Source organism: uncultured Roseovarius sp., assembly GCF_947259555.1.
Classification (GTDB): Bacteria; Pseudomonadota; Alphaproteobacteria; order Rhodobacterales; family Rhodobacteraceae; genus Roseovarius.
This window is the reverse complement of the sequence record NZ_CAMYMD010000101.1, coordinates 1-55,578: the sequence shown is the minus strand read 5'-3', so window position 1 is coordinate 55,578 and position 55,578 is coordinate 1. Positions and strand designations below refer to the sequence as shown.

57 protein-coding genes, 2 tRNA genes and 1 pseudogene (1 of these 60 only partly in view) are annotated in these 55,578 nt (G+C 61.9%); 33 read left to right on the top strand and 27 right to left on the bottom strand.

From position 1 onward, the window contains the following. A protein-coding gene (locus Q0X85_RS17265; protein ID WP_297774062.1) for an AzlD domain-containing protein crosses the window boundary here: on the top strand, nt 1–28 show its 3' portion. The gene continues 305 nt to the left of window position 1, outside the view; only the last 28 of its 333 coding nucleotides appear in the window; its start codon lies off the left edge, out of view; it ends in the stop codon at nt 26–28. A 21-nt stretch (nt 29–49) separates the two neighbouring features. Here the strand turns inward: Q0X85_RS17265 and Q0X85_RS17260 are convergent, their stop codons facing one another. The 3 genes from Q0X85_RS17260 to Q0X85_RS17250 are packed head-to-tail and all read right to left on the bottom strand — an operon-like array spanning nt 50 to nt 3,042. After that, complete coding sequence (locus Q0X85_RS17260) at nt 50–1,192, bottom strand: aminotransferase class I/II-fold pyridoxal phosphate-dependent enzyme (protein WP_297774059.1); 1,143 nt, start codon at nt 1,190–1,192, stop codon at nt 50–52. Next, entirely contained in the window at nt 1,193–1,942 is a 750-nt protein-coding gene (locus Q0X85_RS17255; protein WP_297774057.1) for an aspartate/glutamate racemase family protein, read from the bottom strand. Beyond that, nucleotides 1,942–3,042: an anhydro-N-acetylmuramic acid kinase gene (locus Q0X85_RS17250; RefSeq protein WP_297774054.1), complete on the bottom strand. Its 1,101-nt coding sequence runs from the start codon at nt 3,040–3,042 to the stop codon at nt 1,942–1,944. Before Q0X85_RS17250 ends, Q0X85_RS17255 begins: the two co-directional genes overlap by 1 nt. Before the next feature lie 63 nt (nt 3,043–3,105). Between Q0X85_RS17250 and tyrS the strand changes: the two genes are divergently transcribed. Then, nucleotides 3,106–4,359 carry a tyrosine--tRNA ligase gene (gene tyrS, locus Q0X85_RS17245; RefSeq protein ID WP_297774051.1) on the top strand — a complete coding sequence of 418 codons (1,254 nt, stop codon included), beginning with the start codon at nt 3,106–3,108 and terminating at the stop codon, nt 4,357–4,359. A gap of 121 nt (nt 4,360–4,480) precedes the next feature. Here the strand turns inward: tyrS and aroB are convergent, their stop codons facing one another. Together aroB and Q0X85_RS17235 are read right to left on the bottom strand one after the other, a co-directional pair. Further along, entirely contained in the window at nt 4,481–5,599 is a 1,119-nt protein-coding gene (aroB, locus tag Q0X85_RS17240; RefSeq protein ID WP_297774049.1) for a 3-dehydroquinate synthase, read from the bottom strand. Then, entirely contained in the window at nt 5,596–6,105 is a 510-nt protein-coding gene (locus Q0X85_RS17235; RefSeq protein ID WP_297774092.1) for a shikimate kinase, read from the bottom strand. The genes aroB and Q0X85_RS17235 overlap by 4 nt, the downstream gene beginning before the upstream one ends. A 162-nt stretch (nt 6,106–6,267) precedes the next feature. Here Q0X85_RS17235 and Q0X85_RS17230 point away from each other — a divergent pair, with 162 nt between their 5' ends. From Q0X85_RS17230 to Q0X85_RS17220, 3 genes are read left to right on the top strand one after another with little or no spacing between them, the layout of a single operon-like run. Then, the gene (locus Q0X85_RS17230) at nt 6,268–6,417 is read left to right on the top strand and encodes a hypothetical protein (protein WP_297774046.1); all 150 of its coding nucleotides are present in this window, start codon (nt 6,268–6,270) and stop codon (nt 6,415–6,417) included. Then, a complete protein-coding gene (locus tag Q0X85_RS17225) occupies nt 6,404–7,939 on the top strand; it encodes a hypothetical protein (RefSeq protein WP_297774044.1) in 1,536 nt (511 codons plus the stop codon). The genes Q0X85_RS17230 and Q0X85_RS17225 overlap by 14 nt, the downstream gene beginning before the upstream one ends. Next, nucleotides 7,936–8,907 (top strand): site-specific tyrosine recombinase XerD, encoded by a 972-nt coding sequence (locus Q0X85_RS17220; RefSeq protein ID WP_297774043.1) that lies wholly within the window; start codon nt 7,936–7,938, stop codon nt 8,905–8,907. The genes Q0X85_RS17225 and Q0X85_RS17220 overlap by 4 nt, the downstream gene beginning before the upstream one ends. Here Q0X85_RS17220 and Q0X85_RS17215 read toward each other — a convergent pair. After that, a complete protein-coding gene (locus Q0X85_RS17215) occupies nt 8,844–9,662 on the bottom strand; it encodes a metallophosphoesterase family protein (protein ID WP_297774041.1) in 819 nt (272 codons plus the stop codon). The two genes, Q0X85_RS17220 and Q0X85_RS17215, sit on opposite strands and share 64 nt — an antisense overlap. A 70-nt stretch (nt 9,663–9,732) precedes the next feature. On the opposite strand from Q0X85_RS17215, the gene Q0X85_RS17210 reads away from it, so the two are divergent. Then, the gene (locus Q0X85_RS17210) at nt 9,733–11,040 is read left to right on the top strand and encodes an HlyC/CorC family transporter (RefSeq protein WP_297774039.1); all 1,308 of its coding nucleotides are present in this window, start codon (nt 9,733–9,735) and stop codon (nt 11,038–11,040) included. Between the two features lie 18 nt (nt 11,041–11,058). On the opposite strand, the gene Q0X85_RS17205 is transcribed toward Q0X85_RS17210, so the two are convergent. Further along, a complete protein-coding gene (locus tag Q0X85_RS17205; protein ID WP_297774038.1) occupies nt 11,059–11,637 on the bottom strand; it encodes a hypothetical protein in 579 nt (192 codons plus the stop codon). Nucleotides 11,638–11,780: 143 nt separating this feature from the next. Here Q0X85_RS17205 and Q0X85_RS17200 point away from each other — a divergent pair, with 143 nt between their 5' ends. From Q0X85_RS17200 to Q0X85_RS17165, 8 genes are all read left to right on the top strand, one after another. Next, complete coding sequence (locus Q0X85_RS17200; RefSeq protein ID WP_297774036.1) at nt 11,781–12,218, top strand: TerB family tellurite resistance protein; 438 nt, start codon at nt 11,781–11,783, stop codon at nt 12,216–12,218. A gap of 42 nt (nt 12,219–12,260) precedes the next feature. Continuing rightward, nucleotides 12,261–12,701: a TerB family tellurite resistance protein gene (locus Q0X85_RS17195; RefSeq protein WP_297774034.1), complete on the top strand. Its 441-nt coding sequence runs from the start codon at nt 12,261–12,263 to the stop codon at nt 12,699–12,701. Then, a complete protein-coding gene (locus tag Q0X85_RS17190) occupies nt 12,698–13,441 on the top strand; it encodes a PhnD/SsuA/transferrin family substrate-binding protein (RefSeq protein WP_297774033.1) in 744 nt (247 codons plus the stop codon). The genes Q0X85_RS17195 and Q0X85_RS17190 overlap by 4 nt, the downstream gene beginning before the upstream one ends. Nucleotides 13,442–13,564: 123 nt before the next feature. Then, nucleotides 13,565–14,338, top strand: coding sequence for an ATP-binding cassette domain-containing protein (locus Q0X85_RS17185; protein WP_297774032.1), 774 nt, complete (start codon nt 13,565–13,567; stop codon nt 14,336–14,338). Between the two features lie 30 nt (nt 14,339–14,368). Beyond that, nucleotides 14,369–15,088: a transporter substrate-binding domain-containing protein gene (locus Q0X85_RS17180; protein WP_297774031.1), complete on the top strand. Its 720-nt coding sequence runs from the start codon at nt 14,369–14,371 to the stop codon at nt 15,086–15,088. 57 nt (nt 15,089–15,145) lie between these two features. After that, complete coding sequence (locus tag Q0X85_RS17175; RefSeq protein WP_297774090.1) at nt 15,146–16,027, top strand: ABC transporter permease subunit; 882 nt, start codon at nt 15,146–15,148, stop codon at nt 16,025–16,027. After that, nucleotides 16,024–16,830, top strand: coding sequence for an ABC transporter permease subunit (locus tag Q0X85_RS17170; protein WP_297774029.1), 807 nt, complete (start codon nt 16,024–16,026; stop codon nt 16,828–16,830). The genes Q0X85_RS17175 and Q0X85_RS17170 overlap by 4 nt, the downstream gene beginning before the upstream one ends. Nucleotides 16,831–16,902: 72 nt before the next feature. Then, nucleotides 16,903–17,523 (top strand): nucleotidyltransferase family protein, encoded by a 621-nt coding sequence (locus tag Q0X85_RS17165; protein ID WP_297774027.1) that lies wholly within the window; start codon nt 16,903–16,905, stop codon nt 17,521–17,523. 123 nt (nt 17,524–17,646) lie between these two features. Here Q0X85_RS17165 and Q0X85_RS17160 read toward each other — a convergent pair whose 3' ends face one another. Next, nucleotides 17,647–21,117: a Hint domain-containing protein gene (locus Q0X85_RS17160; protein WP_297774026.1), complete on the bottom strand. Its 3,471-nt coding sequence runs from the start codon at nt 21,115–21,117 to the stop codon at nt 17,647–17,649. Nucleotides 21,118–22,098: 981 nt separating this feature from the next. Here Q0X85_RS17160 and Q0X85_RS17155 point away from each other — a divergent pair. Beyond that, nucleotides 22,099–22,227 (top strand): transposase, encoded by a 129-nt coding sequence (locus tag Q0X85_RS17155; protein ID WP_297774025.1) that lies wholly within the window; start codon nt 22,099–22,101, stop codon nt 22,225–22,227. A gap of 363 nt (nt 22,228–22,590) precedes the next feature. Here the strand turns inward: Q0X85_RS17155 and Q0X85_RS17150 are convergent. Beyond that, nucleotides 22,591–22,666: transfer RNA gene (locus tag Q0X85_RS17150), tRNA-Thr, on the bottom strand. A gap of 67 nt (nt 22,667–22,733) precedes the next feature. Beyond that, a complete protein-coding gene (locus Q0X85_RS17145) occupies nt 22,734–23,609 on the bottom strand; it encodes a hypothetical protein (RefSeq protein WP_297774022.1) in 876 nt (291 codons plus the stop codon). Between the two features lie 137 nt (nt 23,610–23,746). Here Q0X85_RS17145 and Q0X85_RS17140 point away from each other — a divergent pair, with 137 nt between their 5' ends. The 4 genes from Q0X85_RS17140 (at nt 23,747) to Q0X85_RS17125 (ending at nt 28,405) form a co-directional block, all read left to right on the top strand. Then, nucleotides 23,747–24,211: a (2Fe-2S)-binding protein gene (locus Q0X85_RS17140; protein WP_297774020.1), complete on the top strand. Its 465-nt coding sequence runs from the start codon at nt 23,747–23,749 to the stop codon at nt 24,209–24,211. Between the two features lies 1 nt (nt 24,212). Next, on the top strand, nt 24,213–26,453 hold the full coding sequence (locus Q0X85_RS17135) for a molybdopterin cofactor-binding domain-containing protein (RefSeq protein WP_297774018.1): 2,241 nt from the start codon (nt 24,213–24,215) through the stop codon (nt 26,451–26,453). Nucleotides 26,454–26,493: 40 nt separating this feature from the next. Further along, nucleotides 26,494–27,546, top strand: a complete 1,053-nt coding sequence (locus tag Q0X85_RS17130) for an AbrB family transcriptional regulator (RefSeq protein ID WP_297774015.1) — start codon at nt 26,494–26,496, stop codon at nt 27,544–27,546. 103 nt (nt 27,547–27,649) lie between these two features. After that, nucleotides 27,650–28,405 (top strand): SDR family NAD(P)-dependent oxidoreductase, encoded by a 756-nt coding sequence (locus tag Q0X85_RS17125; RefSeq protein WP_297774013.1) that lies wholly within the window; start codon nt 27,650–27,652, stop codon nt 28,403–28,405. A gap of 68 nt (nt 28,406–28,473) precedes the next feature. Here the strand turns inward: Q0X85_RS17125 and Q0X85_RS17120 are convergent, their stop codons facing one another. The 4 genes from Q0X85_RS17120 to bamE all read right to left on the bottom strand — a co-directional run bounded on the left by Q0X85_RS17120 (nt 28,474) and on the right by bamE (nt 32,432). Continuing rightward, on the bottom strand, nt 28,474–29,259 hold the full coding sequence (locus tag Q0X85_RS17120; protein ID WP_297774011.1) for a potassium channel family protein: 786 nt from the start codon (nt 29,257–29,259) through the stop codon (nt 28,474–28,476). Nucleotides 29,260–29,302: 43 nt separating this feature from the next. Further along, nucleotides 29,303–31,117 carry an ABC-F family ATP-binding cassette domain-containing protein gene (locus tag Q0X85_RS17115; RefSeq protein WP_297774010.1) on the bottom strand — a complete coding sequence of 605 codons (1,815 nt, stop codon included), beginning with the start codon at nt 31,115–31,117 and terminating at the stop codon, nt 29,303–29,305. Between the two features lie 41 nt (nt 31,118–31,158). After that, nucleotides 31,159–31,896 carry a GNAT family N-acetyltransferase gene (locus tag Q0X85_RS17110; protein WP_297774009.1) on the bottom strand — a complete coding sequence of 246 codons (738 nt, stop codon included), beginning with the start codon at nt 31,894–31,896 and terminating at the stop codon, nt 31,159–31,161. A 77-nt stretch (nt 31,897–31,973) separates the two neighbouring features. Next, nucleotides 31,974–32,432, bottom strand: coding sequence for an outer membrane protein assembly factor BamE (gene bamE / locus Q0X85_RS17105; RefSeq protein WP_297774007.1), 459 nt, complete (start codon nt 32,430–32,432; stop codon nt 31,974–31,976). A gap of 88 nt (nt 32,433–32,520) precedes the next feature. Between bamE and Q0X85_RS17100 the strand changes: the two genes are divergently transcribed. From Q0X85_RS17100 to Q0X85_RS17065, 8 genes are all read left to right on the top strand, one after another. Next, nucleotides 32,521–33,078, top strand: a complete 558-nt coding sequence (locus Q0X85_RS17100; RefSeq protein ID WP_297774005.1) for a DUF177 domain-containing protein — start codon at nt 32,521–32,523, stop codon at nt 33,076–33,078. A gap of 153 nt (nt 33,079–33,231) precedes the next feature. Further along, a complete protein-coding gene (gene rpmF / locus Q0X85_RS17095) occupies nt 33,232–33,438 on the top strand; it encodes a 50S ribosomal protein L32 (RefSeq protein ID WP_297774003.1) in 207 nt (68 codons plus the stop codon). A 23-nt stretch (nt 33,439–33,461) separates the two neighbouring features. Further along, complete coding sequence (gene plsX / locus Q0X85_RS17090; protein ID WP_297774002.1) at nt 33,462–34,568, top strand: phosphate acyltransferase PlsX; 1,107 nt, start codon at nt 33,462–33,464, stop codon at nt 34,566–34,568. After that, on the top strand, nt 34,565–35,539 hold the full coding sequence (locus Q0X85_RS17085; protein ID WP_297774000.1) for a beta-ketoacyl-ACP synthase III: 975 nt from the start codon (nt 34,565–34,567) through the stop codon (nt 35,537–35,539). Before plsX ends, Q0X85_RS17085 begins: the two co-directional genes overlap by 4 nt. Before the next feature lie 109 nt (nt 35,540–35,648). Further along, the gene (gene ihfA / locus Q0X85_RS17080; protein ID WP_297773999.1) at nt 35,649–35,951 is read left to right on the top strand and encodes an integration host factor subunit alpha; all 303 of its coding nucleotides are present in this window, start codon (nt 35,649–35,651) and stop codon (nt 35,949–35,951) included. A gap of 14 nt (nt 35,952–35,965) precedes the next feature. After that, nucleotides 35,966–36,916: a MerR family transcriptional regulator gene (locus tag Q0X85_RS17075; protein ID WP_297773998.1), complete on the top strand. Its 951-nt coding sequence runs from the start codon at nt 35,966–35,968 to the stop codon at nt 36,914–36,916. 68 nt (nt 36,917–36,984) lie between these two features. After that, a tRNA-Pro gene (locus tag Q0X85_RS17070) sits at nt 36,985–37,061 on the top strand. Nucleotides 37,062–37,143: 82 nt separating this feature from the next. Beyond that, a complete protein-coding gene (locus Q0X85_RS17065) occupies nt 37,144–38,220 on the top strand; it encodes a 2'-deoxycytidine 5'-triphosphate deaminase (protein ID WP_297773996.1) in 1,077 nt (358 codons plus the stop codon). A gap of 8 nt (nt 38,221–38,228) precedes the next feature. Here Q0X85_RS17065 and Q0X85_RS17060 read toward each other — a convergent pair whose 3' ends face one another. The 9 genes from Q0X85_RS17060 to Q0X85_RS17020 form a co-directional block, all read right to left on the bottom strand. Continuing rightward, entirely contained in the window at nt 38,229–38,423 is a 195-nt protein-coding gene (locus Q0X85_RS17060) for a hypothetical protein (RefSeq protein ID WP_297773995.1), read from the bottom strand. Between the two features lie 157 nt (nt 38,424–38,580). After that, nucleotides 38,581–39,240 (bottom strand): SMC-Scp complex subunit ScpB, encoded by a 660-nt coding sequence (gene scpB / locus Q0X85_RS17055; RefSeq protein WP_297773994.1) that lies wholly within the window; start codon nt 39,238–39,240, stop codon nt 38,581–38,583. Between the two features lies 1 nt (nt 39,241). Next, a complete protein-coding gene (locus Q0X85_RS17050; protein ID WP_297773992.1) occupies nt 39,242–40,033 on the bottom strand; it encodes a ScpA family protein in 792 nt (263 codons plus the stop codon). Continuing rightward, a complete protein-coding gene (gene nagZ / locus Q0X85_RS17045) occupies nt 40,026–41,033 on the bottom strand; it encodes a beta-N-acetylhexosaminidase (protein WP_297773991.1) in 1,008 nt (335 codons plus the stop codon). The genes Q0X85_RS17050 and nagZ overlap by 8 nt, the downstream gene beginning before the upstream one ends. Further along, complete coding sequence (locus Q0X85_RS17040; protein ID WP_297773988.1) at nt 41,030–41,989, bottom strand: SPOR domain-containing protein; 960 nt, start codon at nt 41,987–41,989, stop codon at nt 41,030–41,032. The genes nagZ and Q0X85_RS17040 overlap by 4 nt, the downstream gene beginning before the upstream one ends. Nucleotides 41,990–42,067: 78 nt before the next feature. Next, nucleotides 42,068–43,813, bottom strand: coding sequence for an arginine--tRNA ligase (gene argS / locus Q0X85_RS17035; RefSeq protein ID WP_297773986.1), 1,746 nt, complete (start codon nt 43,811–43,813; stop codon nt 42,068–42,070). A gap of 52 nt (nt 43,814–43,865) precedes the next feature. After that, a complete protein-coding gene (locus Q0X85_RS17030; RefSeq protein WP_297773983.1) occupies nt 43,866–44,507 on the bottom strand; it encodes a hypothetical protein in 642 nt (213 codons plus the stop codon). A gap of 66 nt (nt 44,508–44,573) precedes the next feature. After that, nucleotides 44,574–46,391, bottom strand: coding sequence for a sodium:proton antiporter (locus tag Q0X85_RS17025; RefSeq protein ID WP_297773980.1), 1,818 nt, complete (start codon nt 46,389–46,391; stop codon nt 44,574–44,576). Between the two features lies 1 nt (nt 46,392). Further along, on the bottom strand, nt 46,393–47,562 hold the full coding sequence (locus Q0X85_RS17020; protein ID WP_297773978.1) for a deoxyguanosinetriphosphate triphosphohydrolase: 1,170 nt from the start codon (nt 47,560–47,562) through the stop codon (nt 46,393–46,395). Between the two features lie 80 nt (nt 47,563–47,642). Between Q0X85_RS17020 and Q0X85_RS17015 the strand changes: the two genes are divergently transcribed. Continuing rightward, complete coding sequence (locus tag Q0X85_RS17015) at nt 47,643–47,966, top strand: iron-sulfur cluster assembly accessory protein (RefSeq protein ID WP_297773976.1); 324 nt, start codon at nt 47,643–47,645, stop codon at nt 47,964–47,966. A gap of 63 nt (nt 47,967–48,029) precedes the next feature. After that, nucleotides 48,030–48,812, top strand: a complete 783-nt coding sequence (gene xth / locus Q0X85_RS17010; protein WP_297773973.1) for an exodeoxyribonuclease III — start codon at nt 48,030–48,032, stop codon at nt 48,810–48,812. A 42-nt stretch (nt 48,813–48,854) separates the two neighbouring features. Here the strand turns inward: xth and Q0X85_RS17005 are convergent, their stop codons facing one another. Both Q0X85_RS17005 and dksA read right to left on the bottom strand, forming a co-directional pair. Beyond that, nucleotides 48,855–50,027 (bottom strand): FAD-dependent monooxygenase, encoded by a 1,173-nt coding sequence (locus Q0X85_RS17005; protein WP_297773970.1) that lies wholly within the window; start codon nt 50,025–50,027, stop codon nt 48,855–48,857. Between the two features lie 92 nt (nt 50,028–50,119). Then, entirely contained in the window at nt 50,120–50,542 is a 423-nt protein-coding gene (gene dksA, locus Q0X85_RS17000; RefSeq protein WP_297774089.1) for an RNA polymerase-binding protein DksA, read from the bottom strand. Nucleotides 50,543–50,733: 191 nt separating this feature from the next. On the opposite strand from dksA, the gene Q0X85_RS16995 reads away from it, so the two are divergent. The 4 genes from Q0X85_RS16995 to Q0X85_RS16980 all read left to right on the top strand — a co-directional run bounded on the left by Q0X85_RS16995 (nt 50,734) and on the right by Q0X85_RS16980 (nt 54,588). Further along, nucleotides 50,734–51,573: a MoxR family ATPase gene (locus tag Q0X85_RS16995; RefSeq protein ID WP_297773969.1), complete on the top strand. Its 840-nt coding sequence runs from the start codon at nt 50,734–50,736 to the stop codon at nt 51,571–51,573. 279 nt (nt 51,574–51,852) lie between these two features. Next, on the top strand, nt 51,853–53,226 hold the full coding sequence (locus Q0X85_RS16990; RefSeq protein WP_297773967.1) for a DUF2927 domain-containing protein: 1,374 nt from the start codon (nt 51,853–51,855) through the stop codon (nt 53,224–53,226). 3 nt (nt 53,227–53,229) lie between these two features. Then, a complete protein-coding gene (locus tag Q0X85_RS16985; RefSeq protein ID WP_297773965.1) occupies nt 53,230–53,397 on the top strand; it encodes a hypothetical protein in 168 nt (55 codons plus the stop codon). Between the two features lie 6 nt (nt 53,398–53,403). Beyond that, nucleotides 53,404–54,588, top strand: coding sequence for a VWA domain-containing protein (locus tag Q0X85_RS16980; RefSeq protein ID WP_297773964.1), 1,185 nt, complete (start codon nt 53,404–53,406; stop codon nt 54,586–54,588). A gap of 28 nt (nt 54,589–54,616) precedes the next feature. Here the strand turns inward: Q0X85_RS16980 and Q0X85_RS16975 are convergent, their stop codons facing one another. Both Q0X85_RS16975 and Q0X85_RS16970 read right to left on the bottom strand, forming a co-directional pair. Continuing rightward, a complete protein-coding gene (locus tag Q0X85_RS16975) occupies nt 54,617–55,162 on the bottom strand; it encodes an RSP_2648 family PIN domain-containing protein (protein WP_297773963.1) in 546 nt (181 codons plus the stop codon). Next, nucleotides 55,159–55,578: pseudogene (locus tag Q0X85_RS16970) on the bottom strand (RlmI/RlmK family 23S rRNA methyltransferase); the annotation flags it as partial. The pseudogene Q0X85_RS16970 and the gene Q0X85_RS16975, both read right to left, overlap by 4 nt.

The following is a 55,578-nucleotide window of genomic DNA, read 5'->3' as shown; positions in this document are numbered from 1 at the left end:
CGGTCTGGCGCTGATCGGGCAGATCTGAGCCACTGATGCGGCGGCTTGCCTAGCCGTCCAGCGCCTGCGCCAGATCGGCAATCAGGTCGCCCGCATCCTCGATCCCCACCGACAGCCGAATGAGCGTTTCGGGAATGCCGGTATGCGGCTCGATGGTGTGGCGATGCTCGACCAGGCTCTCGACACCCCCCAGCGACGTCGCCCGGTGGAACAGGCGCAAGCGCCCGACCACCTCCAAGGCCCGCGCCTTGTCGCCCCTGACCAGCGCCGAAAGCAGATAGCCATAGCCGCCCTGCATCTGCCGCGCCGCGATTGCGTGCCCGGCATGGCTGGCCAGCCCCGGATAATACACCGCCTCGATATCGGCGCGCCCCTCCAGATAGTCAGCAACTGCCATCGCGTTCTCGCACATCCGCTCCATCCGCAGCGGTAATGTCCGCATCCCACGCATCAAGAGCCACGCCTCGAACGGGCCGATGATGGCACCCGCATCGTGCCGGTCGGTGGCGATCTCCTGCCACATCGCCTGCCCCGGCTCGCGGCAGGACAAGACCCCCGCCAGCACATCCGAATGCCCGTTCAAGGCTTTCGTCGCCGAATGCATCACGATATCGGCCCCCAGATCCAGCGCCCGGGTCAGCACCGGCGTCGCTGCCGTGCCATCGACCACCAGCACCGCGCCCGCCTTATGCGCCATGCCCGCCGCCGCCGCGATATCCACGGTCTTGAGCCACGGGTTCGACGGTGTTTCGATCCAGACCATGTCGGCCGAGGACCGGCACGCCTCGGCCAACGCGCCCGGGTCCGCCGCGTCGATCTCATCAAGTATGATCGCTCGGCGCACGCAATAGTCGCGCACCCATTTCAGCGTGCCCCAATAGATCCCGTTCTGCATAACCACCCGCGCGCCCGAGGGCAGCGCCCGAAAGACCGCCGCGATGGCGGCCATGCCAGACGGAAACAGCAGGCTCGCCGCCGCGCCTTCCAATGCGCGCACGACCTCCTCGCACTGCCGCACCGTATCGTTCTGATCGCGGCCATAGACATTGTCGGGCCGCATCAGCCCATAGTCGGCATCGCGCAAATAGGTCGTGGCCAGGCTGATGCCCGACACCAGGCCGCCTGTCTGCGCCTCGACCGCGCCCGCCGCCTGAGCAGCGATGGTCGCGGGTTTGTGGTCTTTCTGGTTCATTCAGTCTTCTTTCCGTTCTTCAAGATCAAACAGCCGCCCCGGCCCCCAGCCACGGGCGGCGATACCGGCGTGCCGCAACATGTCCCACAAGAGCGCTTGGTTGGAACTGATCACCGGCAAGCCAAGCTCTTGCTCGACCGCCTCGATGATGCCGAACGTGCGCAGATTGGTGCAGCTTGTAAAGACCGCCTGAACACCCGTCGCACCCCCGGCCTGCACCATCGCGGCCCGGGTAGAGCTCTCGGCGATCCGCGCCACCGTCCAATCCTCTTTCTGCTCGAAACTCGCCTCGCTCACTACGGTGATCCCTTGCGCGGCCAGCGCATGGCGCATCGGGCCATTTACCTCTTGTACATAGGGCGTGACCATCGCCACACGCACCACACCAAGCGCTTTGAGCGCGGCAATGACCGCGCTCAACGGGTTGGTGACGGGTGTGCCGGGCTGCGCCACCTGCATCCGCCGTGCCACCTCGTCGGCGCCGATCACCGCACTGGCAGAGGTGCAGCCATAGCCAAGCGCCGACAGCCCCTGCGGCAAAAGGGCGGCGGTGCGCGTCATTTGCGGTGCCATCGCCTGCAGATCCTCGGGCGTGACATCGGCCTGCGCCGGAATGCGGGTGTGCAGCAGGTTCACGTCGCGCCCGGCGAGAATGCCGCGCACCTCGTATTCCAGCGTCTCGTCGGTGCTCAGCACGATCAGGCCAAGCCGCCGCCCGGCCCCCGCGCCCTGATCGAGATCATAGTCCATCACACGTCCTCCGGTCGGCTGATCGTTCCGCCCGACACGGCGGCGCGCACACCCGTGGTGCCGGAACAGGAGGTGGGCAATCCGCGCGCCACCCGTACCGCCAGGTGCGCGAAAGCCTGCGCTTCCAGCATGTCGCCGTCAAGCCCCACCGCCTCCACCGGTTCCACGGGACAATCGAGCGAGGCAGCCAGCATGCGCATCATCACCGGGTTATGGCGTCCGCCACCCGTCACCAGCAGGCGCGCGGGCGGCTCCGGACAATGCTCCATCCCGCGCAACACCGCCGCTGCCGCCATGCCGGTCAGCGTCGCGACGGCATCGGCATCGCTCAACTCCGAGACCAACCCGATCATCTCTGAAAATGTGTCACGGTCCAGCGATTTGGGCGGCATGCGCAGGAAATACGGCTCGTCGAGGAACAGTTCCAGCGCGCCCTGCGCCACCTGACCCCGCCGCGCAAGCGCGCCGTCGCGATCATAAGGTTCACCGCGCCGCGCCACCATCAGATCGTTGATCGGCGCATTGGCGGGGCCGGTGTCAAAGGCCAGAAGCGCGCCGTCGTCCTCGGGCCGCGCATGGCGCGGATCGACCCAGGTCAGGTTGCCCACCCCGCCAAGGTTGAGAAACGCCAGCGGCGCCTCGGCCCCGATCCATTTGGCGCAGGCGAAATGAAAGAACGGTGCCAGCGGCGCGCCCTCGCCCCCCAGTCGGATATCGGCGCTGCGGAAATCCCAGACCACCGGCAGGCCCAAAGCCTCGGCCAGCCGCGCGCCATCCCCCAACTGATGCGTACCCCGTCCCTGCGGCTCATGCGCCAGTGTCTGACCGTGAAATCCGACCAGCGCGGCCCCGTCAAAGCCGCGCAACACCTCCAGATGCGCGCGCTCGACCAGCGCCTCAGCCTCGGCCAAATCTTCGCCAGGCCACTTGCCAAGGGCGGCCGCCAGCACCGCCTGCTCACCCGGCAGATAGGCACGATAGGCGCTCGGGCCAAAGCCAAAAATTACCTCGCCATCAGTCCCGACCATGGCCGTATCCACCCCGTCGAGCGAGGTGCCCGACATCGCCCCCAAAGCCCAAAGCCGCCCCGCCTTCAACATGGCCTTTTCCTTCGCTCAATGACTGCATATACATGCCGCGCAACGACAAGCGGGACAAGCCTTATGACCTACCACCCCAAATCCGATTTCATGCGCGTGATGATCGAGCGCGGCTACCTCTCGGATTGCACCGATTATCAGGGGCTGGACGAGGCGCTGACCAACGGCACGGTCACCGCCTATATCGGCTATGACGCCACGGCGAAATCGCTGCATGTCGGGCATCTCCTGAACATCATGATGCTGCGCTGGCTGCAAAAGACCGGGCACCGGCCGATCACCTTGATGGGGGGCGGCACGACCAAGGTCGGGGATCCGTCCTTCCGCTCGGATGAGCGGCCGCTGCTTGGCCCGGATCAAATTGCCGAGAATATCTCCGGCATGAAACGCGTCTTCGCGCGCTACCTCGCCTATGGCGAGGGTCCGGGCGACGCGCTGATGCTCGACAATGCCGAATGGCTTGACGCGCTGAACTATCTCGAATTCCTGCGCGATATCGGGCGGCATTTCTCGGTGAACCGGATGCTAAGCTTCGAGTCGGTCAAATCCAGGCTCGACCGCGAGCAATCGCTCAGCTTTCTCGAATTCAACTACATGATCCTGCAAGCCTATGATTTCCTTGAACTCAACCGGCGCTACGGCTGCGCGTTGCAGATGGGCGGCTCGGATCAGTGGGGCAATATCGTCAACGGCATCGACCTCACCCGCCGGGTGATCGACCACGAGGTCTTCGGTCTCACCTCGCCGCTGCTGACCACCTCGGACGGGCGCAAGATGGGCAAATCGGCGGGTGGGGCGATGTGGCTCGATGGCGACATGCTCAGCCCTTACGAATTCTGGCAGTTCTGGCGCAACACGACCGATGCCGATACCGGGCGTTTCCTCAAGCTCTACACCGAACTGTCGCTCGAAGAGTGCGAGCGCATGGGGACACTGCAAGGCTCCGAGATCAACGAGGCCAAGATCATCCTCGCAAACGAGGTGACGACGCTGCTGCACGGGGCCGAGGCGGCACAGGCGGCCGAGGCCACCGCGCGCGAGGTGTTCGAAAAGGGTGGCGTGGGCGACGATCTACCCACGGTCGACCTGACGCCTGCGGAATTGGGCGACGGTATTTCCATCGTGCAGCTGATTGTGCGCAGCGGCCTCGCCAAATCCGGAAAGGAAGCGAAACGCCTGATCGCCGAAAACGGCGCGCGGCTCGACGATGCACCGCTCACCGAGGCCGGGCTGATGATCGACGCCGCCGCCCTCGCCTCGCCGATCAAGCTCTCGGCCGGCAAGAAGCGCCACGCGCTGATCAAGCTTACCACCTGACCGAACCCGCGCCCAAGGGATTTGTAAATCCCTTGGCCAAGCCGCTTTCAAGCGGCTTGCAACGCGGTTTCGAAACCGCGTCGAAAGGCGTTTGCAAACGCCTTTCGATGTGCCGCCCGCCTCAGCCGCGCGCCGCGAGCGCGTCGTCGAGCACGGCACGCACCACCTCGGCGGGCACATCAGAGGTCACGAAGGCGTCACCAATGCCGCGCGCGAGGACAAAGTGCAGCGCCCCATCGACGACCTTCTTGTCCTGCCCCATCAGCGTGATAAGGCCATCCGAATCCGGCAACTCTCCTTGAATATCAGAGAGATCAACCTTCACCTTCATGTCGCGAAGATGGGCACGCACGCGGCTTGGGTCTTCCTGCGCACATAGCCCGAGACGCGCTGACAGCTCAAACGCGAGGGCGCAGCCGACCGCCACCCCCTCACCATGCAAGAGCCGCGCACCATTATACTGTGTCGCCGCCTCCAGCGCATGACAAAAGGTATGCCCTAGGTTGAGAAGCGCCCGGTCGCCCTGCTCGGTCTCGTCGTGCATCACGATCTCGGCCTTCATCTCGACTGAACGTTTCACGACGTGAATCCGCGCCGCCATGTCACCGCCCGCCGCACGTGAAGCATTTTCCTCAAGCCATTGAAAAAATTCACTGTCTCCTAGCAATCCGTATTTCACCACCTCGCCATAGCCAGCCAGGAAATCGCGCTCCGGCAGGCTGTCCAGCACGTCGGTATCGGCCAGCACGAGGCTCGGCTGATGAAACGCGCCGATCAGGTTCTTGCCCTGCGGCGCGTTGATCCCGGTCTTGCCGCCCACGGAACTGTCGACCTGCGCGAGCAGGCTTGTTGGCACCTGCACGAACCGCACCCCGCGCCGCAGCACGGCGGCGGCAAACCCCACCAGATCGCCGATCACACCACCGCCCAGGGCGACAACCACATCATTTCGCTCGACTTTCTGCTCCAGCAGCCACTCCACCGTGCGCTCGAAATGCGGCCAGGATTTCGTGGCTTCACCCGGCGGAAGGCACAGGGCGACCGACGAAATGCCGCTGTTCTCAAGGCCGGTCTGAAACGTCTTGAGGTGCAGCGCCGCGACCGTCTCGTCGGTGATGATCGCCACGCGCGGCCGCCGCAACAGCGGGCCGATCCGTTCCCCGGCCCGTGCGAGCAGGCCGGGGCCGATGTGAATGTCATAGGCGCGCCCCGCGAGGCCCACATGTACGATTTCGCTCATTTTACCGCCTCCAGAACATCCCTGCGTGTCGCCAGCGCCGCCTCGACCTCAGCGGCCATGTCGTCAATCGAATAGCCCGGATCGGCCGCGACGCTCAAATCCGCCTGTGCATAGATCGGCGCACGCGCCTCGTAGATCTCGCGCAACGTCTCGTATGGATGAGCTGTGCGCAGCAAGGGCCTGGTATTCTTGCCTTTTACCCGTGACCACAGCAGGCTCAAATCGGCGTTCAGCCAGACCGAGACGCCTTTTTCGGACATCATCCGGCGGTTGCGTTCGGAGAGGAAAGCCCCACCGCCCGTCGAAAGAATGCCGCGCTGCGTGTCCAGCAGGCGATCGATCACCTCTCGTTCACGCGCGCGAAAGAACGCCTCGCCATCGCGTTGAAATATCTCGGCAATGGGCATGTTGGCTGCTTTTTCGATTTCGGCATCAGAATCCAGAAATGGGACGCCCAACCTAGCTGCGAGCGCCTTGCCCACCGCTGTCTTGCCCGCGCCCATCATGCCGACCAGAACGACGGTTTTCAAAAGGTTCCAGTGTCCTTCTGCCGACACTTTCGGCGCTCCCCTGCCAATTCTCGAAGTTTTTTACTCAATGACGTGATCTTCGGAAAAAGGCCAGTTATAACTTGGTAAAAAGAACGGGCTACACAGGCAGGGGATAACATGTTGCGATTGATCAAATGGCTGTTCTACTTGGCCATTTTGGGGTTTGTTGCCCTGCTGGTCTATGCCTATCTCGGTCCATTCTTCGGCGCTGATTTTTCACCTCCTCAAACAGAGATTCGCAAGGACATCCTGCTTGAAACGGATTAGCCTCTTTGCACTGGCCACAATCTGCACCGCTGGAACAGGTGCTGCCCAACAGCCTCTTTCCGCCATCGAGTGGTTGGATGAGGCGACCACCGCCGCGATAACAGCCGCCCCGCACGAGCCCCGACTCGAGCCCCCATCAGCCGAGTCGGTGACTGTGCCTTCGGTGACTGTGACTGCGCTCGACGCGCCGCGCGCCGATGCGGTTGGGCTCTTGCCCGGAACGACGACCGGACTGCCGACGACTTTGTGGCAGAACAGCCGGACCTCGAGCTTGACACGCACCCTGTCCGAGTTGGAACCAGAGCCGCTCCCGGCCATTCAGGCCCTGTACTACACGTTGCTGCTTGCAGAGGCGGATACCCCCATGGATGCGGGCACAGATGCCCGGTTTCTGAGAGCGCGCCTTGGGGCATTGCGGCGTTTTGGGGCAGTCGAACCCGCGCATGCGCTGGCAGATCGCGCCGGCGCCACCAGCGGTTCGTTATTCGATGAATGGTTTGATCTCTCGTTGTTGCTCGGTCAGGAGAGCCGAGCCTGCGAAACGCTGGCGCGCAATCCGTATCTCAGCGACAATTTGGGCGCACGGATATTCTGCGCGGCGCGCGCGGGTGACTGGAACACGGCGGCATTGACATATCACAGTGCGACAGCGCTCGGTACTCTCACCGAACCCGATACTACCCTGCTCGCGCTCTATCTTGATCCTGAAATGATCGAAGACGTGCCTCCTCCCGCGGTGCCAGAGGCTCTGACCCCGTTACAGTTTCGCTTGTTTGAGGCGATTGGCGCTCCCTTGCCGACACATAATTTGCCGCGGGCCTTCGCCATGGCCGATTTGCGGGGAAATTCTGGCTGGAAAGCCGAGATCGAGGCCGCCGAACGACTGGCGCGCACTGGCGCAGTGCCTGCATCGCGCCTGTTCGGCTTGTACACTGCCCGCCGACCGGCGGCCTCCGGCGGGGTCTGGGACAGAGTGGCAGCGGTTCAGGCGCTCGATCGGGCACTAGCAGACCCGGGCTCGGATGATTTTTTGCCTAGCCTGAAAGACGCATGGACCGCAGCGCGCGACATGCATCTTGAGGTGGTGTTTGCCGAACTCTTTGCGGAGCGCCTTTTGGCAAAGGACTTGCCAGACAAGGCACGGGACGTAGCGTTTGAAATTGCCCTCCTTTCGGGGCAGTATGAGCGGGCGGAAGAATTGATCGCCGCGCCATCTACGCGCCAGAATTTCCTGATAAGTGTTGCGCAAGGCACCCCCGGTCAAGAGAACGCAGGATCCGCTTGGGAAGCAGCCATTGCATCTGCGTTCGCCCGCACTCCTTTGCAAATGGAATACCAGATATTGTTGGATGCCGGGCGTTTGGGCGAGGCAATTCTCGCGGCGGCGCGGCGGGTCACACTCGGAGCAGGCGCGACGCGCCCGGATTTCACGGGTGCGCTCGCGACTCTGCGCGCTGTAGGTCTCGAAGATACAGCGCGCCGCGCCAGCCTACAACTTCTGCTCCTGGAGCGTCACGGGTGAGCCGCGATTCTGGCTGGATCGACCTTTTTCTCGAGGCACAAGCGGCCGAACTGGGCGCCGCGCAAAACACGCTTATGGCCTATGCGCGCGACCTTCGTGATTTCTCGGATTGGCTTTTGGGTCAGGGCTTTACACTGTCGAACGCGACACAGAGGACAGTCGAATCTTATCTTGTGGACTGTGACGCAAAAGGGCTCGCTCGCACGACCCGGGCTCGGCGGCTGTCCTCCATCCGGCAACTCTATCGGTTTGCCTTTGATGAACGTCTGCGCGCAGACAACCCTGCCATTCGCATCCGCGGGCCGGCCAAACCTCAGCGATTGCCCAAGACCCTGAGCGTGGATGAAGTAAACCGACTTTTGAACACGGCCCCGACTCATGGTCGCACGCCCCATGAGCGCACTCGCAATGCATGCCTTGTGGCGCTCCTCTACGCAACCGGCATGCGCGTCAGCGAACTTGTCTCGCTACCCTTGGCCGCTGCACGGGGCGATCCTCAGATGTTACTGGTGCGTGGCAAGGGCAATAAGGAACGGATGGTTCCGCTTTCACCACCCGCGCGCGACGCCCTCGCGGCATGGCTGGCCCGGCGCGATGCGGAAGAGACGCAAAAGCGTAGTGCCGGAAAACCGCCGTCGCCGTTTCTATTCGCCTCACAAAGCGCATCCGGCCACCTTACCCGGCATGGATTTTACCTTATTATCAAGGATATATCAGTCAAGTCTAATGTCGACCCCGCAAAGGTGACGCCGCACACGTTACGGCATGCCTTTGCCACACATTTGCTCGCCAATGGCGCCGATCTTCGGGTGATACAGACACTCTTGGGGCATGCCGATGTCGCCACCACCGAAATATACACCCATGTTCTAGAGGCGCGCTTGCAGGCTTTGGTTCAGGACCATCACCCATTGGCACAAGCAGCCCGCCGCAAGACCGGCGGCAATACCTCCTCGGAGGGCCAATAGCCGCTCGCAAGTGCGTCGTCGTAGCCCTGCGCAAGACCTGCCACTCGCATGGCGCCTTGAGCCGCAGCATGATCGTAGTTCAGTCGATGAAAGGTCGGGCTCCCACCCTCCAGCATGACAAAGCGGGTCTCGGGCCGGCCATCATTCGGTGGCATACCAATGGCACCGGCATTGATCCAGTCAACAGCCCCGATGCGACGACAGAATGTCAGCCCGCTATGGCCGGAGAAAACCAAATCAATTCGCCCGGCAACCTCTTGAATTAAGGATACTTCTTCTTGAAACTCCGACATGTCGGATACCGGCCAGAGAAAGCGGCTGATATCCGAGAGCCCGCCGTGGAGGACCGCCGCGCGTTGGCCCGAATGCGTGAAGGTTATAAGATCCGGCAGCGTGCCCATCCAACGTCTTGCCGCCTCGTCAACAGATTGGTCAGCATGCTTGAACCACCCCGCCGACAAGCGATCGCACGTCGAATTCTCGGCAAATCCACAGCCGCAATCCAGGGCATGCGATGCAAGTTGACGCTCGCAGTTTCCGGCCAGCACCGCACAGCCCGCGTCGCGGATTGCCTGCACCGTCTCGGCAGGGTTCGCACAATAGGCGACGACATCGCCAGTACAAACCATATGTTTGCCATCAATGCCAAGCCGCCGACCCTGATCGAGGAGCGCGCGCGTTGCGTGCAGGTTGGAATATGGACCGCCAAAAATCAGCATCGGACCGTCGATCTCGCCCAAATCCAGCATGCGCATATCTGATGATCCCTTGAACGCGGTGCCACGAGGCCCCATAACCCCATAAACTAAGAGGGATTGCGCCCGGATGGAAGCCGCGCCACACGCACTCGACATCACATTCTGGATTACCGCCGGAGCCATTCTCGGGCTTCTCGTCTTGTCCGGGTTCTTTTCCGGCAGCGAAACCGCGCTGACCGCCGCCTCTCGCGGCAAATTGCGAGCGCAGGCAGAAAAGGGGTCTGCGGGCGCGGGTGTGGCGCTCAAGATAACCGAGGATAACGAACGGCTGATCGGCTCCGTGCTTCTTGGCAACAATCTGGTCAACATTCTCGCCGCGTCGTTGGCAACCGCGCTTTTCACGCGGTTGTTCGGAGAGAGCGGCGTTGCACTCGCCACGCTGGTCATGACCCTTCTGGTGCTTGTCTTCGCCGAGGTTTTGCCCAAGACCTACGCGATCACCAATGCTGAGGCTGCGGCGTCGCGGACTGCGCCGGTCATTCTCGTCGTGATCAAGGTGTTCAATCCAATCGTTGCGGCGGTTCGCTGGTTTGTCCGTCTCATTCTGCGTTGCGTGGGTGTGCAGACCGATCCGGACAGCCATATTCTGGCCGTCCGTGATGAAATCGCAGGCGCGCTCTATCTCGGTCAATCCGAAGGTGTCGTCGAGAAAGAGGACCGCGACCGCATTCTGGGCGCGCTGGATCTCGGTGAGCGGGCGGTCGAGGAGATCATGCTTCATCGCTCGCGCATAGAGATGATCGATGCCGAGGCTGATCCGGAAGCGATTCTGCACCAATGTCTGGAGAGCAATCACACCCGCCTGCCGCTTTATCGCGACGATCCGGATAACATCATCGGCGTCGTTCACGCCAAGGATTTGCTGCGCGCCATGCACAAACTGGTTACAGGATCAACCGAAGGCGCCAAGTCATTGAAAGATTTTGACGTTTGCAGCATAGCGCGAAAGCCGTATTTCGTGCCGGAAACCACCACGCTCGACGATCAGATGCGGCAGTTCCTGCGTATGCGCAGCCATTTCGCGATGGTCGTCGATGAATACGGAACCCTCGAGGGGCTGATCACGCTCGAAGACATCCTCGAAGAGATCGTGGGCGAGATCACCGATGAATTTGATCCCGACGCCGAACATCCTATCCGCAAGACCGAGGACAATCAGTTTCTCGTCGATGGCGCGATGACCATCCGCGATCTCAACCGCGCGACAGACTGGACATTACCGGACGAAGCCGCCAACACCGTCGCCGGTCTGGTCATCCATGAGGCACAAATGATCCCCAAGGTGGATCAGGTGTTTATTTTTCACGGCTTCCGCTTTCAGGTGGTTGCCCGAAAGGACAACCGCGTCACGAAATTAAAGGTGCGCAAGCTCTGACAGGCTCGTATCCGTGCGTCACTCACCCGGCTTGTTATATTTCAACAAGTTGCGGTCGATGCCGAGCCCGAGCACCGGGCTGAGCAGATCACGCAGCAGGCTCGGACGAGGTGCGGGCCTGCTCGCTGCCGTGTTGGATGGGCCTCGCTCATCGCGCTGCATCGGGGCCAGAATGCGTTCGTCAAGCATCCAGCGCCCGCGCCGTCCCTCTGACCGGTCGACATCCTGATAGCCCAGCCATTTGCTTAGTTTCGCTTCACATCGCGGCGTGCATCCCGGGTATGCGAGGTAAAACCCGCTATTGATCCGCAAACAGATATTGTCGAGAGCACGGGCTACTCCGCGATACTCAGCCGGCACATGACGCTTCGGCATGTAATTGAACCGTGCAGGATCTCCGTTAAAGAACACATGAACTGCAGTACCCAGATCGATTTCGCGCTGTGCCATGGCCCAGCCGAGAACCGCTTCCGGCTCATGTGCCCAGTCATAACTGCACAGTGCGGCGCGCAGCGCCTCCGGCCGCAGCGATCTGATAGTCTCAAGCAAGTTTTCGGTGCTGATCTCGGACCAGTCAAACCAATCGAATTGAGGCATTCGAGGGCTCCGTCGACGTGTGGAAAGATTTGAGCTTCAAGGTGACCTTGGAAAGCGGGTTTTGTGCGGAGCAAATGTGACCGCTTCGTGGCCACGTCAAAAATTCGCTTGGGAGCAACCGATTTCAAGGCTAGCCTCGGGTCATGCTGCATCGGATTCTACATGCCTTTTCCGCTCCACGTCCGGCCCCGCTGCCCGAGCCGGACGACAAGCTTGCGCTCGGCGCGCTGATGGTTCGGATTGCGAAATCAGACCACCAGTATGACGTGTCAGAGATCAAGCGTATCGACAGATTGCTGGCCCGTCTCTACAGCCTCGGTCCGCTTGACGCGGCGCGCATGCGGGCCACTTGCGAGCGGCTCGAACATGCCGCCCCGGATACCGCCCGTTTTGGGCATGTGATCCGCGAAACCGTCAGCCTCGAGGCAAGACTTGGCGCGCTGGAGGCCCTTTGGGAGGTTGTTCTTTCGGATGGGGTCAGCCACCCGGACGAGGTTCAAGTGCTCGACGCGGCCCGTGAGGCGATGGGCCTGAGCCACGCCGATAGCGATGCCGCGCGATCCCTCGCAGAGGGGCAATGATTTTCCATTGGCCTTGAGCTTGTGCACCCCTATACCTGAAATATGTTTGCAGAATTTCTAAACCGGCTGTTTCAGCCCGAACCCGACCCGCTTGACGATGGCGATGCCCGTCTCGCGCTCACCGCTCTTCTTGTCCGCGTCGCCCGCAGCGATGGCGACTACGCGGCTTCCGAGATCATTCGTATCACCCGGATCGTCGAGGCGCGGTATAACCTTTCGCATGACGCGGCTGAGGCGTTGCGCATGGATGCCGAAACCCTCGAATCCGAGGCCCCCGATACCGTCCGCTTTACCCGTGCGATCAAGGATGCGGTGCCATATGAGGAGCGCGTCGCGGTGATCGAGGCGCTTTGGCAGGTGGCCCTCGCCGATGGTGAGCGTGAGAGCCACGAGGATTCGCTCCTGCGGCTCGTCTCGAACTTTCTGGGCATCTCCGACCGCGACAGCGCGCTCGCCCGCCAACGGGTCACGCCCACCGGATGATCGCCGCTCTGCCGATGTATGACCGGCCCCAGACGGCGGCCGCGAACGACCGGCTCTGGCAGGGCATGCGCGTGGCCTTGGGATATGGACCTGAGAGCCTCAGCCGCGACGGCGATCTTTGGGAGATCTGGCAAAGCCCCGATCTGCTGCTGGCGCAGACCTGCGGCTACCCGTTCCGCACCCGCCTGCACCCTCATGTGCAGCTTGTCGGCACGCCCGTTCTCGCCCTGCCTAACTGCCCGCCGGGGCAGTATTGCAGCGTGATTGTGATCCGCGCCGATGATCCGCGCGACACACCCGAAGCCTTCGCCGCCGCCCCCTTCGCCTATAACGAGGCGCTCTCGCAATCCGGCTGGGCCGCACCGCAAAACTGGGCCGCCGCGCGCGGCTTCAGTTTCACCAATCCGGTGCAGACCGGCGCGCATCGCGCCTCGGCCATGGCCGTCGCCGAGGGCCGTGCCGACATCGCCGCCATAGACGCGCTGACTTGGGACATCCTGCGCGCCCATGACCGATTCACCGACGGTTTGCGGGTTCTCGCCCGCACAGACCCGACCCCGGCCCTGCCCTATATCACCGCCCGAGACCGCGACCCGGCCCCACTCTTTGACGCGCTGCAAACGGCCATCGGCGCGCTCACGCAGGACGACCGCACAACCCTCGGCATCACCGGCGTCATCCGCCTGCCCGCAACGGATTATCTCGCCGTGCCCAATCCCCCGCCACCGCCTCCGAATTGAGCTGACGATACGTCAATTCGGACGCCAGCCCCGCCATTCGCCCGCATTGCAAGTTGCATTGCACCATTTTTTCAGCCCTATTGTCATGAAAACGATAAACGACCAGCCAACAGGGTGACCCGCTTGACCACGACTCCGGTCCTCGAAATCCGTAATCTGCACAAGGCCTACGGCGCGCTCGAGGTGATCAAGGGCGTCGATATCACCGCGCCCAAGGGACATGTGATCTCGCTCATCGGCTCGTCCGGCTCGGGCAAATCCACAATCCTGCGCTGCGCCAACCTGCTCGAGGACAGCCAGCAAGGCGATATCCTGTTCAAGGGCGAGCCGGTCAAATGGCGCGGCGAGGGGCTGAACCGCCACCCGGCGGACGCGGCCCAGGTCCTGCGCATCCGCACCAACCTGTCCATGGTGTTCCAGCAGTTCAATCTCTGGGCGCATATGACGATCCTGCAAAACGTGATGGAGGCCCCGGTCACCGTTCTGGGCCGCGACCGCACCGAGGCCGAGCACGCCGCGCGCGGCTATCTCGACAAGGTCGGCATCGGCGACAAATGCGACGTCTACCCGGCGCAACTGTCGGGCGGCCAGCAACAGCGCGCCGCCATCGCCCGCGCGCTCTGCATGGAGCCCGAGGCGCTGCTCTTCGACGAGCCGACCTCCGCCCTCGATCCTGAGCTTGAACAAGAAGTAATCCGTGTTATCAAAGACTTGGCCAACGAGGGCCGCACCATGATGATCGTCACCCATGACATGAGCATGGCCCGCGATGTCAGCGACCACGTAGTCTTTCTGCATCAGGGCCTGATCGAGGAAGAAGGCGCGCCCGACGCGCTCTTCGGCGCACCGAAATCCGAGCGGCTACAGGGCTTTCTCAGCTCCACCATGGCCGCCTGAGACCAACCAACCAAAGGGAGAAAACCACTCATGAAAAAACTCATGCTTTCCACCGCCGCCTTCGCCATGATGGCGGGCATGGCCATGGCACAGGACGTCGTCCGCCTCGGGACTGAGGGCGCCTACCCTCCGTGGAACTTCATCAACGACGCGGGCGAGGTCGACGGCTTCGAGCGCGAGCTTGGCGACGAGCTGTGCACCCGCGCCGAACTCAACTGCGAGTGGGTGACGAACGATTGGGACAGCATCATCCCCAACCTCGTCTCGGGCAACTACGACGCCATCATCGCCGGCATGTCGATCACCGACGAGCGCGATCAGGTCATCGACTTCACCCAGAACTACACGCCCCCCGATCCGTCGGCCTATCTCGGCATGTCCGAGGGCGTGGACGTGACCGGCGGCGTGATCGCCGCACAGACCGGCACCATTCAGGCGGGCTATGTCGCCGAATCCGGGGCCACACTGGTCGAATTCGCCACGCCTGAGGAAACCATCGCCGCCGTCCGCAACGGCGAGGCGGATGCGGTGCTGGCCGATAAATCCTACCTCGCGCCTGTGGCGGAGGAGGATGCCGACCTGATGTTCGTCGGCGAAGACGTGCCACTTGGCGGTGGCGTCGGCATGGGCGTGCGCGAATCCGATGGCGAGTTGCGCGAAACTTTTGATGCCGCAATCCAGTCGATGAAGGATGATGGCTCGCTCAACGAAATGATCAAGAAATGGGAAGTCTCCTCGACCTTCGAGTGATCCAATCCCGCCCCCGCGCGCCCTGCGCGGGGGCCTCTCCACCCGAGGGAGGCCGCCATTTTTTCCTTCTGCGCCGATCCATCGACTCTTGAGGGCCTGAAATGGCTGTCGTGCTACCTCACCACGGGCAAGCACGCCAATCTCTATGTCGCCACCGGCACCGTGCTGCTCTTGCTGGCAATCACCGCCCCCACAGCACTCGCCTTTGGCTTTGGCGGGGCGATGGCCGCGCGCTCGCGCTTTGCGCCGCTCAGCTGGTTCGGCAAGGGCTATATCGCCATCGTGCGCGGCGTGCCCGATATCGCGTTCTTTCTGTTCTTCGTCATCGCCCTCGATCAGCTCTTCGAGGCGATCCGCCACAAGGTCAAATGCCCGGACTGGGATCAGGCGATCTGGCAGGGCAATGATTTCGTCGTCTGTCAGGCGGCCAAGCTACCCTTGGGCAATGCCCCGCAATGGATGCACGAAACCTACGGGTTTTTCCTCGCCGTCCTGACCTTCGCCATCGTGTTCGGGGCGTTTGCCGCCAATGTCCTCTTTGGCGCGATGCGCGCCGTCCCGCATGCGCAGCTTGAGACCGCCGCCGCCTATGGCTTCTCGCGGCGTCAGACCTTCTGGCGCATCCTCGTGCCGCAGATGTGGGTCTATGCGCTACCCGGCCTCAGCAATCTCTGGATGGTGCTGACCAAGGCCACGCCGCTGCTGTTCCTGCTCGGTGTCGAGGATATCGTCTATTGGGCGCGCGAGTTGGGCGGCACCGCCAACCCCCGCTTTACAGACTACCCGCATGGCGACTGGCGGATGTGGTATTTCCTCGGGTTGATGGTGTTCTACCTCGGCCTCACCCGCCTCTCCGAACTCTATCTCGAACGCCTGATGCAGCGCCTCACCCACGGACAGGCCACCACCGGCGGCGAAGCGCAGAGGAAAGCGGCATGAGTTGCTGGCAGACCGTTCAGGATTACGCCTTCCGCTCCCTCGGCTACGGCGAACGTCTGCTCCCGCGCGAGGGTTATACGCTGTGCGAGCATTTCACCCTGATCGGATCTGGGATGATCTGGAATGTCTATTTCGGCGTGGTCGCCCTTCTGGCCGGGTTCTTCCTCGCCACCCTCGTGGCGCTTGGCAAGGGCGCACATAACCCGCTGGTACGCAAGCCGTCGGAATGGTTCATCTTCATCTTTCGCGGCTCGCCGCTCTTCATTCAGTTTTTTTTCGCCTATTTCCTGTTTCTCTCGCTGAAATCCGTCAGCCCGGTTTTCGACGCCTTCACCTCCGCCTGGCTCGGGGCGCTGATCGTGCTCTTTCTCAACACCGCCGCCTATTCCGGGGAAATTTTCTACGGCGCGTTGCGCTCCATCCCCAAGGGCGATGTCGAGGCCGCCGATGCCTATGGTTTCACCGGCATGGCGCGGTTTCGCCGGATCATCTGGCCGACCATGCTGCGGCTGGCCTGGCCCGCCTATACCAACGAGGCGATCTTTCTCTTTCACGCCACGACGCTGGTGTTCTTCTCCGGTTTTCCGGCCTGGCAGCAACGCGGCGACGCGCTCTATTACGCCAACTATTTCGCTGACAAGACCTTCAACCCCTTCGTGCCCTACCCGATCCTCGCCGGGTATTTCATCCTGCTCACGCTGGTGATCATCGGGATTTTCGGGCTGATCAACCGCCACCTCAACCGCCACCTGCCGCAAGAGGCACGGCGCGGGCTGAAACTGCGGATGAACGTGATCCGTTAGAAGCATGTTGCACAAAAGTGGACACCGGTTTTGTGCTCCTCGAACATGCGGCATCAAAAATGAAGGGGTGCTATGGCGGACGTGCTGATTCTCATTCCCGCCGCCGGGGCCTCGTCGCGGATGCGCGGGCGCGACAAGCTGATGGAGGACGTGCGCGGTGCGCCGCTGCTGCGCGATCGGGTCAACATGGCGCTCAGCCTCGGGCAGCCCGTCCTCGTCACCCTGCCACCCGACCGGCCCCTGCGCGCCGAGGCGCTGCGCGATCTCGCACAGCCGCAGCTTTCCACCGTGAGTGTCGAGGATGCCGCCACCGGCCTTTCGGCCTCATTGCGCACCGGGGCCGATTGGGCGCTGCGCCACGGCCATACCGCACTCTTGGTGCTCCTGCCCGATCTGCCGGACCTGACCGCAGAGGACATTAACACCGTTCTGCAAACCTATGATGAGAGTAAAATAATTCGCGCCACAGCCCAGGACGGAACCCCAGGGCATCCCGTGCTCTTCCCGGCCACGTTCCTGCCCGCGATGCGCCACCTCACAGGCGATCAGGGCGCACAGGACATCCTGCGCGCCAATCCCGTTCAAACCGTCAGATTACCGGGCGCCCGCGCCACCACCGATCTCGACACGCCCGAGGCGTGGACCGCATGGCGCGCGAAGCAGTCTTTCGCAAATGACAAGAACGGACCCTGACGCCCAAGGGCCGAAATAGAAACAATCCCGACACAAAGCCGAGATTGTTTCCGAACTCACAAATTGATCACTTCAACGGATTTTAATGACCGGCGCGGACGCGCGCCGGTCTCCGACAAAGCCTTATTCAACCAAGAGCCGCGCTTCGTGTTTCTTGAGCGACCGGCGCGCAGCCTGATAGGCCTCGATGCCCTGAGCCTCGCGCAGTTCCGGGAAGAGATGATAGATCTCGTCCCGCTGCGCTGTCCCCATGCCGTCAAGCACCTGCTCACCCGGCTGGAAGCTCTCGGTCCATGTTCCGTTGGACAATACGACCTCGTGTTGATCACACATAAAGTGGACATAACTCGCCGCACGCGTCTCGACCTGCTCGACGCCCTCGATACCGGTCAGGTGCTTGGCTGCCGCCAGCACTTCGCGGTCCTCAAAGTATAGCGCGGCCCGCTCCGAATTTAGCAGAATTCGGTGCTGCGGGCTGACCAGCATGTCGCGTTCAGGCAGACCGTGGCCCAATGCACCGGCACGGATCAGAACCGGGCGAAGCTGGGGTGATTGCACCAGTTCCTGCCCGCTGAGATCGCGCTGACCAATCCAGCGGATTTCCTGCAAGCCGTTGTCACGGGTGATCACCTTGTCACCGACCCGAAGCTCCTCGACCAGCCGTTCGCCACGCGGCGTCGCAATCGCAGTGCCGGGGGTGAAACAGGGAATCAGGTTCTCGATTTCGCTGAACTCCAGCGTTCCCCGGGTGGTGTCATCGGGATTCTGGAAATTCACCGTGCCAGAGGTCGAGTCGCCGTCCGGATCCGTCGTTTCACCGACGATCTCGAACCGGCCCAGACCGCGCAGGTCAAGCGTGTCGAAATCGTCTTCGACACCGTCCGCCGTGCTGTCACCAGTGCCACCGTCAATGGTATCGCCCGCGCCGACATCAAGGAACACGTCCCGATCATCGCCACCGCCAAGGCTGTCAGACCCTTCGCCGCCGCTGATCGAATCGTTACCGATGCCGCCGAGCACGGTATCATCGCCCTGCCCACCGGTCAGGTCGTCATCACCGGCACCACCGTCAATATTGTCATTGTCGATACCACCGTCGATGACATCATCGCCGGCACCACCTGTGATCGTGTCATCGTCATCCTGACCAAAGATGGTGTCATTGCCATCGCCGCCATCAATAACGTCACGTCCATTGTCCAGTTCTGGATCGGTGGCGTCAGGAATGTTGAGCTCGTCGGGGAAAGACGGATCGAGCCCGCCAAACACAACGTCATCACCAGCACCGGCGCTTATCGTGTCAGAGCCCTCGCTACCGATGATCGTGTCGGCTCCATCGCCGCCATCAATCTCGTCCGCGTCGATGCCGCCGTCGATCGAATCGTTACCCGCTCCACCAAAGATTGTGTCTGCATCGTCGCCTGTCGAGATCACATCATCGCCATCGCCGCCATCGACAAGATCACGGTCGTCGTCAGGATCGGCATCCGCCGGAACCGTGGTGCCAAAGCCCAGATCGGGTAACGGCGCCGTAGAGGTCGGAGAGCCGGAGTCGATCGTGTCATTGCCAGCCCCGCCTGCGATGGTGTCGCTGCCGACATCGCCTGCGATACTATCATCGCCACCGGCACCATCGACCTCGTCATCGCCGAGGCCTGCCAGCACCGTGTCATCTCCCTCGCCTGCGCGGATGCTATCATCATCGGGCGCAGCACCCGGCAGGATCGCATCGCCCGCATCGACAAAATCGCCGTCCGGGTCGCCATCGTAGGCGGTGTCAATAAGATCGGGACCGGGCGTACCTTCAACGATGCCGTCACGTGTAGGAGGCGGCGCATCACCGACCGTTACGGTCACACTACCTGTATCCGTGCCTCCATTGCCGTCTGTCACCGTGTAATCAAACGTATCACTACCCGAGAACCCGGCATCGGGCGTGTAGGTGATCGAGCCGTCGGCATTGACCGAGGTCGTGCCATTCGCCCCATCCGTAGCGCTGTCAACGCTGAGCGAGTCGCCGTCCACGTCCGTGTCATTGGCCAGAACCGGGATATCGACAGGCGTCTCGAAATCTGTTGTGTCGGTATCCTCTCCTGCCACCGGAGCGTCATTGACCGGCGTCACCGTGACCGTCACCGTGCCCGGCGTGCTGTTGCCGGTGCCATCCTCGGCGGCATAGGTGATTGTGTCCGTGCCGTTGAAATCGGGGTTCGGCGTATAGGTCAGGGTATTGTCGGCATTCACCGTGACAGAGCCATTGGTTGCGGTGGCGCTACCCACCGTCAACGGATCGCTTTCGGGATCGCTGTCATTCGCGAGCACGGGAATATCGACCGGCGTGTCTTCATCCGTGGTGGCCGCGTCAGGATTGGTGACCGGTGCGCCATTCTCGGGCAGCAACAGGTTCTCGATCTCGGCAAAGGTCATTTCACCAGAGATTGCCCCATCCGCGTCGACGAACTCGATGCGTCCCGAGGTCGAATTGCCATCGGGATCATCGGTCTCTTCGGCCACGCGTAACGGGCCAGCGCCAGTCAGATCGAGCGTGTCATCGTCGTTACCGCCGCTGCCGCCATCAACGGCATCGCCAGCATTACCGCCTACGATCAGGTCAGCATCATCGCCGCCCTCAATGCTATCTGCACCGACGCCACCGGTCAGAACGTCATCGCCCGCCTCGCCAAGGAGCGTGTCGTCGCCATCGTCACCGATCAGCGTATCATCGCCCGGCGCACCGTCGTCGACGACGCCAGTTGTGGCCGGGTTGAAATACACATCCGTAACGTTGATGCCATCGGCCGTTCCATCCGGATCGGTGTAGCGGATCACCAGTTGCGAGACCGGCCCCTCGATACTCACCTCCAACGAATTTTCGGGGCTGTCATCGGTGCCCGCCCCGCTCCCGATAGCCTGTTCGTCGCTGACGACCGACACATTGCTACCGCCTGTCAGAGTTACAGGAACGAGGTTGTCCTCGGCGTCAAAGGCAAAGACCTGCACATCCTCGGTCCCGTCCAAATCGTTGATCTGGAACGAGACATCCGTCACGCCCTCCGAGAATTGCAGCTTGAGATCGGTGGTGTCGGCATTGGCCAGCCCCGCCGCGAGTGAACTGTTGGCATCGGCGGGGGCGCCGCCGGTGTCCACGCCGGACACATCTTGCGTGTTATCCGCGAATTCGGTCTCGACCGGCCCGGTTGCCGCGAGCACCGAAAAGGTCACGTTAACAGAACCCGTATCCTGCGTGAAAAATACGATTGGATCGAGCGCCTCGATGGGATTGTCGTCATTAGGGTCGGGGGCCAGATCCCACTGAAACGCAGCGCGGCCGCCGCCGCCAGATCCATCGCTGTCGCCAACCAGCATGTCGTTGCCCGCGCCACCCTCGACAGAGTCGCTGCCAGATCCAGCAAAGACCGTGTCGTCACCCTCGCCCGCGAGGATCGTGTCATCGCCGCCGAACCCATCGACAACATCGTCATTGGACCCGTCCGGCGCGTCATTGGCATCGATGCGATCGCCTTCGGGATCGGCAGCGTAATCCAGATCAATACGATTTCCGGAGTTGTCGCCTTCAACTCTATTAATAGCCATCTTTATCTCCCATGCCTACGCGGCATATAATTGTGACCCTGCTCATAACGCCTGAGCCGACCGTTTAGAGGCAGGCGGCGACCAGCACAGAACCAAAGGGGAGAAATGCCGGAGCACGACACCCTTGAGATGGGCACAAACGCCCAAAGCTCTCAAAAGACAGCTTTTATCGTCTCTCATTGCGAACACACGTCAGACCTAGCATGTTACTTGGTTTTGTGCGGTCGCCCCCGAGACCTACAGACTTCACCCCCCAGTTGGGCTACACCAACATTAGCGATTTGCGTCCTTGGCCCCAAGTAAAATCTGGCAAAAGAAAGTCCTAATTGCGCCATCGAGATTGAGGCCCAGCCTCGAGCTAGGCCCTGAAGGTACTGCCTTCATGCAAAATTGTTTCCAAATCTTAGAAAACAATTACACAAAAAATGCTAAAAACTTAAATTTTTCATATGTAAAAGCCGTTGCGGCACAGTTCGAGCGGGGCGCAATGTTTCCATACGTGAAACAATGATCCAGCAGCGATCGTTTGCCCTATCATCGTGTTCGGATTGAGGCATAAGCAACGCTTTGGAGACAATTTTTCTCAAAAGATACAATCGTCACCCCAACGGAAACGAACTTGGCGATAAAGAGATGCACCGAATCTCCAAGTCGTAGGCGGATCAGCGCATTTTGGACCTTGCCCGGCATAATTTTTTGAGAATGGCGCAGATGATGGGACGAACCAAGAACCTGCATCGCTCGCTTCGTTGCTTGAAGAATTAGAAGATTGGAGTGCGGTTCTCAAGGCTGAGCCGGACGTTATCCACAAGCTGCGGGAGTTTAAGGCTGCGGCACGGGGGCGCATGGCGATGCCGAAGCTGACAGGAAATCCAAGAAAGCTGGACGCACGCCGCTGCGGGGGCCGTCGATATGAGAGGTGGTCGCGAGAATTCGGACCAGTTGTTAAGGTGGATCGCATGACGACGGACGTGATCCAGAATGAAGAAACGAAAGAACCATTCCCCAGAGTTCAAAGCCAAGGTTGCGCTTGAAGCGATCCGTGAAGAGATGACGCTGGCGGAGTTGTCCAAGAAGTACGGCGGTCATCCGACGCAGATCGGCACCTGAAAACGAGCGGCGGTAGCGAACATGGCGGCAGCATTTACACGCCGAGGTGCGGCCCCGGAACAAGTGAGCGCGGCTGACGTCGACAAGCTACATTCCAAGATTGGGCAGTTGGTCGTGGAACGGGATTTCTTGGCCGAAGCCTCGCATCAGTTGCTCGGGACGCGAGGCAAAAAATGGTGAGCGGAGATCCAAGTACTACAGTTGCAGATTAAGTCGTGTTTTCCGGTGAGCGCCGCCGGATTTCGGGAACGGGATATAGCCCAGCTCGTCGCTGATGACGCAATCCAAGGCTGACAATTGCCGGGATAAAAAATTTCATGAAATGGAATTCATCATTAAAAACAATATTTTAAATTGGTTTAATGGTGCCCCCACACGGACTCGAACCGCGGACCTACTGATTACAAATCAGTTGCTCTACCAGCTGAGCTATAGGGGCTTGAGCGCCTGATTAGCCAAGGAGATCAGGCTCTGCAAGGAAAAATCTCACGCACATGATTTTGCACTTACGGGGCGATAATCTGGACACCCTGTATTCTCTCGATCTCGAAGATATCCTCGTCATAAATTTCGGTCAGCGAACTGACCAATTCATCCGTCCAACCAGGCACATCAAGCTCTTGCTCTATGGCGCCCTCATCAGCGAACTTATCAAGAAACGCGGCGATCACCCTGCGCTTTTGCACCTCGCTCATTCCGGGATGCGCCGCCATGTACGCGTGAAACCGTTCCAGACCGGGCCCTGTCATGATTTCTTCAATCAGGCTAAACTCACCCTTGAACGAAACAGTCGGATCGATAGCGGCCATTTCGCGAACCACTTGGGCCCATATCAACGGCGTGTCCTCGTTGCACCAGACCGTGACCGGTATGTCAGGATGCGCCTTGCGCACCCGCGCAATCATCTCTGACCAGCGCAAATCAGTCGCCTCGCAGCCCCGCAAAAGCCCCTCCATCGTGTCAAACTCGGTCCCGGCCATGAGGGCGGGCAGGAAGGTCGCAGGGTTCGCGAGCCCCAGGAAAAGCTCAAGCTGGTCGTCGGGAAAAAGCTGTCGAAAAAGACCAAGGCGCAGCTCGGCCGCCCCATAAAACCGACCACTGCCGACCGACATTTTGGGCGTACCGAAAAAACCTGGATTGGACAGCACAAGCCGGTCTACCGCGCCTTCCTCGCTGATCGCGTCAACCAGAATATCGCGCGCATCGGCACCAAGACCGGTCTGTTGCGCTTGATGCAGGATATCACGCAACAACCGCCGATAGCGGGACGGATCGGGCACATTGGTGCCGTACTCTGCTAGCATGGTACGATTGGCGGACAGACACCCGATGAGCCTATCCTCATCGGTATGGTGGGCTCCTGCGTGAATAACGACCTGCATCCGTTTCCCGGCTTTCCTTGACCTGCGCCAACACTATAAGCTGTTTTCATCCGAGCGAAACCGTAAACGCCTTGCGTTCTGGACAACTGAACCGATCAGTTTATGTTCGCAGGCAAAGGTCGTGAAAGGGATGCGCCGTGCCACTTTCCATCAATGGTGTTGATCATCGTCTGGAAGATATCGAACCCGACATGCCGCTGCTCTGGGTCCTGCGCGACGTGCTCGGCATCAAGGGGCCGAAATACGGCTGCGGCATCGCGCAATGCGGCGCCTGCACGGTGCATATCGACGGCCAGGCCGTGCGCTCCTGCCAGGTGGCCGTCGGCGATGTCTGGGGTCCCGTGACCACGATCGAGGGGCTCGGCACGCCCGACGCCCCGCACCCGGTGCAGGCAGCGTGGATCGACGCGCAGGTGGCGCAATGCGGCTATTGCCAGTCGGGACAGATCATGCAAGCCGCGAGCCTGCTGGCAGAGACGCCGAACCCCACAGATGAGGACATCGACGACGCCATGTCCGGCAATCTGTGTCGCTGCGGCACCTATCCGCGCATCCGCGCCGCGATCAAGGCCGCCGCCAAGTCCATGAGCGAGGGGGCCTGATATGGGACGCGTGAAAACCATCGCTCGCCGCACGTTCCTGACCGGCTCGGCGGCCATCGCGGGCGGCGTTGCCTTTGGGGTCTGGCGGTACAAGACACCCTATGCCAATCCCCTGCTTACCGATCTGCCCGAGAACGCGGCGGCGCTCACCCCTTATGTGCGGATCACGGCCCATTCGATCACCCTGATCACCCCCCGTGCCGACAAGGGTCAGGGCGCAGTCTCGGTGCAGGCGGCGCTGATTGCCGAGGAACTCGACGTGTCGCTCGATCAGGTCGAGACCGATTTCGGCCCGCCCAGCCCCGCCTATTACAACACCGCGCTCGCGGGCGACGCGGTGCCCTTCCGCGCCACCGATGACAGCTGGATGGCCGAATCCGTGCGCGACCTCGCCGATGCGCCGATGAAATTCCTCGGCATGCAGATCACCGGCGGCTCGACCACGGTGCCTGATGGCTTCGAGAAGCTGCGCCATGCCGGGGCGGTGGCGCGCGAGACGCTCAAGGCCACGGCGGAGCGGCTTCATGGGGTGGAACGGTCCGCGCTCAGCACCGAGACAGGCGCGGTGATCCTACCCGACGGCACACGGCTCAGCTACCAGAGCCTTGCGTCAGAGGCCGCACGGACCGACCCGGTCACCGGTGTCACCCTGCGCGATCCCTCAGAGTGGCGACTGCTCGGCAAGCCGATGCAGCGCATCGACATCGTGCCGAAATCCACCGGCACGCAGGGTTATGGCATCGACATCGACCTGCCCGACCTGCTGCATGCCGCGATCCGCCTGAACCCCGGTCAGGGCGCGGCCCTCACCGGCTATGACGCGTCAGAGGCCGAGACCATGCGCGGCGTCGAAAAGATCGTCGAGATCCCCGGCGGTATCGCGGTGATCGCCGACAACACCTGGCGCGCGATCCGCGCCGCCGAGGCCATCACCTGCGACTGGGCCGCCGCGCCCTACCCCGCTGCGATGGCCGACCACTGGCAGGCGCTCGCGGACAGCTTCACAAGCGACGCACAGGACAGCCAATTCCGCGACGAGGGCGATGTCGAGGCGGCGCTACAGGGCGGCACAGATATCGAGGTCGAGTACCGCGCGCCCTATCTCGCCCATGCCCCGCTGGAGCCGCTCAACGCCACGGTGCGCTACACGCCCGAGCGCATCGACATCTGGACCGGCACGCAGGTGCCGCGTTTCATCGAGACCAATGTCGCCCGGATCACCGGAATTGACCGTGACCGCATCCACGTCCACGCAGAGATGATCGGCGGCAGCTTCGGCCACCGGCTGGAGGATGACGTGGTCCGCCATGCCACCCATATCGCCATGGCCATGCCGGGCCGTCCGGTGAAACTCACCTATTCGCGCGAAGAGGACATGGCGCATGACTTCCCCCGCCAGATCGCTATGGCGCGCGGGCGCGGGCGGGTCGAAAACGGCCGCGTCACCGCCTATGATCTGGGCATCGCCATGCCCTCGGTTCTGTCGTCGCAGATGGGCCGTCAGAACATCCCAGCGCCGGGGCCCGACCTGCAAATCGTGGCAGGCGCATGGGATCAGCCCTTTGCCATCCCCGATTACCGCGTCACCGGCTACCGCGCGCCGGAACTCGCGCCGATCTCAAGCTGGCGCTCGGTCGGCGCCTCCTCCAACGGGTTTTTCCACGACTGCCTGCTCGATGAGCTCATTCACGCCGCCGGGGCCGACCCGCTCGAGGAACGCCTGCGCCTATGCACCCACGCCCCCTCGCGCGCGGTGCTGGAAGCGGTGGGCGAAATGTCGAACTGGGGCAGCGCAATGGACCCCGGCGCGGGGCGCGGCGTTGCCTATTGCCTTTCGTTCGGGGTGCCCTGCGCGCAGGTGGTGGAGGTCAGCGACACCGAGGACGGCATTCGTCTCACTCGCGTTTACGTCGCCGCCGATGTCGGCCGCATCCTCGACCCGGTGAATTTCGACGGGCTGGTCAAGGGAGGCGTGCTCTTCGGTTTGAGTCACGCGATGAACTGCCAGATCACCTATGCAGACGGCGCGGCAGAGCAGCGTAATTACGACCAGTATCAGGCCATGCGGCTCTACCAGTGCCCCGAGATCGCGGTGCGCGGGCTGGAGACCGGCGACAAGATCCGCGGCATCGGCGAGCCACCCGTGCCCCCGGCCCCCGCCGCACTGGCCAACGCGATCTTCGCCGCCACCGGCACGCGGCTGCGCGAGATGCCCTTCGACAAGCACGTGACCTTCGCCTGAGGCCCTTGCCCCCGCCCGCGCGGGGTGGTTCAAGACAGGTATGCCGCATATCCTGACCACTCTCGCGCTGCTCGCGCTCTCGGGCCTTGCCGGGTTTGCCGCGCAGGCCGTTGGCACCCCGCTGCCCTTCATGCTGGGGCCACTCGCCTGTTCCGCGCTGATCGCGACCGCGCTGCCCCGGCACCTGCCGCAGGGCTACCGCTTTCCGACCTGGATGCGGCTGGTGTTCATCGCGATCATCGGGCTGATGATCGGATCGCAGGTCTCGCCCGCGCTCTTTACCGAGGCGCATCACTACGCGCTGACGCTTGGCGCGGTCACGCTCTTCGTCGGGCTGGCACATGGACTGGGCTATGCGGTGTTTCGCGCCCTGGGCGGCTATGACAGCACCACCGCCTTTTACGCCAGCACCCCCGGCGGGCTATACGAGAGCATCGAGATGGGCGAGGCGGCAGGCGCCGACATGACCCGGCTGATGATGCAGCAATTCCTGCGAATCATCGTGGTGGTGACGCTGCTGCCCTTGGGCCTGTCGCTCTGGCTGGGGGAGCCTGTGGGCAGTGCGGCGGGCCAAAGCCTGGCGCGCGGCGATGTGCCATGGTCGGACCTGCCGCTGGTGGCGCTGGCGGGACTGGCCGGGCTGGGGCTGGGCCAAGCCCTGCGCCTGCCAGCCGGGCAGATGACCGGGCCGATGGCGGTCGCGGCGCTGCTGTCGCTGACCGGCTGGCTCAGTTTCGACATCCCGCAATGGCTGGTGAACCTGGCGCAGATTGTGCTGGGCACGGCCCTCGGCATGCGCTTCACCGGGCTGAGCCGGGGGCTGTTGCTGCGCGGCGCCGGGCTGGCGCTGGTGTCGGTGGGCGGCATGCTGACGATTGGCGTCGGGCTGGCCGCGCTGCTGCATGGCATGACGAACGAGCCGGTGGACGTGCTGGTGATCAGCCTCGCCCCCGGGGGTGTCACCGAAATGGCGCTGGTGGCGCTCAGCCTGCAGGCCAACCCGGCCTTCGTCACCCTTCACCACATCTACCGCATCTTGCTGACGGTCGTGGCCCTCGGGGTGATCACCCGGTTGCGGCAGCGCATTGGGTAAGCGGCGGATCATGGGAATTTTTGCCAAGAAGAAACCGAGGCTTTGACAGTCCGGCACGCAGACGGTATCTGAACACATGTTCATTTAATCGCGGGAGAGCGGCATGCGCATCGAGGACACGGCGGCGATCATCACGGGCGGGGCCTCGGGGCTGGGCGAGGCGACGGCGCGGCAGTTCCGCGCGGCGGGTGCGCAGGTCACCCTGCTCGACCGGGACGCCGAGCGCGGGCGCGCACTGGCCGAGGAGATCGGCGCCGGGTTCGCCGAGACCGACGTGACCGACGAGGCGTCGGTCAGTGACGCCATCGCCACAGCCAAGGCCAACATGGGCAGGATCACGACCGCGGTGAACTGCGCCGGCATCGCCACCGGGGCCAAGGTGCTGGGCCGCGACGGGCCGCACCCGCTCGACGCCTTCCGCCGCACCATCGACATCAACCTCGTGGGCACGTTCAATACCGCCCGGTTGGCCGCCGCCGCGATGGCCGAAAATGCCCCCGATGCCGACGGCGCGCGCGGCGTGATCGTCAACACCGCCTCTATCGCCGCCTTTGACGGGCAAAAGGGACAGGCGGCCTATGCGGCCTCCAAGGGCGGAATTGTCGGGCTGTCGCTGCCGATGGCGCGGGATCTGTCGCGCGAGGGGATTCGCGTCATGGCCATCGCCCCCGGAATCTTCGCCACCCCGATGATGCGCGGGCTGCCGCAGGACGTGCAGGACAGCCTCGCCGCCGAGGTGACCTTTCCCAAGCGGTTGGGCGACCCGGCGGAATACGCGCGGCTGGCGCGGTTCATCGTCGAATGCGGCTATCTCAACGGCGAAGTGATCCGCCTCGACGGGGCGCTCAGGATGCAGTGATTAATGTCACAGCACTTTACTTTATAATAACCCTGACCGAAACGCAGCGTGTATTGCCGCACTCGGGCTCAATCTGCGCCTTCTGTCTCGATTTTCAGCTCACGGCCACAATGTTTGCAATGGATCGCATCCGGATCGTGTTTCAGCAGGCCACAGCCATCACATTTGTGGCGGACTTTGGCGGGTAGAAAAATTGCCCGCGCCAGCCGCAAAAAGAGACCGACACCAACGACCATGATCCCTACGGCCAAGAGCCGTCCTGTTCCGGTGGTCATGGCGATATCGCCAAAGCCCGTTGTCGTGAGCGTCGTCACAGTGAAGTACAGGGCATCTACATAGGTATCGAGCCCGGGTTCCTTTCCGCCGCGCAGCAAAAGTACAAGCGCAGTCATTGCGAAGATGAAAACAAGCAAATTCACCGCGGAAATGATGGCATCCTCATGCAGCCGAAAGGCCCGGACATCACGCCGGAGATCGCGCAGCAAATGGTAGGAATGCACCAATCGGAGCGCCCGCAACAACCGCAATGCCGCCAGACCCTGCCCCAGAAACGGGGCGGCCAGAAGCGAGGCGATCACCACAAGATCGACAAGGACATAGAGCTGGCGCAAATGCTTGAGCTTGTTATCAGCGATCCAAAGGCGGCACGCGAAGTCCAAAAGGATCAAGATCGCGATACAGGCATCCGACGCAATCAACGCGGGGCTCAGAGCCAGTGTCGCCGTGGCGAGAAAGAAGATGATCGTGACTGCATCGAAGACAAGCAACGCATAGCGAAACCGCGTCGCGCGTTTGCTACGCCCTTCATAGAGGAGCCGGATACGGTCTCGAATACTGCGGTCGGATGTGCTCATGCATGTGAGCATAGCCGTGCAAACGCAGCAACTACAGGGGAAATCAGCCCTCGGACTTCTCCGCGAGAGCCAGCCATTCTTCTTCAGCCTCAGCAAGCGCCTTTTGGCGCGCGGCGAGTGCCTCTGTCGCCTTCCTGAACTTCACCGGTTCGCGGGTGAATAGCTCGGGATCAGCAAGCAAATCTTCCAGCTTTTTCATCTCAGCTTGAAGCCGCTCCAACACTGTCGGCAACTCCTCCAATCTGTGATTTTCGGTGAAACTGAGGCGCTGCACATGCTGCTTTTTCTTTAAGTCTGCCGCTTTAGCCTCTGTTTTGTTTTGCTTTTTAGACACATCTTCTGGCTCATCACGGCCGCGCTGTGCGCGGTAATCCGTCCAGCCCCCGGCATAGGCAGTGGCACGTCCGTCGCCCTCCATCGCGATGGTGGTGGTCGCAACCCGATCGAGAAAATCACGATCATGGCTGACGAGAAGAACCGTGCCATCATAATCGTCCAGCAGCTCCTGCAAGAGATCCAGCGTCTCGATGTCAAGATCGTTGGTCGGCTCGTCGAGCACTAAAAGGTTGCTCTCTCGCGCCATCAGCTTGGCCAGAAGCAATCGGGCTTTTTCACCGCCAGACAAGGACTTGACCGGCGCCCTGACTTGCCGCTCGTCGAAGAGGAAGTCTTTGAGATAGCCGACAACGTGGCGCGGCTGTCCGCGCACCAAAACCTGATCCGCCTGCCCTGATACCCGCATGTCGATATCGCCTGTCAGGCTTTCCCAAAGGCTCATCTCGGGAGCGAGCTGCGCGCGCGCCTGATCGAATACAGCCGGCACGAGATTCGTGCCGTGGGTGACCGTTCCAGTGTCTGTCTCGATCTCTTTGAGCAGCATCTTCAAGAGCGTTGTCTTGCCAACTCCGTTGGGCCCGACAAACGCCACCCGGTCGCCCCGCAGGATCTTGATGCTGAATTCCCGCAAGATAATCTTATCGTCATAACGCTTTGAAATTCCGTCCGCTTCGATCACCTTGCGGCCCGATGACGGGCCGGAATCGAGCGCCATGGCTGCGGTGCCCTGACGCCGGATCTGGCCACTTCGCTCAGCGCGCAACTGTTGCAACGCGCGCACTCGCCCCTGATTTCGCTTGCGACGAGCGCTGATGCCCTCCACGGCCCAACGGGCCTCGGACTTGATCTTGCGGTCCAGTTTGTGACGCTGTTGATCCTCTTCCTCCCAAACCTTGTCACGCCATGCCTCAAAATGTTCGAAGCCCTTTTCCTGCCGACGAGCCATACCCCTGTCAATCCAGAGGGTTGCGCGGCTAAGCTCACGCAGAAATGCGCGATCGTGACTGATCAGAACAAAGCCTTTGCGAGTCTCGCGCAGCTGGGTTTCGAGCCACGCTATTGCCTCGATGTCGAGGTGGTTCGTTGGCTCATCGAGCAGCATGAGATCAGGCGCCTCCGCCATCAGCTTGGCCAGTGCCGCACGCCGTCGCTCTCCGCCCGAGGCCGTCGCGACAGGGCGCGCCGGATCAAACTTGAGACCCTCTCCCGCCATTTCCACGCGGTACAGCTCACCCGCGTCGAGCTCGCTCGATGCGAAGTCTCCCAGCGTCGCGAACCCATCCATCTCTGGCTCTTGCTCCATGTAGCCGACGCTTGTGCCCGGCGTCGCTATGCGCGCCCCACGATCCGGCTCGACCAGCCCCGCCATCACCTTCATCAAGGTGGATTTTCCCGAGCCGTTGCGCCCGACGAGGGCAACCCTGTCACCGGGCTGAACCACGAGAGACAGATCATGAAAGACCGGCTCTCCCCCAAAGGTGAGAGAGATGTCGTTGAGTTGGAGAAGGGGTGCGCGTGCCATGTGGGCGGGCTATCCCGCTGTCCCGGCACCGTCAAGAGACGTCAGATCGCGAGGCCTCTCAATACGCGTTTGCGCGCATCGGGAATCGCTCTTATTTCGACACCGGTAAAGACATGCAGGGTGTCGAGCTGACGGTCTATCACGGCATGATCGCTGACCCAGCCTCCCATCATGAGATAGGTGCGCAACAGGGGCGGCATGCGGCGCATGGCGACTTTGAGGTCGGGCTTGTGCCGTTCGAGGGCACGCGCAAAGCGAAAGACACTCGGCGACTTGACGCGAGGCCACCAACGACGCGGAGCGAGGTGGCGGGCACGCAAGACCGCGAACGCATCAAGATACGCGTCGGTCTCCACCCCTTTGAAAGACGAACAGCCAAACAGCATCTCAACATGGTTCTCTTCGACAAAGCGGGTCATCGCGCCCCACGCCACGCGCAGGATATCCGGATCGGTCAAGCCCGGAGCGATGCAGAAGCGACCCAGTTCGGCCATCTTGCCCTGAAAATCCCCAAGTGCCGAGAGTTCGTAAAACTGTGCCGAATAGCTCTGAGCGATTTCGCAGCCTCCGGTCAGCATGAGAATTCGGAAACAGCACACAAGCTCGCCGGTTGCGGTCTTCTCGATCATTACATGCGTGCAAAGGTCGTCAAAATGGTCATGATCGAGCTGTGTTACATCCCCGAGGAAACACAGCGCCCGCAACCGTTGTGCCGACTGCAGATCCTCGGGCGTGACGGCAATTCGAGCCCGGTACCGCGTTTCGTGAAAGCCTGGCATGCTGCAATCCCAATTGCGCCGCTCGAGCTTAGTCGCGGAGGCTTTTGCATGCAAGATGTGACGACTGCGTGATCGGTCTACCCTTCGAAGGCATCAATCGGATTGATGGCGCCGATATTGCTCAGGATCTGACGCAGGAAGCCGTTGTCGACCACCGAGGAATCAGTGACGCGGCGCGCCAGCGGCACGATGCGACCGGCCTCAAGCCCAAAGCTCTCGATATTCGCGATCGTGTCATCGTCGTTGAATGAGATCGCAAGAACCTGCCGCTCCACGACTTTTGGCTGGAACATGCCAAATTCCCGGATGCGGCTGCGCACATAGTAGTAATTACCATCCGCCTGCACCCCCGAGAGCGATGGCGGACCGACGACATCATCCACAGTCGCCCGCGTATCTACGCCGACGATGAGGTTTTGCAGATCCTCTTCGAGTGGCACGTAACCATGATTGCGATAGGTGGCGGAGCAGCCGGTGACAAGGATCAGACAGCAAAGCGCCATGGCGCTGACCAATCGGTTTCGGATCGCTGTCATCTCTGCCCTCTTGTCTTGGCCGCGCGCGGCTTTTATCCCGCTTACAACAAGGTGATGCGAATGTTCAAGAAAGGAAGCGAGGCGAAAGATGGCACAGCACCCGCAAAAGCCCGAGATTATACGCGTGGCCGACCTCTCGCCAAAGCGGCCCTCGGTGTTCGATCTGGCTCCGAATGCAGAGGAAATGGAGCGTATCGCCGACGGTCTGGACCTGCTCGGACTGCGAAAACTCCGGTTTCGCGGAGAGATACGGGCGGAAGGTCGCAAAGACTGGCTCTTGCAGGCGGATCTGGGGGCAACAGTCACCCAGCCTTGCGTCGTGACGCTGGACCCGGTGAGCACACGCATCGACACGGCGGTGACGCGCCGCTTCACGCCCGAGCACGAAACCATGATCGAGGATGCGGGCGGCGAAATCGAGATGCCCGAAGACGACACGCAAGAGCCTTTGCCCAGGGAAATTGACCTGCGCCGCGTCATGATCGAGGCATTGGCGCTGGCGCTTCCGGACTGGCCACGCAGCGAGGGCGCGGAATTGGGCGAGATGAGTGTGACAGAGAGCGGTGCCGAACCGATACGCGACGAAGAGGTCAAGCCCTTTGCCGCATTGGCCGGTCTTCGCGACAAGCTGAAAAAGGACGACTGAGCGCGCCTCAAGAATCGCTTGCCCCGGCTTCAAATCTCTGTATTTTCGCGCTCTCACCGGAATTTGGGGTTGAACCGGCGGCTCGTAACGGATTAAGAGCCGCGAACACCCGTGAAACAGGGCCTGATGGCCCATAGGAATTGAGGTTGCGACATGGCCGTCCAACAGAACAAAGTATCGAAATCGCGCCGCAACAACCGCCGTGCGCATGACTCGCTGGTCGCGGGCAATCCGAATGAATGCCCCAATTGCGGTGAGCTCAAGCGCCCCCACCATGTCTGTGCGGCCTGCGGGCACTACGCGGACCGTGAAGTCGTCGCGCTGGTGGAAGAGATCGATCTGGAAGACGACGCGGCCTGAACGCACAATAGGCGAATTGCTGCATGACCGCTCTCACGGACCAACCACAGGCGGGTGCAGGGCGCACCATTATCTCGGTTGACGCGATGGGCGGCGATCAGGGTCCGGCGGCTGTTGTCGCCGGCATTGCGCATTCTGCCGCCAAGAATCCCGATATCGGGTTCATCGTGCATGGCCCCGGCGAGGAATTGCAGCGCCTGATCGACAAGAAGCGCGGACTGGCCGAGCGGTGCGAACTGCGCCACGCGCCCGAAGTCGTGACCATGGAGGACAAGCCGAGCCAAGTGGTGCGCCACGGCAAGCAGACCTCGATGTGGTCAGCGCTCGAATCCGTGCGCAACGGACAGGCGACCGTCTGCGTCTCGTGTGGCAATACCGGCGCGCTGATGCTGATGTCCGTGATCCGGTTGCGGAAGCTGCCGGGTATCTATCGCCCCGCGATAGCGGTGATGTGGCCCTCGCAGAACCCACAAAAACATAACATAATGCTTGATGGCGGCGCCGATATCCGCGCGGACGCCAAGGACCTGATGCAATATGCACTCATGGGCGCGTCCTACGCACGCAATGGCTTTGGTCTTGCTTGTCCGCGCATCGGACTGCTCAACGTGGGCACCGAAGAACACAAGGGCCGGGCCGAACTCAAGGAAGCGTACGACCTGATCGCGGCGAATGCCAAGCAGTCGGATTTCGAATTCGTAGGCTTTGTCGAGGGTCGCGACCTGCCCGGCACCACCTGCGACGTGATCGTGACCGACGGTTTCACGGGCAATGTTGCTCTCAAGACCGGCGAGGGCACGGCCAAACTTGTGGGCGACCTCCTGAAAGAGGCTTTTGCCTATTCACCGCTGTCGCGGCTGGCCTCCGTGCTCGCCTACACATCTTTGCAACGCCTCAAGAAACGTGTCGATCCCCGACGCGCCAACGGCGGCGTTTTCCTCGGGTTAAACGGGACTGTCGTCAAATCGCATGGCTCTGCCGATGCAACCGGTGTTTCCTCGGCGATCAAACTTGCCTTCGAACTGGCGCAATCGGGGTTCTCAGATAAATTAGCCGCGCGGGTTGCCTCTGCTTCGATGGTCGATCAGGATAGCCCGACCGAGGCTCAAACCGAGGGTGAAGCTGAATGACCCTACGTGCTGTTGTCGAGGGAATCGGCCACTATCTGCCAGAACGCATCGTCCCCAACGCTGAGTTTGAAAAAACGCTGGATACATCGGACGAGTGGATACGCACCCGATCCGGTATCGAGCGGAGACGCTTTGCGGCAGAGGGCCAGAGCACCTCGGACCTGGCGGTCAACGCCGCCCGCGCCGCGCTCGCGCATGCCGGACTGTCGCCGCAGGACATAGACGGCATTGTCGTGGCCACATCGACGCCGGATCTCACATTCCCGTCAGTGGCGACCATGGTGCAAAAAGAGCTCGGCATGGCCCACGGCTTCGGGTTTGACGTTCAGGCGGTTTGCGCCGGGTTCATATACGCGATGACCACGGCCAACGCTCTCATTCTCACAGGTCAGGCACGCCGCCTGCTGATCATAGGGGCCGAGACATTCAGTCGGATCATGGACTGGACGGACCGCTCGACTTGCGTTCTGTTCGGGGATGGCGCGGGTGCTATGATCCTCGGGGCGCAGGACGGCACCGGAGAAACCAGCGACCGGGGCATTCTCTCGAGCGATTTGAACTCCGACGGGCGATATCGCGAGATGCTCTATGTCGATGGCGGCGTATCGACCACAGGGAACGCAGGCAAGTTGCGTATGCAGGGCAATCCGCTGTTCCGTCAGGCGGTGGAAAAACTGACATCGACGGCTGAAACGGCGCTAGAAAAGATCGGTCTGTCAGGGCCGGATGTCGACTGGATCGTACCCCATCAGGCCAATATCCGTATCATTCAGGGGACCGCCAAGAAGATGGGCCTGCCCATGGACCGCGTGATCGTCACCGTCCAGGATCACGGCAACACCTCGGCGGCCTCTATCCCTCTGGCGCTCTCGGTCGGCGTTGAACAGGGCAAGATCAAGCCGGGCGACCTGCTCGTGACCGAAGCGATTGGCGGAGGTCTGGCTTGGGGTTCGGTCGTCCTGCGGTGGTAAAATCTCAGGAATTGCGCAAAAACGCGCGGGTCAGAGCCAGCCGCTAAGTGGTTGACATTGACTCGGAAATCTCTTCGCCGCACAGTACGGCAAAAAAAGCGGGGATGTGATGACCGACAAAACTCTGACAAGAATGGATCTGAGCGAGGCTGTGTTCCGCGAAGTGGGACTTTCCCGCAATGACGCGGCGCAGCTGGTCGAGAGCGTGCTCGACCACATGTCAAACGCACTCGTGCGCGGTGAGCAGGTCAAGATATCCTCTTTCGGCACCTTCTCGGTGCGAAACAAGTCCGCTCGCATCGGGCGCAATCCGAAGACCGGCGAAGAAGTGCCGATCAACCCGCGACGGGTGCTGACCTTTCGGCCCTCGCATCTGATGAAAGACCGTGTCGCCGACGGTAACAAGAGCTGAGGATACCGCCTGACATGGCCAAAGCCGCGGATGCCTTTCGAACCATAAGCGAAGTCGCGGAATGGCTTGAGATCCCGGCCCATGTGCTGCGGTTCTGGGAAAGCAAATTCACACAGATCAAACCGGTCAAGCGCGCCGGCGGGCGGCGATATTACCGTCCAAGCGATATGCTGCTGCTTGGCGGTATCAAAGTGTTGCTGCACGATCAGGGCATGACCATCAAGGGCGCACAAAAGTATTTGCGCGAAAATGGCATTCAGAGCGTCGCGCAACTCTCGCAACCACTCGAAGAGATGAGCGATGGCAAGCTGAGCGACATCGCGCTCGACGTGGACACGGCGCCGGCGCGCGGGGCGGATGTTTTGCATTTTTCAGGTGGCGACGCGTCCCAAGGGCCTTCGACAGCCAAAGCGGATACAGAAACGGCAACACACGCAACGTCCGAACCGGACACAGCTACCGACATACCTACACCTGACACTCCATCGGCTGGGGCTGAGAATGAGGCCGACACAGAGCCCTCAGAGGAAAACCACAACCCTGCACCGATAGTGGATGAGACGAATATCTCAATGCAGAAGGCATCAGAGCCGGATCAGGGGGCGACACCACCACCCGACACATCCGAGGCAGACACGCCCGCGTCAGCCTCTGTCATGCCTGACGATGCCACAGCCCCCCCTGCAACCCCAACGCCAGAGGCAGAGGCCGACCCGGATCAACAGGACCAACTCGACACAGAGACTGGACCGGAGGCCGATACAGCCTCTGAGCCGACGCCTCCTGCGCCCCTTGCACAACCGGATCTGCCGGAGGATCCACCCGATACCATAACTGCCACTCCAGGTGCGCTTGCGGCAATTGCCGCCCTTCCCCGCCCCCTGACATCCGATCTGGTGTCACATCTTGAACCGCTGCTTTCACGCCTCAAGGAGACGCGAGCGAGCAAACCCGACAGCGTTTGATTGCGGTGTGAATAATTGGGAATTACCACTTGCCCCTGCGCTCAAAACCGGTATGAACGGCGCATCGTCGGGCTATGGCGCAGCCTGGTAGCGCGTCCGTCTGGGGGACGGAAGGTCGCAGGTTCGAGTCCTGCTAGCCCGACCAAAACAATGCGACGATCACGCCCGCCCCGGCCCCTCGGGCGCCGCAACCCGGATACCGGGCGCGCGGCACTAAGGGGGCAAAGATGACAGGCGTTCTATCCAGCCAGCAAATCCGCAGAATGATTGCGGAGCAAGAGATCACGGCCTGTGCCCCTGTAACCAGCGAACAGGTGCAGCCAGCCAGCCTTGATCTCAGACTTGGGCAAGTGGCCTATCGCGTCCGCGCCTCCTTTCTGACAGGCTCCGGGCGCAGCGTAGCCGAGCGGCTCGCGGAATTTGAAATGCACCGGATCGACCTTGAACCAGGCGCGGTTCTGGAAAAAGGCTGTGTCTACGTCGTGCCGTTGATGGAATCGCTCGCCCTGCCAGACGAGGTGCAGGCCGTGGCAAATGCCAAGTCTTCGACAGGGCGGCTCGACTTGCTGACGCGGGTCATCACGGATGGTGGTGTCGAATTCGACCGCGTGGCACCGGGTTATCATGGCCCGCTCTACGCGGAAGTCTGCCCGCGCTCCTTTTCCGTGCTCGTTCGTCCCGGCATGCGTCTCAACCAGATCCGTTTTCGTGTCGGGCAGGCGGTGCTCAGCGACGCAGCACTGCGCGCGCTTCACGCCGAGACGCCTCTTGTTGACGGTGACCATGCAGTGATTGACGAAGGTCTAGGCTTCTCCGTCGATCTGCGCCCCTCAAGTGGCACGCTGGTGGGATACCGGGCCAAGCCTCATACGGGCATCATCGACCTTGATCGCACCGGTCACTACGCGCCGCAGCACTATTGGGAAAACGTGCACGCTGACGACGGGCATATCATCCTGGATCCCGGCGCGTTCTACATCCTCGTCAGCCGCGAAGCGGTGCACATTCCCCCGCGATATGCAGCCGAGATGGCCCCCTATGTCGCAATGGTCGGGGAATTCCGGGTGCACTATGCCGGCTTCTTCGATCCCGGCTTCGGGCACGCAGCGGCGGGTGGTGCCGGATCGCGCGGGGTGCTGGAAGTGCGCTGCCACGAAGCTCCGTTCGTGCTGGAGCACGGCCAGATTGTCGGTCGGCTGGTCTATGAGTGCATGGATCAGGTGCCCGACCAAATATATGGCGCGGACATCGCCTCGAACTATCAAGGTCAGGGCCTGAAGCTCTCAAAGCATTTCAAGACCTGACGGGCTGCTCAGAACTTGCCGATCTTGCGCCCGGCACGCATCGACTGCCGCGTGCGTTGCGCGGTCTTGTCGCCATCGGGGGCGTTCTCGGTATCGCGCCCCTTGCGCTTACCCATAGCATCCATGCCGGCGTTGATCCCGCCGCGCAACATGCGCTGCATGACCATTCGGACGACCATGTTTATGACTTGGTTGGCGTTCATTGCGCCTCTCCCTTCGCTGCCTGTGCACATTAGATAACATCAAAACATGCGGATTTCAGGGCAGAGTGATGAATTTCTCGCAGTTTCATGCTCACCGTTCCCAAAATACTCCCGCCGGAGGCGTCCGATGTCTGGCGCGTCCGTACGCGGTCCGGGGTCAATCCTCGAAAAGCTCGTTCTGGCCTGGCGCTTCCTCGCCCTCGTCCGCATCACTCTCGCCGATTTTCGGCATCGTGCCGGGAGGGGGGCGATTTTCAAGCAAGCCCGCCGCGCGCAGTTCCTTGAGCCCCGGGAGATCGCGCGCGCTCTCAAGTCCGAAGTGATCGAGGAATTCCTGTGTCACGACAAATGTCACTGGACGGCCCGGGGTCATCTTGCGTCGGCCAAAACGGATCCATTCCATTTCAAGAAGCTGATCCACCGTGCCCCGGCTCACCGACACACCCCTGATCTCCTCGATCTCGGCACGAGTGACAGGTTGATGATAGGCAATGATAGCGAGCGTCTCGATCGCGGCGCGGCTCAGTTTGCGGGTCTCCACTGTCTCACGGCTCATCAGATAGCCCAGATCCGGCGCGGTACGCATCGCCCAGGCGTCGCCAACGTGCACCAGCCTGACGCCGCGGCCCTCATATCTCTTGCGCAGGTGCACCAGGGCTTCGGCCGGGTCGCAACCATGCGGCATACGCTCGGCCATGTCGCGTGTCGTCAGAGGTTCGACACTGGCGAACAGCATTGCTTCGAGCATGCGTTCCTGCTCCGCGATAGGCGGCGCTTCGAACAGACTTTCTTCTTTAGAGTCAGGCTGTTCCGACACTCTATTCATCCTTTCTGCGCAGCTCTATCGGCGCAAATGTCTCGGATTGACGGATCTCGACCCGGCCCTCCTTCACCAGCTCCAGCGAGGCCGCGAATGTGGATGCCGTGGCCGATCTGCGCCGGGCGGGATCGCTCGTAAATCCATCGGGCAAATAGCTCGATATATCCGTCCAAGTCCCGGCAAAGCCAATCAACCCCCTCAGTCGCTCAAGCGCCTCTTCCATCGTAAAAATTGCATCGCGATCCATGACGAAAGGGCGAAATTCATCGCGTGTGCGCAGCCGGGCATAACCCTGCATGAGATCGAGAAGAGATGCCGTATACTGCACCTTGCGCAAGCGCATCACGTCCTCCGGGATGCCCCGCGCAAAAAAATCACGTCCAAGCCGGTCGCGCCCCATCAGCCGTGCCGCGCAGTCGCGCATGGCCTGCAGCCGCTCCAGCTGAAACGCCAGATGCGCTGCCATCTCCTCGCCCGAGGGGCCCTCCTCTGCCGGATCGGGCGGCAACAGCAGGCGGGATTTCAGAAAGGCGAGCCACGCGGCCATGACAAGGTAATCGGCGGCCAATTCCAGCCGCAGCGTCTTGGCACGTTCGACAAATGCCAGATATTGCCGCGCCAGTTGCAGGACTGAAATCTTTCGCAGATCGACCTTTTGCGTGCGGCTCAGGGTCAGCAAGAGATCGAGCGGCCCCTCGAACCCGTCGACATCGACAATCAGCGCCTCGGCAGCCATCCGTTCGGCGACCTGCATCGGCTGTCCTGTATCCTCGAAGTCGTCCTCAGCCATTCCCGTGCCCGCCCATCAGCGCATCAAGCTGCGCTGAGAGGGCCGGAATGTCAACCGGCGCAGGCGGTTTGCGCCATGTCAGCACCCGCTCCGCACGAATCTGGGCCGCCTCCGTCATTTCGCCTGCCGCCTCAGCCACGGACTGCCGTTCGGACAGCGCCCCGTTGCAATGCAGGATCACATCGCAGCCCGCGTCGAGCGCGCGGCGCGACAGATCTGCCAGCCCCCCCTGCAATGCCTTCATCGAGATGTCATCCGTCATGATCAGCCCATCAAAACCAATATCGCCTCGGATAACCTCTAAAATAGGTGGCGACAGCGTGGCCGGTTCGGGATCAATCGTCGAATAGACCAGATGCGCCGTCATCGCCATTGGCAGATCGTTGAGCTCTTTGAATGGCACGAAATCGGCGTCGTTCAGCATCTCACGCGATGCGGTGACGACTGGCAGATCGTGATGACTGTCTGCCTTTGCCCGGCCATGTCCAGGAATGTGCTTTATCACCGGGAGCACGCCCCCGTCCAAAAGACCATCCGCGACTGCACGGCCTAACCGCGCAACGGTCTGTGGCTCATCTCCAAAGCAGCGATTCCGCAGAAAGGCATGAGTTTCCGGCCCCGCCACATCGACGAGCGGCGCGCAATTGCTGTCAATGCCAAGCGCGTGCAGTTCGGATGCGATGATCCGGTAGCGTAGATACATGGCGTCTGTCGCCCGTGCGCCCGCCTGCCCCGCCTGATCCAGCGGTGCGGGCCAATCGCGCCATTGCGGCGCGCGCAGGCGCTGCACGCGACCGCCCTCCTGATCTATGGTGATCATCGCATTATGACCCGCAGCCTCGCGCATCTCGGCGCAAAGCGCGCGTACCTGGTCGGGCGCATCGATGTTGCGTGCGAACAGGATGAAACCAAAGGGACGCGCATCTCGAAAGAACGCTTTCTCTTCTCGCGTCAGTCGCAACCCTTCAGCGTCCAGGATCGTCGCACCATAGCCCGTCACCGGGTGACCACCGGGATGCAGTCCGCGCCCTCGGCAACGAGAGCAGAGCAGAAACGCCGCGCATCGCCAAGGTCATCAAACCCCATGGCGCGCAGGCGATAAAAGGTTCGCCCCCCACTCTCGGCGCGTTGAATGACACGTTGCTTTCCTTCGATGAAATCACCAAAGCGGTTCAACATCTCATCCCATTCCGACCGCGCGACTTGGGCCGAGTCAAATGCGCCCAATTGTGCCAGCCGCGTTCCAAGGGGGATCGATGCGGCATCCACTTCCTCTGCGGGAACCGAACGCGCCGCTGCCACGGCAGTGGCCACGGCCTCTGGCATGCTTGACAGCGATGCCGGCCTTGGCCGTGGGCGCAGGGACCGTCCAATACCGCCTTCGACCACCTTGACCGCCGCCTCCGCGGCCTCCCCGCCCGACGCATCGTCAGTAACAGTGTCTTCTTCGTCGAGCGCGCTGAGCACCGGCGCGCCAGCCGCGATCTGGTCGGCCAGTGCCAGAACCGACGCTTTGCGTATCTCTTCGGGCTGAGCCGTCGGATCGCGTTCCTCGGCCTCGGCCATTGGCGTGGCTTCGAGTTGGTGCGCCCTCGCATCTGCAGCCTGGCTGGCATCGGGCACGTCATCAAGGGTGAGATCGAGAGGCGGCGGCGCAAGCACGAGCCGATCCGCCGGTGGCGATGCCGTGCCATCTGCGGCCACGGCATTGACCGCAAGCCCCTGATGCTCCGCCGCACGTCCGCCAGGATCACTGGGGGCAATGCGCATCGGCCCCTCGGCCGCGCGCACCACCGGCACACCGGATACGTCGCGCATGACCATCTTGTAGCCCCAAATGCCAACACCCGCGATCAACGCGAGAGACAGGGCCGCCCCGGTGATATTCGTGATTTTTGCGACGACATTCGCTCGTTCACGCCCAGCCTCGGGCTGTGCATACTGCATATCTGCCATGATCCGCCTCTTGCTCTCCGGCGATACATGGCCGCCGGGGATTTGATAAACTGCCTCATCCCCGGCGCATTCGGTGCTTTAACGCATCTCTTCGGCCGGAGTTACGCCAAGAATACCAAGACCTGCGGAAATAACAACGGTTACGGCCCGCGCGAGGGCAATTTTCGCCTGGGACGTGTCCGGGTCGCCATCCTGAAGGAAGCGCAGGGACGGATCGTCATTGCCCCGGTTCCACAAGGCATGCAACTCAGACGCCAGATCGTAGAGGTAAAACGCCACCCGGTGCGGTTCATTCGTGCGGCCCGCGATCTCGACCAGGCGGGGCCACTCGGCGACCTTTTTGGCGACGGACAGTTCCGCCTCATGGGTCAGCCCGGACAGATCGACCCCGGCCAGCGTGGCATCATCCACCGCGATCCCTGCCTCAGTTGCCTTGCGCAAGACAGAATTCACCCGGGCATTGGCGTATTGCACGTAAAACACCGGATTGTCCTTCGATTGCTCCATCACCTTGTCGAAATCGAAATCGAGCGGCGCATCGTTCTTGCGCGTGAGCATGACAAAGCGGGTCACATCGGCGCCCACCTGATCGACCACGTCGCGCAGGGTGACAAACGTGCCCGCGCGCTTCGACATCTTGAACGGCTCGCCGTTCTTGTAGAGCTTGACCAGCTGACACAGCTTGATATCGACCGGCACCCGGCCCTCCGACAGCGCCGAAACGGCGGCTTTCATCCGCTTGACATAGCCGCCATGATCCGCGCCGAAGACGTCGATCAGCAGATCGAACCCCCGGCTGATCTTGTCATAGTGATAGGCGATGTCGGGCGCGAAATAGGTCCAGCCGCCGTCGGATTTCATGATCGGGCGGTCGACATCGTCACCATGCTCGGTCGATTTGAACAGCGTCTGCTCGCGCGGCTCCCAATCCTCGGGCATCTTGCCCTTGGGCGGCTCCAGCACGCCGCGATAGATCAGGTTCTTGCCCCGCAGATCCTCGATCGCCGCCTCGATCAGCCCGGTGCCGTAGAGCGATTTCTCGGAAAAGAACACGTTCATCTCGACCCCGAGCGACTTGAGATCGGCCCGGATGAGGTCCATCATCGCCTCGGTAGAGAAGTCGCGCACCGGCTCCAGCCAGACCTCCTCAGGCTGCCCGACATAGGCGTCGCCGACCTCGTCCTTTAGCGCCTGCCCCACATCGATCAGGTAATCGCCCGGATAGGTGCCATCGGCAAAGGCCACCTCCTGCCCGTGCGCCTCCAGATAGCGCAGGTAGACCGAGCGCGCAAGCACATCGACCTGCGCGCCGCCATCGTTGATGTAATATTCGCGCGTCACCTCGTAGCCGTTGAAATCCAGCAGGCTTGCCAAAGCATCGCCAAAGACCGCACCCCGCGTATGGCCCACATGCAAAGGCCCGGTCGGGTTGGCCGAGACATATTCGACATTGACGCGTTTGCCTTGCCCCATGTCGGAGCGGCCAAAATCCGCCCCCTGCGTGAGCGCGGCACGTGCAATGTCATGCCACAGACCGGGCGCGAGGCGCAGGTTGATAAAGCCGGGACCAGCCACGTCAGCGGTTGCGACACGCGGATCAGCAGCCAGCCGTTTGGCCAGATCCTCAGCAATGTCGCGTGGTTTGAGACCCGCGGGTTTAGCCAGCACCATGGCCGCATTGGTCGCCATGTCGCCATGCGCAGGATCGCGCGGCGGCTCGACCGTGACGTTGCCCATGTCGAGCCCCTCGGGCAGATGGTCCCCGGCCTGCATCGCCGCCAGAGTTTCCAGCACGAGATCGCGGATATCGGTAAAGAGGTTCATCAGAGCTTTCCTTGCTGCGTTGCGGGCCGGTTTACCACTGACAAGCGGGGCGTCAATCACAAGCGGCGCAAACCGTCAGCGTCGATCCCTGCACGCCTCGCGAACCGGGCGCCGCGAACCCAAGAAATAGCGCTGCCGACACGATTGCAGATTGCACGCGTCGCGCGTCGGGTTCTGGCTCGCCTCCAGAAACAATCCGCAGAGTGTTGGTCGCGATCCTGCCCTCGGTCTCATGTTGCATGAACTCGGCCAGATGATCGATCCCAAGACGGCATGCGCGCTCTGCGGCGCCAGCCCCGGAGCCGGGCACGGCGTTGACGATCAGCACGCGCCCGCTTCCGGCCCGCAAACCCGGCAACAGCGCCCACGTCAGGGCCGGTATGGCCGATGTCACCGCACCGAGGCGATCAGGTGCCCGAAGCGGCTGCAAGTGGATCAGCAAGTCAATCGGCGTATTGCCCCAAAGCTGTCCGAGACGCGCGCACCCTGCGGGCTGCATTGGATCGACCGCCAGTGTCTCTATCCGTTCGGGCGAGAGACGGGCAAGCGCATGGCAGCGGCCTGCATCGCGATCAAGCGCCACGATCCGGCCACCCGCCCCCGCCAGACCATCGGCAAGCACAAGACCAGCCGAACATCCCGCAGCGGCGGCAACTATAGTCTTACCGGCAACGTCACCCGCAGCCCCACACATAAAACGCGTCCCCCAAGCGGAAAACCGTTAGCACCGGACCGTTCCGCATTCAACGCGGCGTTTTGCTCAGTTGCCATTTTCCTCGCGCGGCGGCGCGAGTGCCACGATCCGCGCCCCGGCTCCGCCCTTCGGCTCGGCCTGATCGGAAATGAACGCAAGCGCGCCGCTCTCGGTCAACTCCGCCAGAACAATGGCCTCGGAATTGTCCTTGCGCCACGCCTCTAGCCCATAGCTCTCGGTTAACCCCGTGCTGCGCACGCTCCATCCCTTGACCATCTTGCTGGAAATCTGATGATAGCCGTGATCCCCGGCGATGCGCCGACCGCCCAGTGTGGCGGGCAAGGCATGGCGCGCATGCTCTTCCTTGGCGCGACGCAGCTGATAGACATTCTCGCGCCCGAATTCCGGAGCGAGGTCTGTGGCCACTAGCGTGTTATAGGCGTCGTTGTCGCTTAAGGCCAAAACGAGTCCGAAATTCACGATCTCTACGCCGTGTTCGGCAGCCTCCGACAGAATATCTCCGTAAAAGACCGGCAGCCCGGCCTCGCGCGCGGCGCGCAACCGGCTGCGGTTCGGGTCACTGATCAGCACTTGAACATCATACTTCTGCAGCGCCTTACCGAGAGACGCCGCAAATTGAGAGCCGCCAACGATGATCACGCCCGGTGCCCCCTGCCCTGCGAGCCCCAAAAGCCGGCCAAGCGGCCTTAGCGAAAACCCGTGCAGAACCACGGTTGCCGCCACAAGCGCAAAGGCCAGAGGCGTCAAGCGTGCCGCATCTTCGAAGCCAAGCGCGACAAGCCGCTCCCCAAAGAGGCCCGCCACCGCCACGAGCACTACACCGCGCGGCCCGGTCAGCGCGACCAGCAGACGTTCGCGCATCGGCAGCCCCGTGCCGACAAGCGACAGCAGCACGGTCAGAGGGCGCACGAGCAGCACCGTCACCGCCACAAACAATGCCGCGCGCGCATCCAGAAGCGCCAAGGTGTCGAGATCCATCGACGCCGCCAGCAGAATGAACACACCAGAGACCAGCAAGACAGTCGCATGTTCCTTGAACCGGCGTAGTTCGGCATAGCTCGGCAGATGGGCATTGGCCATGTAAACGCCCATCACGGTCACGGTCAGCAACCCGCTTTCATGCAACACCGTATCGGACAGGGCGAATACCCCGAGCAGCACTGCGAAAAGCACAGGCACTTTCATGAATTCGGGCACATGCCCATCACGGAAGGCCCGAACGAGGCCCCAGCCCGCCCCGAAACCGAGGACTATCGCCACCGCGACGCCCCACGCCATCGAGAGCGCGGCCCCGCCCGCCGTCTCGGAGGCAGCCATCACCAGCACGACCTCGAAAGCCAGAACGGCGGCCAGAGCGCCCACCGGATCGTTAACGATCGCCTCCCATTGAAGCAACTGCGCCGGTCGCCGAGCCAGACGTGCCTGCCGCAGGAGTGGCGCGATGACGGTCGGGCCGGTCACGATCATGATGCCGCCGAAAACTGCGGCCACCGCCCATTCCAATCCCGCCGCGTAATGCAGGGCCAAGGTCGAGCCCAGCCAGCCCACCGGCGCGCCGATGAGCACCAGCCGCCAGACCCCTGTCGCCGCCCCGCGCAGGCTGTCGAGATTGAGGGTCAAGCCCCCCTCGAACAGGATGATCGCCACGGCGATGGCCACCATGGGGCCCATCAACGGCCCGATATCGCGCTCCGGATCGAACACTCCGAGGCCCGGCCCGACGGCCAGACCGGCCAGCAACATCAGCACGATTGCGGGCATGCGCAGCCGCCACGCGAGCCATTGCGCACCGACGCCAAGCGCGCCGACCAGTGCAAAGACCATCACCGGCGCCAACCCGCCCGCCTCAGATTCCAGCGCCATCCTAAAACCCCTCGTTCATCCCGGTCTGTGCCAATTCACCCATCAGCCGCGCATGGCTCTGAAGCGCGAAACGGTCAGTCATTCCCGCAATGTAGTCGGCAACCAGCCGCGCCAGCGCCGTCTCGTCGCCGGCCTGCGCCACATCCTTGCGCCATTCATCCGGCAGGTGATGCGGCGCATTCAGATAGTAGGGAAAAAGGTCGCTGACCACGCGATGCACGCGAGCGCGCATTTCGTTAACCTGCGGAGCGCGGTACATCCGGGTATAGAGAAATGCGCGGATTTCCCTGAGTTCAGACCACAGTGCCGGTGAAAAGCGGACCACCGGGCGACCGAGATGGCGCACTTCCGCCGCAGAGGCCGGGCACGCCTCTTGCAATACAAGGTTCGAGCCCTCGATCACGTCGCTCACCATAACGCCGAATACCCGGCGGAGCGCCTCATGCCGCCGTCGCTTGCGGTCAAGGCCCGGATAGCGCGCGTCAACCTCGGCATAACATGCACCCACGATCGGAAGCTCCGCGATCTCTGCATCCGTAAAAAGGCGCGCGCGCAATCCGTCATGCAGATCGTGGTTATTGTAAGCAATATCGTCCGAGAGGGCCGCCACCTGCGCCTCGGCGCTTGCATGCGTGTGCAATTCGAGATCGTGACGCGAATTGTATTCGGCGAGCGCGTAAGGCAACGCCCCGGTCACCGGGCCATTGTGCTTGGCAAGCCCTTCGAGGGTCTCCCACGTTAGATTCAGACCATCGAACTCGGCATAATGCCGTTCCAGCGTGGTCACGATCCGTACGGCCTGCGCATTGTGATCGAACCCGCCATAAGGCTTCATAAGCGCGTCGAGCGTGTCCTCACCCGCATGGCCAAAGGGCGTGTGCCCCAGATCATGCGCGAGGGCCACGGCCTCGGTCAGTTCGGCGTTGAGCCCAAGTGCACCTGCGATCGTTCGCGCCACCTGCGCCACTTCGATGGAATGTGTCAGGCGCGTGCGAAAGTAGTCGCCCTCATGGGCCACGAAGACTTGCGTCTTGTGCTTGAGCCTGCGAAAGGCGCTGGAATGGATGATCCGGTCACGGTCCCGCTGAAAAGGTGAGCGAAACGCGCTTTCCTCTTCCGAGACAAGCCGGCCCCGCACATCCGCGGGATCAGAGGCATACGGGGCCGTCATCGCTGGATATCCTTGTCGCCGATGGTCTTAGACCATATATTGCAGTTGAACAGGAACGTAAAACAGTCCGGAGCTCTTCCATGCAATTGCCGCCCAAAGTGACCCCCCGTGCCTTTGCCCGTCTGGCCGAAATCGGGGCCGGCGATCAGGGTCAGGCCCTGCGCGTAGCCGTCGAGGGCGGCGGCTGCTCGGGGTTTCAATACGATATCCGTCTGGATCAGCCCGCGCAGGATGATCTGATCCTTGAAGGCGAGGGACAAAGAGTCGTGGTTGACAGTGTCTCGCTGCCCTTTCTCGAAGGTGCCACGATCGATTTCAGTGAAGAGCTCATCGGCGCGCGTTTCGTGATCGAAAACCCCAATGCCAGCAGCTCTTGCGGCTGTGGCACGTCCTTTGCGATGTGAGCGCTTGCCAGCCCCGCCCCCCTGCGCGATAGAGGGGTCCACCACGGATAAAGGGGGCGCGTGATGAAGATCGCCACATTCAACATCAACGGCATCAAGGCCCGGATCGAGGCTCTGTCGGCATGGCTCGACGAGGCTGAACCTGATGTCGTTCTGTTGCAGGAAATCAAGTCGGTCGATGCGAATTTCCCCGCAGAGATCTTTGAAGATCGCGGCTATAACGTCGAGACACACGGTCAAAAGAGTTTCAACGGCGTGGCGATCCTGTCCAAGCGTCCGCTGGAAGATGTCACGCGTGGCCTGCCCGGCGATGACGCGGATGAACACGCCCGCTGGATCGAAGCCACGGTCGTGGGTGACAGGCAGGCGGTGCGGCTATGCGGCCTCTACCTGCCGAATGGAAACCCCGCGCCGGGACCGAAATACGACTACAAGCTCGCATGGATGGCGCGATTGCGCGCCCGCGCAGAAGAGTTGCTCGCCACCGAGGAACCCGTTGTCATGGGCGGAGATTACAACATCATCCCGCAGGACGAAGACGCGGCGCGCCCCGACGCGTGGCGCGAGGACGCGCTTGCGCTGCCCGATAGTCGAGCCGCTTTTCGCCGTATCCTGAATCTGGGATACACTGAGGCGCTTCGAGCCCGCGTTCAGGGACCGGGCCATTACACCTTTTGGGACTATCAGGCCGGGGCATGGAACAAAAACAACGGCATCCGCATTGACCATGTGCTGCTGAGCCCGCAAGCCTCCGATCTGCTGACCGATTGCGGCATCGACAAGGAAATTCGCGGCCGCGACAAGCCATCCGATCACGTGCCTCTCTGGGTCGAACTGGACGCATGAGCACCAGTCGCCGCAGGTAGCGGCCTGCGCACAATGGCTCGGTCAGCCAGCCGCCGCAGTGACGTCATGCGCGTATAGCCAATCGAACTGACGCATCATACGCGTTGGTGCGACCACCCCACCAGCGCGCAACGCCGTGTGCGCGGCCCATCGGAGCGGCGGAAAGCTGAGGTGGTATTTCCACGCGTTGCGGCTTGCCGCCTCGACCACCCGGCGCACACGCCCCTCGCGCCGCGCCTGATACTGCGCAAGGCCCTCATCAAGTGTCCCTGCCCCGCTCAGCGCGTCCGCGAGAACCCAACCATCCTCCAGCGCCATGGATGCCCCTTGCGCCATAAAGGGCAGCGTCGGGTGCGCCGCATCACCCAGTATTGCCAGCCCGTCACGTTGCCAAACGGGCGAAACCGGATGTCGAAAGAGCCCCCAGAGATGCACCTCCTCTATGGCCTCAAGCATGCGCCCCACCTCTGAGCCGAAATCAGCGAACGCGGCACGCAACGCCATCGGATCATCGCGCTGGCTCCAGCTTTCTTCGGTCCAGGCCGCACGCTCTTGAACGGCCACAAGGTTGATCAGGCTGCCCCCGCGCAACGGATAGCTGACGACGTGGCGCATCGGCCCCATATGCACATGCGCTTCGGGGCCTCGGTTCCAAAGGTTGGGAATGGTCGCACGCCAGGCAACCTGACGGGTGAAGAATGGCGCCGCCGTTCCGTTGAGCGTGCGGCGGGCAACCGAGTGAAGCCCGTCCGCGCCAATGATCAGATCCGCATCGAGGCTGGAGCCGTTGGCCATACGCACGACGGGGCGCGGGCCGCACTCGATCTCCGATGTCTTCTGCAAGAGCCTGATGCGCACGCCTGCGTCGCGTGCTGCGCTCGCAAGAACCTCGATCAGATCTGCGCGGTGGATGAAATAATAGTCGTCACTGTCGAGAACCCCAAGATCCAGCCGCAGCACCTCGCCACCTCGATAATCACGCAGGCTGACGGCGCGCGCCCGCACCGCTTGCGCCCGCAGGACATCGGCCAACCCGAGCGCCCGCAATACCGCAAAGCCGTTCGGGCTGATCTGAAGCCCTGCGCCCACCTCGGCTATTTCAGGTGCCTGCTCGAAAACAGTGACGTCGGCGCCATGCAAGCTGAGCGCGCGGGCCGCTGCCAGCCCGCCGATCCCCGCGCCAATGACCGCTATGCTCAGTTTATCGAGGTTCATCGCTGTCTCTTGATACGAAACACGCCGGGGTTATGGCCCCGGCGTGTCTAAAGTCACAACCATTGCGGGTATGAAGACCCCCGCCGTGTTGATCACTCGTCGCGATGGACCTTCTCGCGCCGTTCGTGGCGCTCTTGCGCCTCGAGCGTCATCGTGGCGATCGGGCGTGCATCCAGACGCTTGAGACTGATCGGCTCGCCAGTCATCTCGCAATAGCCATATTCGCCTTCATCGATCCGGCGCAGGGCCGCGTCGATTTTCGCGACAAGCTTGCGTTGTCTGTCACGTGTCCGCAGCTCCAATGCGCGGTCGGTTTCCTCGCTGGCCCGGTCGGCCACGTCCGGGATGGCCCGCGTGCCGTCCTGCAAACCTTCGATTGTTTCGCGGCTGCCTTCCAGCAATTCGAGCCGCCAATTCATCAACTTGCGCCGGAAATATTCCAGTTGCCGTTCGTTCATGAACGGCTCATCCTCGGCCGGTTGATAATCTTCGGGCAGAAATACTTCTGCTTTCATCTCGATCCCCTCATCAAGGCCAGTGTCTGGCATAATGAACTCCTCAGACAGTAGATGCGCCTTGAGGCGTGATCTACACGGCGCGCCACGGATTGTCACTAGCCAATAACACGACATTGATGTGAATTGTCGAACGGACTAGTTTAGCAAGGCGATGCGATGGCACCCTGCTCGAAAGGACTGAAAAAAAGATGAAATTCCAAGGCACCGAGGCTTATGTCGCCACTGATGATCTGACCGTGGCCGTCAATGCCGCCGTGACTCTCGAACGTCCTTTGCTGGTCAAGGGAGAGCCCGGCACAGGCAAGACAGAGCTGGCCAGACAGGTGTCGGAGGCGCTCGGCCTGCGCCTTATCGAGTGGAACATCAAATCCACCACAAAGGCGCAACAGGGCCTCTATGAATATGACGCGGTGAGCCGCCTGCGCGACAGTCAATTGGGTGACGCGCGGGTCCATGACGTGACCAATTACATCAGGCGCGGCAAGCTTTGGGAGGCATTTGCCTCTGACGAAAAAGTTGTTTTGCTCATCGATGAAATCGACAAGGCCGATATCGAGTTTCCCAACGACTTGTTGCAAGAGCTCGACCGTATGGAATTTCATGTCTATGAGACCGGCGAGACGGTGCGCGCGCGCCACCGACCGGTGATCATCATTACCTCGAACAATGAAAAAGAGCTGCCCGACGCATTTTTGCGCCGCTGTTTCTTTCACTATATCCGCTTCCCGGATGCCGACACCATGCGCCGCATCGTCGATGTTCATCATCCCGGCATCAAGGATGCGCTGCTCAGCACGGCGCTGACGCAGTTCTTCGAGATCCGAGAACAGCCCGGCCTCAAGAAAAAACCTTCAACGTCCGAGGTGCTGGATTGGCTCAAGCTTATTCTGGCCGAGGATCTGACTCCCGAGGACCTTAGCCGCGACGGGGCGGATGCACTCCCCAAGCTGCATGGTGCGTTGCTCAAAAACGAGCAAGACGTGCACCTTTTCGAAAGACTGGCCTTCATGGCCCGGCGTCAAAGATAAAGATCGAGGAGCAGGGCATTGTTTTCAAACAGTTTACCGGAGTGCGCCCTGCCCCGCGAGAGCCTCAGGACCACGTGCCACACTTTTGCCCCAAACGCTCCTTACCCAGAACAGGATGAAATACAAATCTACCCCCGACCCGGCAAAGGCCGTGGCGCGGACGAGGCACGGTTCTCTTTCAGGACAATCGTGCCTTTGTGTGCCCGCCCCCGTCGGTGTTTGGCCCACCGCCATGTTGGCGGCGGGTTTCTCGGTGACGGAAAACGATACGGGGGTCTGATGCGTCGTGTAATCTTGCCGATCTGCTTGATGTTGGGGGCCTGTGTGCCCGGCAATTACAGCTATAACGAGCCACCCTCGCGGGCTGCTACGCCAACCGAAACGGGCATGCCCCCGATGAAAGCCTTCTCGGCACCGCGCCCTTTGCCACCGCAACGGTCCAATCGAGATATTCAGCGCGATTTCCTCGATCTCAGCTTCCAGCTGGAATCGGGCCGCATGCTGCAATATTTTTCGCGGTTCGAGGGACCGATCACCGTTCGGGTGACAGGCAACCCGCCGATCACCCTTATATCGGACCTCACCCGCCTCTTGCACCGGCTGCGCACCGAAGCCGGGATCGACATCTCGCGCGTGTCCGAAGGGTCGGCCAATATCACCATCGAGGCGGTGAGCCGCGAAGACATCCGGCGGAACCTGCCCAAAGCGGCGTGTTTCGTCGTGCCCAATATCTCGCGCCTGTCGCAATATCGCGCTGCGCGCAGTTCTCGTGCCACCGATTGGAGCCAACTTCGACGTCGCGACAAGATAGCAATCTTCGTGCCCAGCGATACCAGTCCGCAAGAAGTACGCGATTGCCTGCACGAGGAACTCGCACAAGCGCTCGGCCCGCTCAATGACCTTTACCGGTTGGCCGACAGCGTGTTCAACGATGACAATGTCCACGCAGTCCTGACCGGTTTCGACATGTTGGTTCTGCGCGCTTATTACGCGCCCGAATTGCGCGCGGGAATGTCCCGGCGTCAAGTCGAGGCTCGTCTTCCGGGCATCTTGTCCCGCCTCAACCCGGCAGGCGACCAGATCGCGCCGCGCTTCTCCGGCTCGACGCCGCGCGCCTGGATCGAGGCCATTCAGACGGCCCTAGGTCCGGGGGCACGCCCCGTGCAGCGGCGCGCAGCGGCGATCGACGCCCTGCGCATCGCGCAGGCGGTAGGCTGGACCGATCACCGCCGCGCGTTCAGCCATTTCGCCCTCGGGCGGATATCGCAGGCCACCGACCCCGACTTCGCGCAGGATCAGTTTGTTGCCGCCGAGCAATTCTACGAGCGCAATCCCGGCACAGGTCTGCATCGGGCTTATGCCGCCGCGCAGCTTGCCGCCTATGCGATCTCTCAAGGGCGCGGCGAGGACGCGCTGATGCTCCTGCGCCCCCATCTCGGCACCGCCGAGCGGCATGAAAACGCAGCCCTTCTCGCGACCCTGCTCATGCTGCGCGCCGAAGCGCTCGATCTGTCGGGCCGGGTCTCCGAGGCGCGCATGGTCAGGCTGGACAGTCTGGGCTGGGCACGTTACGGCTACGGTGCGGATTGGGCGGTCCGCGCCAAACTGCGCGAAGTGGGCGCGCTCAGCCCGCTCAAGGGACCGAACGGGTAAGGCATGATCGTCATCATCGGGGCAATACTGGGCGCGCTGACCGGTGCGCTGATCGCGCGGCGGCGCAAAGGCAAGTTGGCAGACATTCTGCAATATGCTTTTGTTTATACGCTTATTTTTGCCCTCGCGGGCTTGTTCCTGACCTTGATCATTCACCGCAGTTCGCTCTGATCCGCGATGTTCCTGCCGTTTTTCGAGAACCTTAGAAAAGCTGGCTTGCCGGTCAGTCTGCGCGAGTATCTCACGTTTCTGGAAGCGATGAGCGCGGGTCTCGTGACCTACGACGTCGAGGGGTTTTACTACCTCGCGCGGTCGGCGATGGTGAAGGACGAGCGTCACATCGACCGGTTCGATCAGGCATTCTCGACCAGCTTCTCCGGGCTGGAGGCGCTCACCGCACAGGACGTGCTCGACGCCGTCGATCTGCCGACGGAGTGGTTGGAGAAGCTCGCCGAAAAGCACCTCTCCGCGGAAGAGCGCGCCGAGATCGAGGCGCTTGGCGGGTTCGACAAGCTGATGGAAACACTGCGCGACCGGCTCAAGGAGCAGCAGGGGCGGCATCAGGGCGGCTCCAAGTGGATCGGCACTGCAGGGACCTCACCGTTTGGCGCCTATGGCTACAATCCCGAGGGTGTGCGCATTGGACAAAAAGAAAGCCGGCACCGCCGCGCGGTCAAGGTATGGGACAAGCGCGAGTTCCGCAATCTCGACGACAGTGTCGAACTGGGCACGCGCAACATCAAGGTGGCGCTGAAACGGCTTCGCAAATGGGCGCGTGACGGCGCGGCCGAAGAGCTTGATCTTGATGGCACGATCCGCGCAACGGCAGAGCATGGCTATCTCGACGTCAAGACCCGGCCAGAGCGCCGAAATGCGATCAAGGTGCTGCTTTTTCTCGATGTCGGCGGCTCGATGGACCCGCATATCAAGGTTGTGGAAGAGCTGTTTTCAGCGGCACGCGCCGAATTCAAACATCTCGAATACTACTATTTTCACAACTGCCTCTACGAAGGGGTCTGGCGCGACAACGCCCGGCGTTGGAACGCGCAGACCCCCACCTCCGAGGTACTGCGCACCTATGGCTCTGATTACAAATGTATTTTCGTTGGGGATGCCAGCATGTCCCCCTACGAAATCGTCTATCCGGGCGGCGCCAACGAGCATTGGAACGCCGAGGCCGGCGATGTCTGGCTAGAGCGTGCCCGCGCCCAATGGCCCGATCATCTTTGGATCAATCCGGTCCCCGAAGCCGAGTGGCGCTATACCCAATCCATCGGGATGATCCACGAGATATTTGAGGGACGCATGGTGCCAATGACCCTCGCGGGGCTGGACCGCGGGATGCGCGATCTGGTGCGCTGAGGATTTCTTTGACGGCCGCGTCAGGCTGTCAGACCTGAGAGAGCGCCTTGGCCAGACGCGGCAGGCGTGCCTTTTTCAGAAGGGCGCGCATCTCCCACGTGCCGGTCGAGAGCCGCCGCGCCTTGTCGAGGACTTGGCGCCCCACCTCTTCGACCAGGTCAGGCTGTGCCTGCCAGATACCATGCAGGAACCCGTCCGGATCCGCGCGCCAGACACCTTCTTCGGCGAGAATGTTGCGCGGGAAATCACGGGCGTTAAACGTCAGTATTCCGTCGGTGGACCCGGCGATCGCTGCGGCCAAAACATGGGTATCGGTCGGATCGGGCAACCAGAGCCGGGCCTCGAGCGAGGGCGGATAGATCACGGTCGCCTCGGGCCATTTTGACGCCATAAGCGCCGCCTCGCCTGCCGCCTGGGCCTGTGCATCCGGGCCCAACCTTGCTGCCGCGTGCAGCCATTCGGCAATGATCCGCTCCGACCACATAGGGACGAACACGCCTTTCTCGGCCACGCCAAGGATCATTTCGCGCATCACCGTCGGATAGATGACGCAGGCATCCAGAAGCACCTTCATAGGCGGTAGAACAGCGCCTTGAGATAGCCGGATTCGGCCAGACTGGGATGCAACGGGTGATCCGGCCCGGCAAACCCGGTGTGGATCAGCGCGCCTGCCCGTCCGGCCCGTCCGATCCCACGCGTGCAGGCCGCGCGGAACTTGCCCAGATCGACCGCGTGCGAGCACGAACACAAACCGAGGTAGCCGCCCGTCTCCACCAGCGGTGCCGCGAGCCGCGCCACACGCTCATACGCGCGAAGGCCCTTTTCCATAGCTTGCTTGGAGGGAGCAAAGGCGGGCGGATCGCAGATGACCAGATCAAAACGCGCGCCCTCGGCGGCAAGCCCCTCCATCACGTCGAACGCATCGCCGCGACGGGCCTCGAACCGCGCGCTGGCGCCCATGCGCGCAGCCCCTTCGGCAGCGAGCGCGAG

Bases quoted from the DNA above. Each gene is read 5' to 3' on its own strand.
- Q0X85_RS17260 (WP_297774059.1), bottom strand. From the start codon at position 1,192: ATGAACCAGAAAGACCACAAACCCGCGACCATCGCTGCTCAGGCGGCG.
- Q0X85_RS17255 (WP_297774057.1), bottom strand. From the start codon at position 1,942: ATGGACTATGATCTCGATCAGGGCGCGGGGGCCGGGCGGCGGCTTGGC.
- Q0X85_RS17250 (WP_297774054.1), bottom strand. From the start codon at position 3,042: ATGTTGAAGGCGGGGCGGCTTTGGGCTTTGGGGGCGATGTCGGGCACC.
- tyrS (WP_297774051.1), top strand. From the start codon at position 3,106: ATGACCTACCACCCCAAATCCGATTTCATGCGCGTGATGATCGAGCGC.
- aroB (WP_297774049.1), bottom strand. From the start codon at position 5,599: ATGAGCGAAATCGTACATGTGGGCCTCGCGGGGCGCGCCTATGACATT.
- Q0X85_RS17235 (WP_297774092.1), bottom strand. From the start codon at position 6,105: ATGATGGGCGCGGGCAAGACAGCGGTGGGCAAGGCGCTCGCAGCTAGG.
- Q0X85_RS17230 (WP_297774046.1), top strand. From the start codon at position 6,268: ATGTTGCGATTGATCAAATGGCTGTTCTACTTGGCCATTTTGGGGTTT.
- Q0X85_RS17215 (WP_297774041.1), bottom strand. From the start codon at position 9,662: ATGCGCATGCTGGATTTGGGCGAGATCGACGGTCCGATGCTGATTTTT.
- Q0X85_RS17210 (WP_297774039.1), top strand. From the start codon at position 9,733: ATGGAAGCCGCGCCACACGCACTCGACATCACATTCTGGATTACCGCC.
- Q0X85_RS17205 (WP_297774038.1), bottom strand. From the start codon at position 11,637: ATGCCTCAATTCGATTGGTTTGACTGGTCCGAGATCAGCACCGAAAAC.
- Q0X85_RS17200 (WP_297774036.1), top strand. From the start codon at position 11,781: ATGCTGCATCGGATTCTACATGCCTTTTCCGCTCCACGTCCGGCCCCG.
- Q0X85_RS17195 (WP_297774034.1), top strand. From the start codon at position 12,261: ATGTTTGCAGAATTTCTAAACCGGCTGTTTCAGCCCGAACCCGACCCG.
- Q0X85_RS17190 (WP_297774033.1), top strand. From the start codon at position 12,698: ATGATCGCCGCTCTGCCGATGTATGACCGGCCCCAGACGGCGGCCGCG.
- Q0X85_RS17180 (WP_297774031.1), top strand. From the start codon at position 14,369: ATGAAAAAACTCATGCTTTCCACCGCCGCCTTCGCCATGATGGCGGGC.
- Q0X85_RS17170 (WP_297774029.1), top strand. From the start codon at position 16,024: ATGAGTTGCTGGCAGACCGTTCAGGATTACGCCTTCCGCTCCCTCGGC.
- Q0X85_RS17165 (WP_297774027.1), top strand. From the start codon at position 16,903: ATGGCGGACGTGCTGATTCTCATTCCCGCCGCCGGGGCCTCGTCGCGG.
- Q0X85_RS17160 (WP_297774026.1), bottom strand. From the start codon at position 21,117: ATGGCTATTAATAGAGTTGAAGGCGACAACTCCGGAAATCGTATTGAT.
- Q0X85_RS17155 (WP_297774025.1), top strand. From the start codon at position 22,099: ATGAAGAAACGAAAGAACCATTCCCCAGAGTTCAAAGCCAAGGTTGCG.
- Q0X85_RS17145 (WP_297774022.1), bottom strand. From the start codon at position 23,609: ATGCAGGTCGTTATTCACGCAGGAGCCCACCATACCGATGAGGATAGG.
- Q0X85_RS17135 (WP_297774018.1), top strand. From the start codon at position 24,213: ATGGGACGCGTGAAAACCATCGCTCGCCGCACGTTCCTGACCGGCTCG.
- Q0X85_RS17130 (WP_297774015.1), top strand. From the start codon at position 26,494: ATGCCGCATATCCTGACCACTCTCGCGCTGCTCGCGCTCTCGGGCCTT.
- Q0X85_RS17125 (WP_297774013.1), top strand. From the start codon at position 27,650: ATGCGCATCGAGGACACGGCGGCGATCATCACGGGCGGGGCCTCGGGG.
- Q0X85_RS17120 (WP_297774011.1), bottom strand. From the start codon at position 29,259: ATGAGCACATCCGACCGCAGTATTCGAGACCGTATCCGGCTCCTCTAT.
- Q0X85_RS17115 (WP_297774010.1), bottom strand. From the start codon at position 31,117: ATGGCACGCGCACCCCTTCTCCAACTCAACGACATCTCTCTCACCTTT.
- Q0X85_RS17110 (WP_297774009.1), bottom strand. From the start codon at position 31,896: ATGCCAGGCTTTCACGAAACGCGGTACCGGGCTCGAATTGCCGTCACG.
- bamE (WP_297774007.1), bottom strand. From the start codon at position 32,432: ATGACAGCGATCCGAAACCGATTGGTCAGCGCCATGGCGCTTTGCTGT.
- Q0X85_RS17100 (WP_297774005.1), top strand. From the start codon at position 32,521: ATGGCACAGCACCCGCAAAAGCCCGAGATTATACGCGTGGCCGACCTC.
- rpmF (WP_297774003.1), top strand. From the start codon at position 33,232: ATGGCCGTCCAACAGAACAAAGTATCGAAATCGCGCCGCAACAACCGC.
- plsX (WP_297774002.1), top strand. From the start codon at position 33,462: ATGACCGCTCTCACGGACCAACCACAGGCGGGTGCAGGGCGCACCATT.
- Q0X85_RS17085 (WP_297774000.1), top strand. From the start codon at position 34,565: ATGACCCTACGTGCTGTTGTCGAGGGAATCGGCCACTATCTGCCAGAA.
- ihfA (WP_297773999.1), top strand. From the start codon at position 35,649: ATGACCGACAAAACTCTGACAAGAATGGATCTGAGCGAGGCTGTGTTC.
- Q0X85_RS17075 (WP_297773998.1), top strand. From the start codon at position 35,966: ATGGCCAAAGCCGCGGATGCCTTTCGAACCATAAGCGAAGTCGCGGAA.
- Q0X85_RS17065 (WP_297773996.1), top strand. From the start codon at position 37,144: ATGACAGGCGTTCTATCCAGCCAGCAAATCCGCAGAATGATTGCGGAG.
- Q0X85_RS17060 (WP_297773995.1), bottom strand. From the start codon at position 38,423: ATGAACGCCAACCAAGTCATAAACATGGTCGTCCGAATGGTCATGCAG.
- Q0X85_RS17050 (WP_297773992.1), bottom strand. From the start codon at position 40,033: ATGGCTGAGGACGACTTCGAGGATACAGGACAGCCGATGCAGGTCGCC.
- Q0X85_RS17040 (WP_297773988.1), bottom strand. From the start codon at position 41,989: ATGGCAGATATGCAGTATGCACAGCCCGAGGCTGGGCGTGAACGAGCG.
- argS (WP_297773986.1), bottom strand. From the start codon at position 43,813: ATGAACCTCTTTACCGATATCCGCGATCTCGTGCTGGAAACTCTGGCG.
- Q0X85_RS17030 (WP_297773983.1), bottom strand. From the start codon at position 44,507: ATGTGTGGGGCTGCGGGTGACGTTGCCGGTAAGACTATAGTTGCCGCC.
- Q0X85_RS17025 (WP_297773980.1), bottom strand. From the start codon at position 46,391: ATGGCGCTGGAATCTGAGGCGGGCGGGTTGGCGCCGGTGATGGTCTTT.
- Q0X85_RS17020 (WP_297773978.1), bottom strand. From the start codon at position 47,562: ATGACGGCCCCGTATGCCTCTGATCCCGCGGATGTGCGGGGCCGGCTT.
- Q0X85_RS17015 (WP_297773976.1), top strand. From the start codon at position 47,643: ATGCAATTGCCGCCCAAAGTGACCCCCCGTGCCTTTGCCCGTCTGGCC.
- xth (WP_297773973.1), top strand. From the start codon at position 48,030: ATGAAGATCGCCACATTCAACATCAACGGCATCAAGGCCCGGATCGAG.
- Q0X85_RS17005 (WP_297773970.1), bottom strand. From the start codon at position 50,027: ATGAACCTCGATAAACTGAGCATAGCGGTCATTGGCGCGGGGATCGGC.
- dksA (WP_297774089.1), bottom strand. From the start codon at position 50,542: ATGAAAGCAGAAGTATTTCTGCCCGAAGATTATCAACCGGCCGAGGAT.
- Q0X85_RS16995 (WP_297773969.1), top strand. From the start codon at position 50,734: ATGAAATTCCAAGGCACCGAGGCTTATGTCGCCACTGATGATCTGACC.
- Q0X85_RS16990 (WP_297773967.1), top strand. From the start codon at position 51,853: ATGCGTCGTGTAATCTTGCCGATCTGCTTGATGTTGGGGGCCTGTGTG.
- Q0X85_RS16985 (WP_297773965.1), top strand. From the start codon at position 53,230: ATGATCGTCATCATCGGGGCAATACTGGGCGCGCTGACCGGTGCGCTG.
- Q0X85_RS16980 (WP_297773964.1), top strand. From the start codon at position 53,404: ATGTTCCTGCCGTTTTTCGAGAACCTTAGAAAAGCTGGCTTGCCGGTC.
- Q0X85_RS16975 (WP_297773963.1), bottom strand. From the start codon at position 55,162: ATGAAGGTGCTTCTGGATGCCTGCGTCATCTATCCGACGGTGATGCGC.